The organism is Neisseria sp. SLRRB23 (assembly GCF_050896295.1).
GTDB lineage: Bacteria > Pseudomonadota > Gammaproteobacteria > Burkholderiales > Neisseriaceae > Neisseria.
Map to the genome: position 1 here is coordinate 1 of NZ_JBPBFH010000023.1, position 40,866 is coordinate 40,866.

The 40,866-nt window shown below is 51.8% G+C and carries 30 protein-coding genes and 2 pseudogenes; 13 read left to right on the top strand and 19 right to left on the bottom strand.

Features of this window, described 5'->3' with window-relative positions; genetic code table 11:
- Positions 1-222 precede the first annotated feature (222 nt).
- From ACRPFF_RS07415 to gatC, 5 genes are all read right to left on the bottom strand, one after another.
- Positions 223-1,233, bottom strand: coding sequence for a 2Fe-2S iron-sulfur cluster-binding protein (locus ACRPFF_RS07415; protein WP_432674266.1), 1,011 nt, complete (start codon positions 1,231-1,233; stop codon positions 223-225).
- A 249-nt stretch (positions 1,234-1,482) separates the two neighbouring features.
- Complete coding sequence (gene gatB, locus ACRPFF_RS07420; protein ID WP_432674267.1) at positions 1,483-2,913, bottom strand: Asp-tRNA(Asn)/Glu-tRNA(Gln) amidotransferase subunit GatB; 1,431 nt, start codon at positions 2,911-2,913, stop codon at positions 1,483-1,485.
- 42 nt (positions 2,914-2,955) lie between these two features.
- Positions 2,956-3,888, bottom strand: coding sequence for a VirK/YbjX family protein (locus ACRPFF_RS07425; protein WP_432674268.1), 933 nt, complete (start codon positions 3,886-3,888; stop codon positions 2,956-2,958).
- Positions 3,885-5,330 carry an Asp-tRNA(Asn)/Glu-tRNA(Gln) amidotransferase subunit GatA gene (gatA, locus tag ACRPFF_RS07430; protein WP_432674269.1) on the bottom strand — a complete coding sequence of 482 codons (1,446 nt, stop codon included), beginning with the start codon at positions 5,328-5,330 and terminating at the stop codon, positions 3,885-3,887. The genes ACRPFF_RS07425 and gatA overlap by 4 nt, the downstream gene beginning before the upstream one ends.
- A gap of 65 nt (positions 5,331-5,395) precedes the next feature.
- Positions 5,396-5,686, bottom strand: coding sequence for an Asp-tRNA(Asn)/Glu-tRNA(Gln) amidotransferase subunit GatC (gene gatC / locus ACRPFF_RS07435; RefSeq protein ID WP_002220840.1), 291 nt, complete (start codon positions 5,684-5,686; stop codon positions 5,396-5,398).
- Between the two features lie 150 nt (positions 5,687-5,836).
- Between gatC and ACRPFF_RS07440 the strand changes: the two genes are divergently transcribed.
- Both ACRPFF_RS07440 and ACRPFF_RS07445 read left to right on the top strand, forming a co-directional pair.
- Positions 5,837-6,490 carry a MarC family protein gene (locus tag ACRPFF_RS07440; protein ID WP_432674270.1) on the top strand — a complete coding sequence of 218 codons (654 nt, stop codon included), beginning with the start codon at positions 5,837-5,839 and terminating at the stop codon, positions 6,488-6,490.
- A 4-nt stretch (positions 6,491-6,494) separates the two neighbouring features.
- Positions 6,495-7,838 (top strand): aldehyde dehydrogenase family protein, encoded by a 1,344-nt coding sequence (locus ACRPFF_RS07445; protein ID WP_432674271.1) that lies wholly within the window; start codon positions 6,495-6,497, stop codon positions 7,836-7,838.
- Between the two features lie 48 nt (positions 7,839-7,886).
- Here the strand turns inward: ACRPFF_RS07445 and ACRPFF_RS07450 are convergent, their stop codons facing one another.
- The 4 genes from ACRPFF_RS07450 to ACRPFF_RS07465 all read right to left on the bottom strand — a co-directional run bounded on the left by ACRPFF_RS07450 (position 7,887) and on the right by ACRPFF_RS07465 (position 11,837).
- Positions 7,887-8,315 carry a DUF4124 domain-containing protein gene (locus tag ACRPFF_RS07450; RefSeq protein ID WP_025455615.1) on the bottom strand — a complete coding sequence of 143 codons (429 nt, stop codon included), beginning with the start codon at positions 8,313-8,315 and terminating at the stop codon, positions 7,887-7,889.
- Positions 8,316-8,811: 496 nt separating this feature from the next.
- Positions 8,812-10,068, bottom strand: coding sequence for an RsmB/NOP family class I SAM-dependent RNA methyltransferase (locus ACRPFF_RS07455; RefSeq protein ID WP_432674283.1), 1,257 nt, complete (start codon positions 10,066-10,068; stop codon positions 8,812-8,814).
- A gap of 35 nt (positions 10,069-10,103) precedes the next feature.
- On the bottom strand, positions 10,104-10,961 hold the full coding sequence (locus ACRPFF_RS07460; RefSeq protein WP_432674272.1) for a DUF1853 family protein: 858 nt from the start codon (positions 10,959-10,961) through the stop codon (positions 10,104-10,106).
- A 60-nt stretch (positions 10,962-11,021) separates the two neighbouring features.
- Positions 11,022-11,837: an RNA methyltransferase gene (locus ACRPFF_RS07465; protein ID WP_432674273.1), complete on the bottom strand. Its 816-nt coding sequence runs from the start codon at positions 11,835-11,837 to the stop codon at positions 11,022-11,024.
- A gap of 63 nt (positions 11,838-11,900) precedes the next feature.
- On the opposite strand from ACRPFF_RS07465, the gene ACRPFF_RS07470 reads away from it, so the two are divergent.
- From ACRPFF_RS07470 to ACRPFF_RS07485, 4 genes and pseudogenes are all read left to right on the top strand, one after another.
- The gene (locus ACRPFF_RS07470; RefSeq protein WP_180300715.1) at positions 11,901-12,071 is read left to right on the top strand and encodes a hypothetical protein; all 171 of its coding nucleotides are present in this window, start codon (positions 11,901-11,903) and stop codon (positions 12,069-12,071) included.
- Positions 12,072-12,080: 9 nt separating this feature from the next.
- On the top strand, positions 12,081-12,866 hold the full coding sequence (locus ACRPFF_RS07475; RefSeq protein ID WP_002229574.1) for an inositol monophosphatase family protein: 786 nt from the start codon (positions 12,081-12,083) through the stop codon (positions 12,864-12,866).
- Positions 12,867-13,280: 414 nt separating this feature from the next.
- Positions 13,281-15,527, top strand: a pseudogene (locus ACRPFF_RS07480) (TonB-dependent receptor).
- A gap of 123 nt (positions 15,528-15,650) precedes the next feature.
- The gene (locus tag ACRPFF_RS07485; protein WP_432674274.1) at positions 15,651-17,201 is read left to right on the top strand and encodes a YdgA family protein; all 1,551 of its coding nucleotides are present in this window, start codon (positions 15,651-15,653) and stop codon (positions 17,199-17,201) included.
- A gap of 423 nt (positions 17,202-17,624) precedes the next feature.
- Here ACRPFF_RS07485 and lpdA read toward each other — a convergent pair whose 3' ends face one another.
- The 3 genes from lpdA to aceE all read right to left on the bottom strand — a co-directional run bounded on the left by lpdA (position 17,625) and on the right by aceE (position 23,907).
- On the bottom strand, positions 17,625-19,409 hold the full coding sequence (gene lpdA, locus ACRPFF_RS07490) for a dihydrolipoyl dehydrogenase (RefSeq protein ID WP_432674275.1): 1,785 nt from the start codon (positions 19,407-19,409) through the stop codon (positions 17,625-17,627).
- A 77-nt stretch (positions 19,410-19,486) separates the two neighbouring features.
- Positions 19,487-21,100, bottom strand: a complete 1,614-nt coding sequence (gene aceF / locus ACRPFF_RS07495; protein WP_432674276.1) for a dihydrolipoyllysine-residue acetyltransferase — start codon at positions 21,098-21,100, stop codon at positions 19,487-19,489.
- A 143-nt stretch (positions 21,101-21,243) separates the two neighbouring features.
- Positions 21,244-23,907: a pyruvate dehydrogenase (acetyl-transferring), homodimeric type gene (gene aceE / locus ACRPFF_RS07500; RefSeq protein ID WP_308031883.1), complete on the bottom strand. Its 2,664-nt coding sequence runs from the start codon at positions 23,905-23,907 to the stop codon at positions 21,244-21,246.
- Positions 23,908-24,601: 694 nt separating this feature from the next.
- Between aceE and ACRPFF_RS07505 the strand changes: the two genes are divergently transcribed.
- Positions 24,602-26,314 (top strand): proline--tRNA ligase, encoded by a 1,713-nt coding sequence (locus ACRPFF_RS07505; RefSeq protein WP_432674277.1) that lies wholly within the window; start codon positions 24,602-24,604, stop codon positions 26,312-26,314.
- Positions 26,315-26,376: 62 nt separating this feature from the next.
- Positions 26,377-26,897: pseudogene (locus tag ACRPFF_RS07510) on the top strand (fumarylacetoacetate hydrolase family protein).
- Between the two features lie 7 nt (positions 26,898-26,904).
- On the opposite strand, the gene ruvX reads toward ACRPFF_RS07510, so the two are convergent.
- From ruvX to ACRPFF_RS07525, 3 genes are read right to left on the bottom strand one after another with little or no spacing between them, the layout of a single operon-like run.
- On the bottom strand, positions 26,905-27,360 hold the full coding sequence (ruvX, locus tag ACRPFF_RS07515) for a Holliday junction resolvase RuvX (protein ID WP_432674278.1): 456 nt from the start codon (positions 27,358-27,360) through the stop codon (positions 26,905-26,907).
- Positions 27,353-27,901, bottom strand: a complete 549-nt coding sequence (locus ACRPFF_RS07520) for a YqgE/AlgH family protein (RefSeq protein WP_432674279.1) — start codon at positions 27,899-27,901, stop codon at positions 27,353-27,355. The genes ruvX and ACRPFF_RS07520 overlap by 8 nt, the downstream gene beginning before the upstream one ends.
- A 1-nt stretch (position 27,902) precedes the next feature.
- Positions 27,903-28,460: a CreA family protein gene (locus tag ACRPFF_RS07525; RefSeq protein WP_411712915.1), complete on the bottom strand. Its 558-nt coding sequence runs from the start codon at positions 28,458-28,460 to the stop codon at positions 27,903-27,905.
- Between the two features lie 326 nt (positions 28,461-28,786).
- Between ACRPFF_RS07525 and ACRPFF_RS07530 the strand changes: the two genes are divergently transcribed.
- From ACRPFF_RS07530 to ACRPFF_RS07550, 5 genes are all read left to right on the top strand, one after another.
- Positions 28,787-30,583: a peptidoglycan DD-metalloendopeptidase family protein gene (locus ACRPFF_RS07530; protein WP_411712914.1), complete on the top strand. Its 1,797-nt coding sequence runs from the start codon at positions 28,787-28,789 to the stop codon at positions 30,581-30,583.
- Positions 30,584-30,711: 128 nt separating this feature from the next.
- Entirely contained in the window at positions 30,712-32,187 is a 1,476-nt protein-coding gene (locus tag ACRPFF_RS07535; RefSeq protein WP_411712913.1) for a S41 family peptidase, read from the top strand.
- Positions 32,188-32,247: 60 nt separating this feature from the next.
- The gene (locus ACRPFF_RS07540; protein WP_432674284.1) at positions 32,248-33,069 is read left to right on the top strand and encodes a YwqG family protein; all 822 of its coding nucleotides are present in this window, start codon (positions 32,248-32,250) and stop codon (positions 33,067-33,069) included.
- Positions 33,070-33,106: 37 nt separating this feature from the next.
- Positions 33,107-35,206 (top strand): excinuclease ABC subunit UvrB, encoded by a 2,100-nt coding sequence (gene uvrB, locus ACRPFF_RS07545; protein WP_432674280.1) that lies wholly within the window; start codon positions 33,107-33,109, stop codon positions 35,204-35,206.
- Between the two features lie 106 nt (positions 35,207-35,312).
- A complete protein-coding gene (locus ACRPFF_RS07550; RefSeq protein WP_196428156.1) occupies positions 35,313-35,672 on the top strand; it encodes a hypothetical protein in 360 nt (119 codons plus the stop codon).
- Between the two features lie 254 nt (positions 35,673-35,926).
- Here ACRPFF_RS07550 and trmB read toward each other — a convergent pair whose 3' ends face one another.
- The 4 genes from trmB to ACRPFF_RS07570 form a co-directional block, all read right to left on the bottom strand.
- A complete protein-coding gene (gene trmB / locus ACRPFF_RS07555; protein ID WP_411712910.1) occupies positions 35,927-36,643 on the bottom strand; it encodes a tRNA (guanosine(46)-N7)-methyltransferase TrmB in 717 nt (238 codons plus the stop codon).
- A gap of 121 nt (positions 36,644-36,764) precedes the next feature.
- The gene (locus ACRPFF_RS07560) at positions 36,765-38,168 is read right to left on the bottom strand and encodes a tetratricopeptide repeat protein (RefSeq protein WP_432674281.1); all 1,404 of its coding nucleotides are present in this window, start codon (positions 38,166-38,168) and stop codon (positions 36,765-36,767) included.
- 117 nt (positions 38,169-38,285) lie between these two features.
- Positions 38,286-40,172 (bottom strand): excinuclease ABC subunit UvrC, encoded by a 1,887-nt coding sequence (uvrC, locus tag ACRPFF_RS07565; RefSeq protein WP_432674285.1) that lies wholly within the window; start codon positions 40,170-40,172, stop codon positions 38,286-38,288.
- Positions 40,173-40,225: 53 nt separating this feature from the next.
- The coding region (locus ACRPFF_RS07570) for an HAD-IC family P-type ATPase (RefSeq protein ID WP_432674282.1) at positions 40,226-40,866 on the bottom strand (641 nt) is incomplete at its 5' end.

Genomic DNA, 40,866 nt, shown 5'->3' on the forward strand with positions numbered 1-40,866 from the left:
GTAAATTAGGGAAATCTAAAATTTCTATATTCATAAACTTAGAAATATTAGAATGGTGATATAAAAATTATCATCCTAACCTAGGATAATCATGTAACCATTTAAGAATTAAAGTTGCGAGTAAGATATGATCTACATTATTACCTATACCCTCTATTTTTTCTTTTAAAGAAAGTATTATTTTTTTTTGCATAATTACTGCCCTTTTACTATACCGGGGAATTATGATGCGGACGGCGTGAATGCGTCGGAGAAAAATAAGTTTTCCGGCAGCTTATGCTGTTGCACAAACAGATTCTTTGCTTGTTCGGTCATAGCCGGAGAGCCGCAGGCAAATACTTCGTATTTCGACAGGTCGGGGTGGTCTTGTGCCGCGATGTCTTGTACGTGGCCTTTTCTTCCCTGCCAGCCCTCTCCGGGGCGGGACAATACGGGGGTGAAGCAGGCGTTTTTCAGACGGCATGCCAACCCTTGTGCTTCTTCGAGGGCATACAAATCATCCTGATGACGCGCGCCCCAGTAGAAATGGACGGCGCGGTCGCTGTCTTGGCGGATAAGGTCGAGCAGGATGCTGCGGATGGGGGCGTAGCCTGTGCCGGTTGCCAGCAGGATGACGGGCTTGCCGCTGTCTTCCTGCAAAGTAAACGAACCGAGCGGGCCTTTAACGCGGACGATGCCTTTTTCTTTGACTTTGGGTTCGNTGCCGAAAATCATTTCCGAGCAGACACCGTTTTCGCGCCTGCGGATGTGCAGTTTCAAAATGCCTTCTTGGTCGGGCGAATTGGCGATGGAGTAGCTGCGGCTGACGTTGCCCGGCAGCAGTAAATCAATGTATTGCCCGGCGTAGAAGGCAAACGGCGGGGCTTTGGGCAGGGCAAGTTTCAGGAGGGCGACATCGTGTTTGAAAATAATACTTTCGATGCGTGCGGGCAGGGTGCGGACGGGTAGGGCATCGGCTTTGTAGCCTAGGATGTTGATGCTGATATCGCTTTGCGCAGTGGTGCAGCACATCAAAATCTTGCCTTGCGCTTTTTCAGCTTCGGATAAAGCCTGTTCCGAGTGTCCGCCCATTTGAATATCGCCGCTGACCAGTTCGGCTTTGCATTGTCCGCAGACACCGCTTTTGCAGGAATGGGGCAGATTGAGGTTTTGTCGGGCGGCAGCGGCTAAAACGGTTTCGCCGTCGTTGGCGGCAAAGGTGGTTTGGTCGGGGAGGGTAACGGTGTGGTTCATCGTATTTCCTTTTCGGTTGAACCCCCGCCACTCGGACATCTGTCCTTCGGGGCGGTAGAATCAGACTTTATTTGGGAGGGGCGTAACCTTCCAAATCAGGACGACACACAGGGCGACGCTTTATGTGTCGTCCTGTGTGTTGAAACATGGAATATTGTTTTTTATGCTGTTTTAATGTGGTCAGGCTGTGAAAAACTGTGAAAATGCCGTCTGAACGTCGGATCTGGGTTTCAGACGGCATCTTGCTTATCAGGCAAGTTTGGCTTTGATCAGCTCTTGAACCTGCGCGGGATTGGCTTTGCCTTTGCTGGCCTTCATCACTTGCCCCACAATCGCATTCAGGGCTTTTTCGTTGCCGGATTTGAACTGTTCCACGGCTTTGGCGTTGTTTGCCAGCACTTCGTCTACCATCGCTTCAATCGCGCCGGTATCGGTCATCTGTTGCAAACCGTGTTTTTCAATGATTTCGGCAATGAAGGCTTCGGGTTCAGCCCACATGGCTTCAAAGGCTTTTTTCGCCAATTTGCTGCTTAATGTGCCGTCGGCGATTTTGCCCACCAGCGCGGCGAGGCGCGGGGCGGTAATCGGGCTGTCGGCAAGTTCCAGGCCGGCTTTGTTCAGCGCGGCGGCGAGTTCGCCGTTCATCCAGTTGGCAGTCGGCTTGCCTTGTCCGCTCTCTTTGGCGGCTTCTTCAAAATAGGCGGCCTGTGCGCGGCTTGCGGTGAGCAGGCGCGCGTCGTAGTCGCTCACACCGTAATCCGCCACGAAACGCGCTGCCATTTCTTTCGGCAGCTCAGGCATTTCTGCTTTGGCTTTTTGCATTTGAGCGTCTGAAATGATGACGGGCAGCAAATCAGGGTCGGGGAAGTAGCGGTAGTCGTGCGCGTCTTCTTTCAAGCGCATCACGCGGGTTTCGCCTTTTTCGGGATCAAACAGCATGGTTGCCTGCTGTACTTTGCCGCCGTCTTCCAAAATCTCGATTTGCGCTTCCACTTCGTAATTAATCGCCTGCTCCAAGAAACGGAAGGAATTGAGATTTTTAATCTCGCGGCGCGTCCCGAACTCTGCTTGGCCTTTCGGGCGAACGGATACGTTTGCGTCGACGCGGAACGAACCTTCCGCCATATTGCCGTCACAAATGTCCAGCCAGGTTACCAAGCTGTGTAATGCCTTGGCGTAGGCAACGGCTTCGGCGGCGGAGCGCATTTCGGGTTCGGATACGACTTCCAACAGCGGCGTGCCGGCGCGGTTCAAATCGATACCGGTCGCGCCGTTCAAGCCTTCATGTACGGACTTACCTGCGTCTTCTTCCATGTGCGCACGGGTTACGTTGATGGTTTTCACATCGTCACCGACCACGATTTCCAATTTGCCGTGTTCGACAATCGGTAAATCCAACTGGCTGATTTGATAGCCTTTGGGCAAGTCGGGATAGAAGTAGTTTTTACGGTCGAACACGTTTTTCTGATTGATTTTCGCATCTAAAGCCAAACCCAATTTGATGGCTTTTTCAACGACTTCACGGTTCATTACCGGCAGTACGCCCGGCAGCGCGCATTCCACTACGCTGGCGTGCGCGTTGGGTTCTGCGCCGAATGCGGTCGATGCGCCGCTGAAGATTTTGGATTTGGTGTTCAATTGGACGTGGATTTCCAAGCCGATTACGGTTTCCCAGGTCATAAGAGGTTCTTTCTCTAAAATATCAATTCGATAGTCTTCGCATCAGGCTGTCCGGCGGAGCGGTTTTTCCGTTTGGATGCCGTCTGAAATGCCGCGTGCTTCTGTTTTCAGACTGTCCTTCATCTCTGCAACCATGTTGTCCAGCATTTCATAACGCTTGCGGTACATCGAGCGTTTTTTGCTTTCGATGTCGGCAAGGTCTTTGCGGGCGGGAGTTTGAGGGAGATGCCAGTAGCCGTCCCGCTCCAAACTTGCGCCGTATTCCTGCCAGAATGCGTCGTAATTCATTTTGACGCGCTTTTTAAGTTTCCAGCGTAATTTGACTTGATGTTTTTGTGCAATGCCTATCGCGCCGTCCAATTTTAATTCGGCGGCGAAATATTGCAGTGCGGTTACCATCAGTTGTTGGGGACGCAAGCCGTGAAGTTGTTTGGTGATGCGGCGGACGGTGTCTTTGGCTTCTTCACCCGCAGGCCCTTGTACGGAGGCTGCCAGCAGGTGTGTGCCGACAAAGGCGAAGGTCGCCATATACAGCCGGTTGCCTGCTTCATCGCGCAAAGATAAAGACCACGCGCCTTCTTCGACGCAGTTGTCGTTGCGGTTGAGCCACAAGCTGATGCCGTCTGAAAGGTGCGCCAAGACCAGATGGAAGCGGTAGTCTTCCATTTGGTGCAGAATGTCTGTGCCGAACAGTTTTTCCGCCATAAGAAAATCTGCCGTCATCGCATCTAAACGGCGTTTGCAGTTAAAACGCCTGTCAACAAATTCGCGCAGCAGCGGATAAGCATCCTGAGGGCAGCGGAGGAACAGCCCCTGACGGATAGGGGAGGCGTTGACAAACTGCTCGAAGGCGTAAATTTCTTTTTTTCCGAAAAATTTTCGCAATGTGTATTTTAAATGTTGCAGCCGATATAAAGGGGCATAGCTATAAACGGTGCGAAAATCGGGAAAGGTAAAGGTGCGGTTCTGCTTCATTCGGGTCGTTTGCCGTGCCAATCGCTGTTGAGTTGGATTTGATGCGCCGCACCGAGTATTCGGGCTTCGGAGAAATAGTTGCCGATAAGCTGAACGCCGATGGGCAGTCCGCCGCCGCTGAAGCCTGCGGGCAGGGTCAATGCGGGCAGTCCGGCGAGGTTGACGGCGATGGTGTAAATGTCGCTCAAGTAGGTTTCAACCGGCGAAGCATCCGCTCCGATTTTGGGTGCGGCGGAGGGTGCGGTCGGCGCGAGGATGAGGTCGCACCGTGCAAATGCCGTCTGAAAATCATCGGCAACGAGGCGGCGCAGTTTTTGGGCTTTGAGATAGTAGGCATCGTAGTAGCCGTGCGACAGTACATAAGTGCCGATCATGATGCGGCGTTTGACTTCGCTGCCGAAACCTTCGGCGCGGGTTTTGCCGTACATTTCTTCCAAATCGCTGAATTGGGCGGCACGGTGTCCGTAACGTACGCCGTCGTAACGTGAAAGGTTGGTACTGGCTTCTGCGGAGGCGAGGACGTAGTAGGCGGGGATGGACAGCTTGGTTTGCGGCAGGGAAACTTCGACCAATTCCGCGCCTTGGGCTTTGAGGAGGTCAATGGTATGTTGCAATGCCGTCTGAACATCGGTGCTGTTGCCTTCGCTGAAGTATTCTTTGGGCAGGCCGATTTTCATGCCTTTAAGCGGTTGGTTCAAATCGCGGGTGTAGTCTTCTTTTTCGCGCTCGAGGCTGGTGGAGTCTTTGGGGTCGAAACCTGCCATCGCGTTTAACAGAATCGCGCAGTCTTCGGCAGTTTGCGCCATCGGGCCGGCCTGGTCGAAGCTGGAGGCGTAGGCGACCATGCCGAAGCGGGAAACCGTGCCGTATGTGGGTTTGATGCCGGTAATGCCGCAGTGCGACGCGGGTTGGCGGATAGAGCCGCCGGTATCCGAACCGAGCGCGGCAGGGGCAAGGCGTGCGGCAACGACGGCAGCCGAACCGCCGGAAGAGCCGCCTGGGACGTGTTCGGGATTCCACGGGTTTTTGGTCGCGCCGTAGAATGAGTTTTCATTGGTCGAACCCATGGCAAACTCGTCCATGTTGGTGCGGCCGAGCGTTACCATGCCTTCGTCGAGCAGGTTTTGGACGACGGTGGCGGTGTAGGGGGAGATGAAGTTGTCGAGCATTTTGGAAGCGCACGCGCTGCGCCAGCCGGTTTGGCAGAAAATATCCTTGTAGGCGACGGGTATGCCGGTAAGCGCGGAGGCGTTGCCCTGAGCGATGCGTTCATCGGCGGCACGGGCTTCTGCGAGGGTTTTATCTTGGTCGATGGTGATGTAGCCGTTGAGGGCAGGATTTTTTTCGGCGATGGCGGCAAGGTATGCGCTTGCTAGTTCGACGGCGGAAATCTGTTTGGACTGCAACAGGACGCTTGCCTGTTTTAATGTGTATTGTGTCATAAATCTTCCATCCCTAAAGGGTTTCAGGCGGTATTTTTTCTGATGCCGTCTGAAGCATATTCGGATTATTCTTCGATAACTTGCGGTACGATGTACAGACGGTTGCGTACTTCCGGTGCGACCGCCTGATATTCGGCGGCGCGGTCGGTTTCGGTTACTTCGTCTTCACGCAGGCGCAGGGCGGCTTCGTGCGGGTGCGCCATCGGTTCGATGCCGTCTGTGTTGATGGTTTGCATCTGTTCGACCATAGCGAAAATGTCGTTTAATTCTTGAAGCGATTTTTCTTTTTCTGCCGCAGTCAGGTGCAGTCGGGAGAGTCGGGCGATTTTGTCTACGTCGGCAAGTGTCAGTGCCATGAAAAGCATCCTTGTCTGATGGTAAAGATACCGTCGTTCGGGTATGATGGGGCGTATTGCTTGAATTTTTAATTATAACGGAAAAATCTGTTGTAGCGGCAATTTGCGGCATCGAATGCCTGCCGCACGGGTTTGAAGGAGGGGGAAATAATGGGATTGGGTATGGAAATCGGCAAGCTGATTGTGGCTTTTTTGGTGCTGATCAATCCGTTTAGCGCGTTGTCGCTTTACCTTGACCTGACCAACGGACACAGTACGAAGGAGCGCAGGAAGGTCGCGCGGACGGCAGCCGTCGCCGTGTTTGCCGTGATTGCGGTATTTGCGCTGATCGGCGGTATGTTGTTGAAGGTTTTGGGCATCAGCGTCGGTTCGTTTCAGGTCGGCGGCGGGATTTTGGTGCTGCTGATCGCCATTTCGATGATGAACGGCAACGACAATCCAGCCAAGCAGAATCTCGGCGCGCAGCCGGAAACGGGGCAGGTGCGTCCCGCCCGCAATGCAGGGGCGATTGCCGTCGTGCCCATCGCCATACCGATCACCATCGGCCCGGGCGGTATTTCGACCGTGATTATTTACGCTTCGGCGGCTAAAACATACGGCGACATCGCGCTGATTATCGCGGCCGGTTTGGTGGTCAGTGCGATTTGTTATGCCATTTTAATCGTTGCCGGGAAGGTCAGCCGCCTGCTGGGCACGACGGGGCTGACGATTTTAAACCGCATTATGGGTATGATGCTGGCGGCGGTATCGGTGGAGATTATTGTGTCGGGACTGAAAACGATATTCCCGCAACTGGCAGGTTGATCAGATGTTTCACAGTGTCAATGTATTTACGGGCGAAACGCTCTACCGCCGCCCTGCTCAAGATTATGCGGAGTTTGAACGGCAACTGGCGGATTTGAAAATGCGCGGCAGGGCGTTCGCACAATTGGGCGTAACCGAACGTGCCGCGCGTCTGCAAAAATTTGCCGGCCGTTTGGAGGCGGAGAAAGAGCGTTTTGCGGAAATGGTGTGCGAAGAAGTCGGTCGCTGCCTGCACGAATGTCGCGCGGAAATCGGCAAGTCTATCGAGCTGATACGTTATTATGCCCGCCTTGCCCCCGAACTACTCGCCCACAAAACCATTGCGACGCAGGCGAGTTTGAGTCAGGTAAGGTTTGAGCCTTTGGGTGTGGTGTTTGCCGTCATGCCTTGGAACTATCCCGTCTGGCAGGTATTGCGCTTTGCCGTACCTGCTGTTTGCGCGGGTAACGCGTGCGCCGTCAAACCCGCACCCAGCGTAGCACGCGTCAGTCAGGCACTGTTCGATTTGGTTTCAGACGGCATTCCTTTGGCAGGCGCGTGGCTGGATGAGGCGGACACGCTCAAGGCAGTCGAAGATACCGATGCGATGGCGTTTACCGGTTCGACGNATACGGGGCGCATCCTTGCGGCACACGCGGGCGCAAACCTCAAGAAAACCGTGTTGGAGCTCGGCGGCAGCAACGCCTTTATCGTGATGCCCGATGCCGATTTGGAACGCGCCGCCGCAGAAGCCTGTTATTCCCGTTTCCGCGATGCGGGGCAATCGTGCAACGCCGCCAAACGCATCATCGTAACCGAAGCAGTAGCTGACCGCTTTATTCCGCTGTTTCTCGCCGAATGCGCCAAATTGAAAATGGGCGACCCCAAACATCCCGATACCACGCTTGCACCGCTGCACCGCGAAGATTTGCGGAACTGGGTTCACGGGCAGGTTAAAGATGCTGTTTTAAACGGCGCGGTATGCCTGACCGGCGGCAAAGTCCCGCTGGGGCCGGGGTGGTTCTACCCCGCGACTGTTTTAGACAGGGTAAATCCTGCCTGCCGCGTCTGGCATGAAGAAGTATTCGGCCCCGTTGCCCTGATTTTGCGTGCGGCAAACGAAGATCATGCCATCGCCCTTGCCAATGATTCACCGTTCGGACTCGGCGCCTGCATTTATACCGCCGATACTGGACGCGCCTGGCGGTTTGCCGAAAAAATACAGGCGGGATCGGTGTTTATCAACCGCCATACCAGCAGCGATTTGCGCCTGCCTTTCGGCGGAGTCAAAGATTCCGGTTACGGGCGCGAATTGTCCGAATTCGGGCTGTACGAGTTCGTCAACGTCAAAACCTACTGGCAGAAATAAACAAACCCCGTGCCGTTTCAGACGGCATGGGGTTTTCGATGAGGCTGCTTAACGGCAGTATTTGTTCACATCGTTATTGTATTTCCGAATCAAATCATCCTTGTTTTTCGCATTTGAGTTTCCCACCGCCTTCAGGTTCATTTTTGAAATCCGGCAGTTTTCTTCTTTGTTCTGCCGTTCGGTTTCGGCAATTTTTTTCTTTTCTTCCTCAAGCTGCCCGTTTTTTTCGGCAATATCCTTTTCGTTTTCCTTCGCACTGTCCGCATTCTTATCGACGGTAGGTTTGGGCTTGACCGCCGGTTTGGTTTGGCGTGTCCGCAGGTTGAGGATTTGGCTCTGGTCGGGATGAAGCTGTTTCGGTACATCCGAATAGCTGTTGCCGCCGCCGTCCTTCCAAGTAAAGACGGCAGCTTCGGCGGGTGGGACGGGCAGGAAAGAGGCGAGGGTAAATGTGATGACGGATAAAGCAAAGTTCATTAGGGTTTCCTTAAGGGTTGGCTGTCGGGGCAGCATCAGGATTGGCTCGGGCGGTGTTTTTCCGGGTTCGGGTCAAAGTGGGGAAGAAACTCCGCCTTATATGGTGCTTTATATATTGGGGTAAAACAGATTCCCAAAAATATCATTGGAATATGCTTATGCTACCGTATATTTCGACAAAGAAAAAGAAAATTGCAGCCCGGTGTGTATAAAATCCGATGGGCGCGTGATTCTGCCTTTGGTGTTGAATCGGTTGAATCTGCGGTATTTTGATATTTTTATAGTGGATTAACAAAAATCAGGACAAGGCGACGAAGCCGCAGACAGTACAAATAGTACGGAACCGATTCACTTGGTGCTTGAGCACCTTAGAGAATCGTTCTCTTTGAGCTAAGGCGAGGCAACGCCGTACTGGTTTTTGTTAATCCACTATAATTGATGAAATGCCGTCTGAACGCTTTGAAAAGGGTTCAGACGGCATTTTGTTTAAACAGGGTTATTTGCGTTGCAATACGGCGGCGAAGAAGCCGTCGGTTTGGTATTCTCCGGAGTTGAGGCGCAGGTATTTGCCGGTATCCAAATCGACCCTCAGGCTTTGCAGCAGTTCGGCACAGTTGACGAGTTCAAATTCGGGATGTTCGGACAGGAAACGTTCGACTTGCAGCTCGTTTTCTTCCGGCAACACGCTGCAGGTGGCGTACACCAAGCGGCCTTGCGGTTTTACCAGTTTGGAGGCGGCATCAAGGATGCTGTGTTGTTGTTCCAAAAGTTTGGCCACGGTTTCGGCGGATTGGCGGTATTTGAGGTCGGGATTGCGGCGTAAAGTACCCAAACCGGAGCAGGGCGCGTCCACCAACACGCGGTCGGCTTTGCCTGCCAGTCGGGCGATACGGGCATCGTGTTCGCTGCTGATGCGTTCGGGGTGGATATTGGTCAGTCCGGCGCGGGTCATACGCGGTTTGAGGTTGGCAAGGCGTTTTTCGGCGATGTCGAAGGCGTAGATTCTGCCTTTGTTCGCCATTTGCGCGCCGACAGCCAAGGTTTTGCCGCCGGCACCGGCACAGAAATCGACAATGATTTCGCCACGTTTTGCGCCCACCAATAAGGCAAGCAGCTGGCTGCCTTCGTCTTGGACTTCCAGCGTACCGTCCAAAAACAGTTCGTGTTTGTTAAGCGCGATTTTATTTTTCAGGCGGATGCCCCAAGGCGAATAAGGCGTTGCCTCTGCATCGGCACTTTCGGCTTGCAACAGCGGCAGCACTTTATCGCGTTTGCCTTTCAAAGTATTGACGCGGATGTCGAGCGGGGCAGGTTGGTTGATGCTGCGGCCGAAGGCGAGGATTTCTTCTTCGCGCCAATGCTGTTGCAGTTGTTCCACCAGCCATTGCGGCAATTCTGCGGCGGTATTCAGGCCGTCTGAAAACTCGGTTTTGCGGGCTTTCAAATTGCCGAGGAACGCTGTTTCTTCTTCATCAAGCAGGTCTTTGATTTGGCTGATGTTGGTACTTCTGCCGAGAACCAGTGCGGCGAGTGCGGCTTTGCGCGGCTGTGCGTGCGGACGGCGCAGGGCAGTGCTGATTTTTTGATAGTGGCGCAGCGCGGCAAAGGCGGTTTCGGCGATTTCGTGGCGGTCTTGGCGGCCGAGTTTTTTGTGTTCGCGGAAATAGGCGGAGAGGACGGCATCGGAAGGCTGTTTGAAAGTCAGCATTTCAGCCAAAACTTTGGCGGTATGGTCGAGTTGTGCGGCGTTCATAATGTAATGGGTTCTCTTAAAGTTGGTAAAGGGTTTCAGACGGCCTTCATAATACGTTCGATTTCGTGCCAAAAGCCGTCCGGCCGACATTCCAAAACGGCAATCAAGCCTTGGTCGATACGGCGGATTTCGGTTGCGTTTAATGTTTCGGTTTCGGCGACACGCGCAGGCGCGAGATAGGCCATGCGGTCGAGCAGATGGTAGCGCGCTTCTCGGCGTTCAAACCCGTATTCCGCCCAATCTTGAATATAAACGCCGTGCCAGCCGTATGGATTAAGCGGCGGCTCGAAAGCATGGAAACCTTGTGGAAAAAATCCGATGCCGCGCACGATGGAAACGGGTTTTACGTCAAGCGGCAAACCGTGCTGCCGCAAGATCCGGATGCCGTCTGAAGTGTGCGGCAGACCGAGTTGGGCGGTCAGTTTGGCGGCTTTTCCCAAAAGCGTGTCTTTGGGGTCGAGTCCGCGCATGTCTTCGGGTCTGCCCGTGCCGCTGCCGTAATATTTGCAGGTCAGCTCGATATGGTAGGGCTTGCCGTTAAGCCTTGCCACAAAATCCGCCGCGCCTTGCGTATTGCCGTCAGAACCGGAAACCGTGAGGTTGTGCGCGAGCAGTTCGGCGTGCGGCGCGTTGGCAAACCAAAAGGCCATCAGCTCTTCGGCATAAATGCCGAGACGATGTCCAAACGGGGCGCGTTGGGCGAGGTAATCCTTCAGCGGAGCGGGATCGGCGTCCAATGCCAAAAGGTAACGGAAACCGCGTTCCCCCAATAGTTCGCGCACGCTCAATTCGCAGCCGCTTTGCCACAANGGAGGCGCGGTCAGCAGCGAGGCAAGGTCGCGGACGGGTTGGCTGGTGAGTTTCCACCATAATGCGTCTAGGGCGTAATTCATGCTTATCCGAATATCAGTCATGCTGTCTGAAAAGCTGGAAATGTTTTCAGACGGCCTTAATCAGTCTTTTTTATGGATACGGTGGCTGACGGTATTGAAAAAACCGCGCAGGATGTCGATGTCTTCGGTTTGCGTGTTGGCGCGTCCGAACAGGCTCTGCATACGGCGCATCAGACGCTCGCCGTTGCGGCGGTTGAAAAAGCCGATGTCGTTCATCACGCTTTCCATGTGGGCGACCATACCTTTGATTTGCTTGTGGGTGGCGGCGTGGTCTTCCTGTTGCAGGTGGGTCATGGGCGAATCGGTTTGGCTGAAGATTTCGTAGCACACGACCTGCACGGCTTGGGCGAGGTTGAGCGAGAAATAGTCGGGATTGCCGTTGATGGTCATCAGTCGGTTGCAGGCTTGGACTTCTTCGATGCTCAAGCCGAAAGTCTCATTACCGAAGACCAGCGCCACTTTCTCGCCACGGTTGGCGGCCTGCAGTAATTCGGGCACCAAATCGCGCGGGGTTTGCAGTGGCGCAGTGATTTCGCGGCGGCGGCTGGTCAGGGCGCAGGCGATGGTGGTGTAGGCAAGGGCTTCGTCCAGCGTGGCGACGATTTCGGCGTTGTGCAATACGTCTGCCGCGCCCGAAGCGAGGATGAAACTTTCTTCAGGCAGTGCAAAACTTTGCACGTCATCGGGATTGAAAACAGGCGGGTTTTCCGTCATCGGCGTAGCCATCAGATTAGGGGCGACGATAGTCAGTGTGTGCAGGCCCATTGTTTTCATCGCGCGTGCGGCAGAGCCGATATTGGCGGGATGGCTGGTGCGTGTGAGGACGATGCGGATGTTGTCCAGATAATCGGGCAGGGCGGGTTTGAGAGCAGTCATGTTCGGTTTTCGGTCGGAATGGAATAGGGTATAATGCGCCGTCTTTTTCGTTCGGACGGTCAAATGCCGTCTGAAATGTTCTTTAACAACGTCGGAAATTTAACGTTGCGCCTGAAGCAGACACGCGTCAGGCGGTATTTTACCCGATTTGGCAGTGTTTACCCCAACCAAATAAACTCCGATTTTGCCGCTCCGAAGGACTGCGCGTCCGAACCGGCGGTATGCCACCCTTAAGGAAATCTGATGAATCCGTTTTTGAATACAGCCTTTAAAGCCGCCCGCCGTGCCGGTCAGATGATGATACGCGCCGCCGGCAATCTGGATGCCGTCAAAACCGACAGCAAAGCCTTCAACGATTTTGTTTCCGATGTTGACCGCAATTCCGAAATCATCCTGGTTGAGGCTTTGAAAGAAGCCTATCCGCACCACAAAATCACTTGTGAAGAAAGCGGCTCCCACGGCAAAGCCGCGGCCGAGTACGAATGGATTATCGATCCGCTCGACGGCACGACCAATTTCCTTCACGGCCATCCTCAATACGCTATCTCTATGGCACTCCTGCACAAAGGCGTGTTGCAAGAAGCTTTGGTTTACGCCCCCGAACGCAACGACGTATATATGGCTTCGCGCGGCAAAGGCGCGTTGCTCAACGACCGCCGCATCCGCGTTTCCAACCGCATCGAATTGAACCGCTGCCTGATCGGTACCGGCTTTCCTGTTGTCGATCAAAGCATGATGGACAAGTATCTGGCGATTTTGAAAGATTTCTTGGCCAAAACCGCCGGAGGCCGTCGTGAAGGCGCGGCTTCTTTGGATTTGTGTGCTGTGGCGACTGGTCGTTTTGACGGCTTTTTCGAGTTCAACCTCAAACCGTGGGACATTGCCGCAGGCGCATTGATTGTCCAAGAAGCAGGCGGCATCGTTACCGATATGACGGGTGAAGACGGCTGGCTGGAAAGCGGCGATGTTGTCGCCGCCAATCCCAAAGTGCTGGCGCAAATGTTGAAAATTATTTCCGCACACGTTTAAATTTCAGCCCGCTCCCGGGAATGCGGGAAAACGGGCGGGTATGCCGTCTGAAGTATCGTGCCGATATTTCAGACGGCATTTTTATTGGCAGCGGGGGCAGGAAGGCGGAAACGGTTAAATGTCCGAAACTGCCGAGGATGGAAACCCATATCTGATTAAACGGAGAAACCTGTGCAATTTGTCCATTTCCAGCTCAGTCATTTAAATGCAGTTTGATGGAAGCTAAATCGGCTGTGGTAGAAAACAGACACCGGAGAATAAAAAATAAACCAATATTTAACAGTCGGATAACTCCGCCTGATTGAGTTTTTCCAGTAATAGTTGTGATTATCAAATATAATTGCCGCTCGAAATATCTGACAAGTTTGTTTATTTTTATATTTATTCCTCAATACTTAAAAAGAGAGCGTTTTCATGAACAAAAAACTTGCCTTAATGCCGCTGTTGATTTTGAGCGCGTTTTCGTCTGCCGCCGACAATGTTCCGCAGCAGGCCGAACTTGGACAGGTTCATGTCCGCGCCGATGCCAAGCGCGTCAAAGCCGCCCGTTCTTACTCCATCGCCAGCGATGGCGACTTGCGCGACCGCGTAAATTTGGGCGTATTGGGTAAAGCCAACGCTTTTACCGCACCGATTACCGTCGTCAACTACGACGAACAAGCCCTCAACAACACCGAAGCGCGTACTTTGGTGGATGCCGTAGCGAAAAAAGACGCTTCCGTTTGAGAGTTTGGCGGCGAAAGCAACACGCTGACCGGTCTGTATTTCCGTGGTTATCAGCTTGATGCGCGCCAATTCAGCGTAAACGGCTTGGCAGGAATGTATGGCACGCAAGGCACGGCCAGCGTGCAAGTCGGTTCCGCACAACTGATTAAAGGCGCGTCCACCGCCGTAAACGGCATGGACCCTGAAGGCGCGGTATCCGGTTCCGTCAATATCGAGACCAAAAAAGCCGCCGATGAAGGCAACCGCAAAATCGGTTTGGGTTGGTTTAGCAACAACCGCGCCCAAGGTACGTTCGACTTGGGCCAACGCTTCGGCGAAAACAAAGAATTCGGCGTGCGCGCCAACGGCAAATTGCGCCATGGCGACACCCCGCGCCACGGTTACAGCGAAGACAACAAAGAATTTGCCTTGAATGCCGACTATCGCGGCGAAACACTGCGCGTGGCGTTCGATTCCATCTACGCGAAACGCAAAACCAACGGCGGCCGTGCGCGTATGCAGGATATTCAAAACGCCAGCGGACGCTTGTTTGACGCGCCCGATGGTAAAACCAACCTGCTGCCTTCTTGGAACTGGCAAAACACCGTCGGCGAAACCAATATGCTGACGTTTGAATGGGATGCGTTTGATAATGCACAGATTACAGGCGGTATCGGCTACAACAAAGCGCGTTATTACGGCACGCTGATTTCCCCGACCGTTTGCGGTACAAGCGGAGCAAGTAGCCAAACCGCTACCTGCACGGCTGCCAACCAATACCACACCGGCACGGCGCGCCTGACCGACCAATATTTCCGTACTTTGAGTATGAACCTGACCGCACGCGGCGAATTTGAAACCGGTCCGGTAACACATAACTGGAGTACGGCTTTCGACCGCATCATCCGCCAACGGAAAACCATAAACGGCAGCGGAAACGGCAACAGCAAGATAGAAGTGAAGGCAAACGAAAATATTGCGAATCAATTGGCATCGTTCAAAGCCGACTATCCCAATTCTTGGGCGAAAACCGCCAACTTGGATGCCAATATCAAAGTTAACAGCCTGGCTTTGTCCGACACCTTGGGCTTCGTGGATAACAAATACCGCCTGACTTTGGGCGGACGTTTCCAAGCAGTTGAATACACTAATAAAAAAGAAGGTCAAAGCGGCGATGCCAAACGTTTCAGCCCTATGTTTATGGCCGCGTGGGTGCCGCAACCCGATTTGGTCGTTTACGGTAACTACATGGAAGACTTGGAGCCAGCCGATATCAAAACCGATGATTCTGGCGAAACGACAATGGCGAAACCGCGTGTCAGCCGTCAGTTTGAAGTGGGCGTTCGTAAAAACTGGGGCGATTTCGTGACGACCCTGAACGCGTTTCAAATCAAACGCCCGGGCTACTGGCGCGGCAATACCAAAAAAGGTACTGATTTTGCAGCATATAAAGCAGCAGGAGGCGCAGACGGAGATGAACAAGGCATGGAACGCAGCCGAGGTATCGAGTTCAACGCATACGCCAACCTGTTGAACAAAACCCTGCGTCCGACTTTCGGCCTGATGTACCTGCAATCGACCGTGAAGAATTATCCGAATTCGCGCGATATGCTGGTCAGCGGCGTACAAGTCGCCAACCCGCGCGTGATTGCCAAAGCGGGCGTGGAATGGGATACCCCGTTTGCCAAAGGCTTAACTTTAAACGGTAATGTTTCGTATTTCGGCAAGTCTTACCAAGATACGAAAAAACAATATGCCTTCCCGTCCTACACTTTGGTTGACGTAGGCGCGCGCCACAAAACCAAGCTGGGCAAAAACACTCTGACCGTCAGCAGCTCGGTAGAAAACCTATTCAACAAAAACTACTGGCAGGTACAGCGCGGACAATTCGACCGCAGCTTCGCCGTTGTCGGTATGCCGCGCACTTACTGGCTGAAAGCGGAATTGGATTTCTGATTTCTCTGCATCCGGAAAATGCCGTCCGAACAGGTTTCAGACGGCATTTCTTTTAAAGAAATATGGCGGGATACGCTTAAATAATGCTATTCTAGTGCCTTTGAAACCTGCTTGTTTGAAGTGATGAAAAAACCTTTGATTTCGGTTGCGGCAGTATTGCTCGGCGTTGCTTTGGGTACACCTTATTATTTGGGTATCAAAGCCGAAGAAAGCCTGACGCAGCAGCAAAAAATATTGCAGGAAACGGGCTTTTTGACCGTCGAATCGCACCAGGATGACCGCGGCTGGTTTACCTCTACGGAAACGACGGTCATCCGTCTGAAACCGGAGTTGCTGAATAATGCCCGAAAATACCTGCCGGACAACCTGAAAACAGTGTTGGAACAGNCGGTTACGCTGGTAAACCATATCACGCACGGCCCTTTTGCCGGCGGATTTGGCACGCAGGCGCACATTGAAACCGAGTTCAAATACGCGCCTGAAACGGAAAAAGTTCTGGAACGCTTTTTTGGAAAACAAGCTCCGGTTTCCCTTGCCAATACCGTTTATTTTAACGGCAGCGGTAAAATGGAAGTCAGTGTTCCCGCCTTCGATTATGAAGAACTGTCAGGCATCAGGCTGCACTGGGAAGGCCTGACGGGGGAAACGGTTTATCAAAAAGGTTTCAAAAGCTACCGGAACGGCTATGATGCCCCCTTGTTTAAAATCAAGCTGGCAGATAAAGGCGATGCCGCGTTTGAAAAAGTGCATTTCGATTCGGAAACTTCAGACGGCATCAACCCGCTTGCTTTGGGCAGCAGCAATCTGACTTTGGAAAAATTCTCCCTAGAATGGAAAGAGGGTGTCGATTACAACGTCAAGTTAAACGAACTGGTCAATCTCGTTACCGATTTGCAGATTGGCGCGTTTATCAATCCCAACGGCAGCATCGCACCTTCCAAAATCGAAGTCGGCAAGCTGGCTTTTTCAACCAAGACCGGGGAATCAGGCTCATTTATCAACAGTGAAGGGCGGTTCCGTTTTGACACGCTGGTTTACGGCGATGAAAAATATGGCCCGCTGGATATCCATATCGCTGCCGAACATCTCGATGCTTCTGCCTTAACCGTATTGAAACGCAAGTTTGCACAAATTTCTGCCAAAAAAATGACTGAAGAACAAATCCGCAATGATTTGATTACTGCAGTCAAAGGCGAGGCTTCCGGATTATTTACCCATGACCCGGTACTAAATATCAAAACTTTCCGTTTCACCCTGCCTCAGGGAAGAATTGATGTGGGCGGAAAAATCATGTTTAAAGACATGAAGAAGGAAGATTTGAACCAATTGGGACTGATGTTGAAGAAAACCGAGGCAGACATCAGAATGAGTATTCCTCAAAAAATGTTGGAAGATTTGGCGGTAAGTCAGGCCGGAAATATTTTCAGTGTAAATGCCGAAGATGAGGCGGAAGCCAGAGCAAGCATTGCAGATATTAATGAAACATTGCGCCTGATGGTGGACAGTACGGTCCAAAGTATGGCAAGGGAAAAATATCTTACTTTAGACGGTAATCAGATTGATACGGTTATTTCCCTTAAAAACAACGCCCTGAAGTTAAACGGGAAAACGCTGCAAAATGAACCTGATCCCGATTTTGATGAGGGCGGTATGGTTTCCGGCCAACCGCATTAATGCCGTTTATGCCAAATGCCGTCTGAAATGTTCAGACGGCATTTTTGTCAGTCTTAAAATAGGATGGATTTTCATGTTTCAAAGACAATTGATTGTCTCCAATCCAATATCAGGACACGCTTCTAATGTTTAGATATGGAACTCAGACGGGATGGGGGAACTATTGAAATCCGGTTGAAATCTGTGATTGGAAAGCATGGAAGAAAAATAAAAGGCTGTATTTTAATATGGTGTCAATAGGCATGCTTAGCTTCAAGGTATTCAATAGGATAGGTTTTTGCCTAACCGGAAAATAATCGTCTTTTCCCTTACAACCAGTTAAAATTGACAGATGGTTAAAACACAGCCAAATAAAAATGCCGTCTGAAGGGTTCAGACGGCATTTGTTCGGATAAACCTTATCGGTTGCTTAGAGCATCAGGTTTATTTTTTCTTTTGAGGAGGCAGGTCGGTACATACACCCAAGGCTACTTCCGCAGCCATACCGATGGATTCACCCAAAGTAGGGTGCGGATGGATGGTTTTGCCAATGTCGGCTGCATCACAGCCCATTTCGATGGCTAGGCAGACTTCGCCGATCATATCGCCGCCGTTGGGGCCGACGATACCGCCGCCGACAACACGGCCTGTTTCGGCATCAAAAATCAGTTTGGTAAAGCCATTATCGCAGCCGTTGGCAATCGCACGACCGGAAGCAGCCCATGGGAAGGTGGCTTTGGTGATTTTGCGGCCTGATGCTTTGGCAGACAATTCGGTTTCACCAACCCATGCCACTTCAGGAGAAGTGTAGGCAACGCCGGGAATGACGCGTGCGTCGAAGTAGGCTTTGTGGCCGGCACAGTTTTCAGCGGCAACGTGGCCTTCGTGAACGGCTTTGTGTGCCAACATCGGTTGACCGACGATATCGCCGATAGCGTAGATGTGTGGCACGTTGGTACGCATTTGTTTGTCCACTTCGATGAAGCCACGATCGGTAACGGCAACACCGGCTTTTTCTGCGCTGATGAGTTTGCCGTTAGGCGCACGGCCTGCCGCGACCAGTACGGCATCGTAACGTTGTGGCTCTTTAGGCGCATTTGCACCTTCAAAGGTAACGTAAACGCCGTCTTCTTTAGGCTCGACAGCAACAGTTTTGGTGTTGATCATGATGTTGTCAAAACGATATTCGTTTTGTTTTTGCCATACTTTAACCAAGTCGCGGTCTGCGCCTTGCATCAGGCCGTCCATCATTTCAACCACATCCAGGCGAGAACCCAGAGTGCTGTAAACCGTACCCATTTCGAGACCGATAATACCGCCGCCGATAATCAACAGTTTGCCCGGTACTTCTTTCAGAGCCAATGCGCCGCTGGAGTCGAAAATTCGAGGATCTTTAGGGATGAAAGGCAATTTGGTTACGCGGCTGCCTGCTGCAATGATACAGTTTTTAAAGGCAACGATTTTTTTCTCACCGGTAGGAGTCGCTTGTTCGTACACTTCGCTGGTCGTCAGAGAAACTTCCAAGTGGTGCGGATCTAAGAATTGGCCGTCACCTTGGATAATATCTACTTTGCGGCCTTTAGCCATGCCTGCCAAACCGCCGGTCAGACGGGAAACCACGCCGTCTTTGTAGGCGCGCAGCATGTCGATATCGAGTTCAGGCTCGGGGTATTTGATACCGTTGGCAGCCAAGTGGCGTACTTCATCGATAACGGCAGCATTGTGCAACAGAGCTTTGGAAGGGATACAGCCGACGTTCAAGCAAACGCCGCCCAAAGTTTTGTAACGTTCAACGATGGCAACTTTCAAGCCTTCGTCAGCAGCGGCAAATGCAGCAGAATAACCGCCAGGGCCGCCACCCAATACGACTACGTCGTATTCGGCATCGGCAGAGCCGCCGAATTGAGCAGCTTGAGGAGCAGGAGCGGCTGCTTTAGGTGCTCCTTGTGCAGGAGCGGCAGGCGCTTCGGCTTTAGGGGCAGCAGCTGCACCTTCGGCCTCAACGACAACAATCAAACCGCCTTCGGAGATTTTGTCGCCCACTTTAACTTTAACTTCTTTGACTACGCCTGCAACTTCGGCAGGCACGTCCATCGTCGCTTTGTCGGTTTCCAAGGTAATCAGGGTATCGTCAACGGCGATGGTGTCGCCTACGTTCACTTCAACCGCAATAATATCTACATTTTCGTGACCGCCAATGTCGGGCACTTTCAATTCAACTAAGCTCATGTCTAATCTTTCTGAATGATGTTCGGACTTCTTTTTTCAGACGTCCTTTCTATTCAGGCCGTCTGAAAATGCTCGGATTACAGAGTAATGCGGCGGAAGTCTTTCAACAGGTTAGCCAGGAATACGGTGAAGCGCATACCGGCGGCACCGTCGATGACACGGTGGTCGAAGGACAGGCTCAACGGGCACATCAGGCGCGGAGCGAATTCTTTGCCGTTCCAAACCGGTTTGATTTGGGATTTGCACACGCCCAAGATGGCGACTTCAGGAGCATTCACGATCGGCGTGAAGGCTGTTCCGCCGATACCGCCCAAGCTGGAAATGGTAAAGCATGCGCCTTGCATTTCTTGTGGTTTGAGCTTGCCTTCGCGGGCTTTTTTAGACAATTCAGTCAGCTCTTGGCTGATTTGTTTCAAGCCTTTTTGATCCACGTCTTTGATTACTGGAACAACCAAGCCGTTTGGCGTGTCGGCTGCAAAACCGATGTTGAAGTAGTTTTTCAGCACCAAGTTGTCGCCATCCAGAGAGGCGTTGAATTCAGGGAAGGCTTTCAGCGCAGCAACAGAGGCTTTGATAATGAACGCCAATGGGGACAGTTTCACGCCTTCGCGTTCCCATTCTTTGTTCAGTTGTTTGCGGAATTCTTCCAATTCGGTCATGTCCGCTTCTTCGTGTACGGTAACGTGAGGAATCACAACCCAGTTGCGAGACAGGTTTTGACCGGAGATTTTCTTAATGCGAGACAATTCTTTAACTTCGACGCTGCCGAATTTAGAGAAGTCAACTTTAGGCCATGGCAACAAGTCTAGACTACCGCCCAAAGAAGCAGCGGCAGGCTTGCCTGCACCGCTTTGCATAACGGATTTAACGAAGGCTTTAATGTCGTCGCCCATGATACGGCCTTTTAGACCGGTACCTTTGACTTGACCCAAATCTACGCCCAATTCACGCGCCAGTTTGCGTGCTGAAGGACCGGCGTGTGCTTTGGCGAATGCAGCTTCGTCAATTTTGGCAGCTGCAGGTGCAGCCGGAGCAGGCGCAGCGGCTGGTGCGGGAGCAGCAGGAGCCGGAGCAGCGGCTGGTGCAGGTGCGGCAGCTTGAGCGGCCGGAGCAGGGGCTGCTGTGGCAGAGCCGGCAGTTTCTACTTCAATAATGGCAGAGCCTTCGGATACTTTGTCGCCAACTTTTACAAATACGGCTTTAACCACACCGGCTTCGGTACATGGTACGTCCATGGTGGCTTTGTCGGTTTCCAAAGTAATCAGGGTGTCGTCAACGGCAACAGTGTCGCCAACTTTAATTTCAACGGCAATAACGTCTACGTCAGAGTGGCCGCCGATATCAGGTACAACAACTTGCACGGTAGCGCCACCGGCAGGAGCGGCTGCAGGCGCAGCAACTGGAGCAGCAGGAGCTTCTGCTGCAGGGGCTGGAGCAGTATCAGCAGCGGCAGCACCAGTTTCAACGGTCAAAATAACGCCACCTTCAGAGATTTTATCGCCAACTTTAACTTTAACTTCTTTCACGACGCCAGCTGCATCGGCAGGTACGTCCATAGTAGCTTTGTCGGTTTCCAATGTAATCAGGGTGTCGTCAACGGCAATAGTGTCGCCTACTTTGACTTCTACAGCGATGATGTCGACGTTTTCATGACCGCCGATATCAGGGACTTTGATTTCTACGATACTCATTTGAGTTCCTTTAATATTTTCAGTTTGATGCCGTCTGAAAACTGTTGCACACGGCATCGGTACAGTTTGCTAAACCATTCAAGTATTCGGTTTTCAGACGGCCTGATGTCTGAACGAAGCAAACAGGCCGTCTGAAACATCAATTAGCGTTTCCAGCTAGGAGCTGAATCGGCTTTAATACCATATTTTTCAATGGCTTGTTGAACGGTTTCTTTGCTGACTTTGCCTTGCTCGGCCAATGCGCTCAATGCGGCAACGGCAACGTTGTAGCGGTCCACTTCAAAGAAGCGACGTAGGTTGGCACGGCTGTCGGAGCGACCGAAGCCGTCAGTACCCAAGACGTGGTAGTCGTTAGGGATATAGGCACGGATACGGTCGGCATAGCTGCGGATATAGTCGGTAGCGGCAATAACCGGACCATCATGACCTTGCAGCTGAGAAGTAACAAACGGTACTTTTGCAGTTTCCAAAGGATTCAGGCGGTTGAAGCGTTCCACTTCGATAGCGTCGCGATGCAACAGGTTGAATGATGGGCAAGACCAGATGTCTGCTTCTACGCCGAAGTCGGCTTTCAACAATTCAGCACCAGCAATGACTTCTTGCAGGATGGTACCGGAACCCATCAATTGAACTTTCTTGTCGCCTTTGCCGCCAGCTTTCAGCAGATACATACCTTTCAGGATGTTTTCTTCTGCGCCTTCAGGCATATCTGGGTGAGCGTAGTTCTCGTTCATCAGGGTAATGTAGTAGAACACGTCTTCGTGGTTAACATACATGCGGCGCAAGCCATCGTGTACGATAACGGCTACTTCATATTGGAATGTCGGATCGTAAGTTACACAGTTTGGAATCAAGTCTGCTTGAATGTGGCTGTGGCCATCTTCGTGTTGCAAACCTTCGCCATTCAGTGTTGTACGGCCGGCTGTACCACCCAGCAGGAAACCACGTGCGTGCATATCGCCTGCTGCCCATGCTAAGTCGCCAACGCGTTGGAAACCGAACATAGAGTAGTAGATGTAGAAAGGAATCATGGCAAAGTCGTTGTTTGCGTAGCTGGTCGCAGCAGCAATCCAGTCAGCCATGGCACCTGGTTCGTTAATACCTTCTTGCAAGATTTGACCGTCAACAGACTCTTTATAGAACATCAGTTGGTCTTTATCTTGAGGAGTATATTGTTGGCCTTTAGGGTTCCAAATACCGTATTGACGGAACATACCTTCCATACCGAACGTACGGCTTTCATCTGGAACGATAGGTACAACGCGTTTGCCGATTTTTTTGTCTTTCAGCAAAGTGGACAGGATGCGTACGAAAGCCATGGTGGTTGAGAATTCACGGTCACCGCTGGATTTCAGTTGGGCATCAAATGCTGACAGTTCAGGCACTTCCAGAACTTCTTGGGTCGGGTTGCGTTGAGGCAGGTAGCCACCCAAAGATTCGCGGCGTGCGTGCAGGTATTTGTATTCTTCGCTGTCGGGAGTAAAAGTCAGGTAAGGCAGGTCGCCGCTGTCGATTTGCTCGTCAGTTACAGGAATGTCAAAGCGGTCACGGAATTGTTTAAGAGACGCTTTGTCCATTTTTTTGGCTTGGTGGGCAACGTTTTGACCTTCGCCGGATGCGCCCATACCGTAACCTTTAATGGTTTTTGCCAAGATTACTGTAGGTTTGCCGTCGGCGTGGTTAGCTGCGCGGTCGTAAGCGTTGTACACTTTTTGAGGGTCATGACCGCCGCGGTTCAATGCCCAAATTTCATCATCGGTCATATCTGCGACCAATGCTTTTAGTTCAGGGGTATTGAAGAAGTGTTCGCGAACGTATGCGCCGTCTTTTGATTTATAAGTTTGGTAGTCACCGTCCAGGCATTCTTCCATACGTTTGCGCAGGATGCCGTCTTTGTCTTTTGCCAAGAGGCGGTCCCAACGGCGACCCCAGATGACTTTTACAACATTCCAACCGGCGCCGGCAAAGTTGCCTTCCAGCTCTTGAATGATTTTGCCGTTACCGCGTACAGGACCGTCCAAACGTTGCAGGTTACAGTTGATGACGAATACCAGGTTGTCCAAACCTTCGCGTGCTGCCAGGGCAATCGCACCTTGGCTTTCAGGTTCGTCCATTTCGCCGTCACCGCAGAAACACCATACTTTACGACCTTTGGTTTTGGCCAGGCCGCGGGATTCCAAGTATTTCAGGAAACGTGCTTGGTAAATCGCCATAATCGGACCCAAACCCATGGACACGGTCGGGAACTGCCAGAAGTCGGGCAGGAGGTGCGGGTGAGGGTAAGATGGGAGACCGTGACCGTCGACTTCCTGACGGAAATTATTCAGTTGGTCTTCGGTCAGGCGACCTTCAACGAACGCACGTGCGTAGATACCCGGCGCAACGTGGCCTTGGAAGAATACCAAATCGCCTTCTTCGCCTTCGCCTTTAGCTTTCCAGAAGTGGTTGAAGCCGACTTCATACATGGTTGCTGCGGATTGGAAAGATGCGATGTGTCCACCCAGTTCCAAATCTTTTTTACCGGCGCGCAATACGATGGCGGCGGCGTTCCAGCGCACGAATGCGCGGATACGGTGTTCGATGTTTTGATCGCCCGGAATACCTTTTTCGTTTTCAACGGAAACCGTATTCAAATACGGCGTGGTTGTGCCGTGAGGCATACGAACGCCTTTGTCGCGGCTGTATTTAACCAGATGTTCCAACAGGTATTGTGCGCGTTCGCCTCCTTCGTATTCGAGAACGGAGCTTAACGCATCCAACCATTCTTGGGTTTCGATAGGGTCAACATCATGTAATTGGGTGGACATAGTATCATCCTTTGTGTTGAGTGTTTAATCGGTAGGGCGGGTGTAGTTTGCCCCTTTATTTTCGTTTGTGAAAAAAATATAAGCAAAAACGAAAATTTTCAAACTAAACCAAAACAAAATAAATTAAGTTTAATGTTTTCAAAAAATTAAAAAAATCTTGGAAACAAGGGAAAACTTGAGAAAACGTTTGGTCTGTTCCACATGAAATCCTATCAGTAATCGGGTCTGCTGGCAAATAACCGTGCTTCCTTAGACGGGTTTTCCCCTATAAAACAGGGGTACTAAATAAGTTTGTTTGATTTCGCAAATATTTTATCTGTTTTTGATTTAATTTTTTCGAAAACTGAGTGAAATGGAATCAGATCTGCCTAAGGGTAATTTATTTGGGATGGATAATCTATACACAAGCTTTGTGGATAACCGTGTTGATAAGCCAAGGGTAGTCTTAAAAAAGTCTTACACAACAAATGTACGGTTATTGTGATTAAAAATTAGGCATAATTTAATATATTAAAATCAATAAGTTATTATAATTTGATGTTTATTGGCGCATTTTTTGCAGGTTGGGAGGTCGGTTTGGTATTTATCATTGCGAATAGTAAAACCAGAATTTTGGCAGTTGATGCAAAATTTACTTTTTTCGCGTTACAATCCTGCTTTATTTTTTAAATTGCCTGTTTGGAAAAATACTTTTATGAAAGCCAGCCAATTTTTCATTTCTACCCTGAAAGAAGCCCCTGCAGAAGCCGCGTTTGCCAGCCACAAGCTCATGATTCGCGCCGGTCTGATGAACTCCAAAGCGTCCGGCCTTTATACTTGGATGCCGATGGGGCTGCGCGTGTTACGCAAAGTCGAAAACGTCGTGCGCGAGGAAATGGCGCGCGCGGGCAGCGTGGAGCTGCTGATGCCGGTGGTGCAGCCTGCCGAGCTGTGGCAGGAATCCGGCCGCTGGGAATTTTACGGTAAAGAACTGCTGCGCCTGAAAGACCGCCACGACCGCGATTTCTGCATGGGCCCGACCTGTGAAGAAGTCATCGCCGACATCGTGCGCAAAGAAATCAACAGCTACAAACAGCTGCCGAAAAACTTTTACCACATCCAAACCAAATTCCGCGATGAGGTGCGCCCGCGCTTCGGCGTGATGCGTGCACGCGAGTTCGTCATGAAAGACGCTTATTCCTTCCAGGCCGACTACGCCTCGCTTCAGACGACCTATGATGCCATGTACGACGCTTACTGCCGCATCTTCACCCATCTGGGCTTGGAATTCCGTCCCGTCGCCGCAGACACCGGCAGCATCGGCGGTACCGGCTCTCACGAGTTTCAAGTGTTGGCGGAAAGCGGCGAAGATGTGATTGCATATAGCGACACTTCCAATTACGCCGCCAATATCGAGCTGGCTCCGACCTTGCCGCTCAAAGGCGAACGCGCGGCCGCTCAGGCAGAGCTGGCCAAAGTACACACACCGAACGTCAAAACTATTGACTCTTTGGTTGAATTCCTGAATATTCCGGTTGAACAAACCCTCAAATCCATCGTGGTTGAAGGCGAAAATGAAGGCGAAATCGTTTTATTGCTGTTGCGCGGCGACCATGAGTTCAACGGCATCAAAGCCGAAAAACTCGCAGGCGTGAAATCGCCGCTGACCATGGCAGACCCTGCCGTCATCCGAGCGCAGTTCGGTGCAAACGGCGGCTCGCTCGGCCCTGTCGGCTTCACAGGCAAAGTCTATGCCGATTTCGCCACTGAAAAAGGCGCGGACTGGGTTATCGGCGCGAACGAAGACGACTACCACTACACCGGCTTCAACTTCGGCCGCGACGCCGCCGAGCCTGAATTCGTCGATTTGCGCAACGTCGTCGAAGGCGACGAAAGCCCCGACGGACAAGGCCGTCTGAAACTGGCGCACGGCATCGAAGTCGGACACGTTTTCCAGTTGCGCGACAAATACACCCAAGCTATGAACGTCAGCTTCCTCGACAATAACGGCAAATCGCAAATCATGGAAATGGGCTGCTACGGCATCGGCATCACCCGCGTCGTTGCCGCCGCCATCGAGCAGAACAACGACGAAAAAGGCATCATCTGGACCAAAGCGATGGCGCCGTTTGAAGTTGTTATCGTACCGATGAACTACAAAAAATCAGACGCCGTGCGCGAAGCCGCCGACAGAATCTATGCCGAACTGCTGGCGGCAGGCGCGGATGTGCTGCTGGACGACCGCGACGAACGCGCAGGCGTATTGCTGAACGATTCCGAGCTGTTGGGCATTCCGCACCGCATCGTCATCGGCGACCGTGCCTTGAAAGAAGGCAATGTCGAATACGCCGAACGCCGCGATAACGAAGCGCAATCGGTTCCGATCGGAGAAATTGTTGCGCGTGTAACAGCTTCATTAAATGGGTAAGCTTGGTCAAATGCCGTCTGAAAATAATTTCAGACGGCATTTTTATTTGGGGAGGAAGTGAAGTGGCTTCAGTATTTTTAGAAGGAGAAGCAGTTGAGGTCGGCAATATTTTCTGTATCGGCAGGAACTATGCTGCACATATCGAAGAGTTAAAAAACGAAATACCTTGGGCGAGGGTGAAGATATTTTGGGATGTGTCGCAGGATATGGTGTAGGGTTGGACCTTACGGCAAGGGATATCCAATGCCGTCTGAAGGAAAAAGGGCTGCCTTGGTTGAAGGCAAAGGGATTCAGGCATTCTGCATGTGTTTCGGACTTCGTGGCGGCGAACAAGGTTTCCAGCCAATCCTTCCTTTTTTCATTGAGGCAGAACGGTATATTGAAACAGAGGGGCAACACGGAAATGATGCTTTGCCCGCTCAGGATGGTTTTATGCGAGCTGGTTCTGTCCTATGGCTTGAAAAAAGGTGATCTGGTATTTACCGGAACACCTTCAGGTGTAGGGAAAATCAGCGAGGGGGACAGATTGGAACTGGAATTGGACGGGCTTGTAGAAGCTTTTTTTACGGTAGCCCGAAAATAAGGCAGACTTATTCGTCCCGTCCGTTAAAAAATTCTTCCGAACTACCTTCGAAGAAACTTTGCAGGATTGCCTGTGCGGCCACTTGGTCGAGCACCGATTTGCGTTTTTTGCCGAAGACCTGTGCTTCTGAAAGCAGGCCTTCCGCATAGATGGACGAGAGACGTTCGTCCACCCAATAGACGGGGAGATTGAACCTGCCGTTCAGCCTGCGTCCGAACTTGCGCGACAGGTGCGTCATTTCGTGTTCCGTGCCGTCGGTATGCACGGGCAGTCCGACGACAAAATAACGCGGCTGCCATTCTTGAACCAGCTTGGCGATTGCCGCGAATTTTTCATCGTTGCTGCTGCCGGTAACGGTGGCCAGCGGATGGGATAGCCCTAATTCCGCATCGCCCTGCGCCACGCCGATACGCGCTTCGCCGAAGTCGAATGCCAGTGCCGTTCCTTTTGGAATTTTATGCATGGCCGGCTCCCGAAAACAGGGCGAGCGGGTCAATGCCGAGTTTGGCGAATGCGGCGGCGTAACGGTGTTCGTAGGGGATGTCGAACAGGATATGTTCGTCGGCGGGAACGGTCAGCCACGCATTGTCGGCAAGTTCGCGTTCGAGCTGGCCTTTTCCCCAGCTTGAATAGCCGATACTGATTAATATTTTGTCAACCGCGCCTTCGCGTGAAATATTTTCAAGCACGTCTCGGGAAGAGGTCAGCGCGATGCCGTCTGAAACGCCGATACTGCTTTGCCAGTTGCCGACCGGGGTATGCACGACATAACCGCGATCGACTTGCACCGGCCCGCCCATCATCACGCTGTCGTGCTGCATTCGGAAAGGGATGTTTTTGCCGGTGGCGGAAAAAATCATGTCCATCGTAATCGGAGAGGGTTTGTTGATGGCGATGCCGAGTGCGCCGTCTTCATCGTGTTTGCAGATATAGACGACCGATTGTGCAAAAAACGCGTCTTCCATATCGGGCATGGCGACGAGAAAGTGGTTGGACAGGTTCATATCAGCGTTTGTCGGGATTTTCTATCGGGTTGGAAATCATGCAGGCGCCAGCAAGCATTTTGCCGGAAGTGCCCGCTTGAGGCATATTGGTTTGCAGGTTGCTGCCGAAACAGGAAACCGTGCTTAAGGAATTTTTCGGCGAGCCTTGGACGATTTTATCGCTGTAAACCAAATAGGCGAAAGTTTTACGTTTCGGATCATAATAACGGATAATCTGCCGACTCTTGAACGCGAAGCTCGTACCGCGCTTGAAAACTTCTTTCGGTTTGCGCACGGCGGTTTCGTCAAAAGAAATCGAAGATGCCGTCTGAACGCACGAAACCGATGCGTCAGACGCGTCCTCTTCCAAATTGACCATTTCCTTCAAACCGCCTTTTTTTGCATACGAAATATAACAGGCAACTCCTTGAACGTCGGGATCGTCGAATCCTTCCACTTCGATACGGTCGTTTTTGCCCAGCATATTGAAAACGGTGCTTGCTCGTCCGATTTTATCGGTTTCGCCGCTGCCGCAGGCAGACAGCAGGACGGCGGCAGACAGCAGTAGCAGTCTGTTCATCAAAATTTCCTTATCGGTTGAATCCTTGTTTTCCGTGAAGGCGGCAGGGCTTGCTTTGTTTGGAGGGGCGCACGCTCCCGAGTCGGGCAACATACGGTACGCGGCTTAATGTGCCACCCTGTGTGTCGGAACACAATATCCGTTGCAGCATTGAAAATATGCCACACAATATAAGGCTGTTTGTGCCGATTGCAAGTATCCTTGCAAAGAAGGTGCAATATTGGGCAAACGGCATTTTCAGACGGCATAACTGACAGTATAATCCGAGCATCCGGCTGCTTTCGTGCAGCCTTCAGCGTTATCCAACTTTTCCTGAAAGTCGAACCATGCAATACAAACCTCTTCTACTTGCTCTGATGCTTGTTTTTTCCGCCCCCGTCATTGCTGCTGGCAATACAGCGAATAGCCGTTCTGCCGAAGTGAAAAAACAGGCGAAGAACAAAAAAGAACAGCCCGAAGCGGCGGAAGGCAAAAAAGAAAAAGGCAAAAATGCCGCAGTGAAAGATAAAAAAACAGGCGGCAAAGAGGAGGCAAAAGAGGGCAAAGAGTCCAAAAAAACCGCCAAAAACCGCAAAGAAGCAGAGAAGGAGGCAACATCCAAGCAGTCTGCGCGCAAAGGACGCGAAGAGAGTAAGGAATCGAAGGCGGAACACAAAAAGGCATATGGCAAGCCCGTGTCCGAATCCAAAGAAAAAAACGCAAAAACACAGCCTGAAAACAAACAAGGCAAAAAAGAGGCAAAAGGACAGGACAATCCGCGTAAGGGCGGCAAGTCGGACAAAGACACTGTTTCTGCAAATAAAAAAGACCGTACCGACAAGGACGGCAAAGCAGTGAAACAGGACAAAAAACACACGGAAGAGAAAAATGCCAAAACCGATTCCGACGAATTGAAGGCCGCCGTTGCCGCTGCCACCAATGATGTCGAAAACAAAAAAGCCCTGCTCAAACAAAGCGAAGGAATGCTGCTTCATGTCAGCAATTCCCTCAAACAGCTTCAGGAAGAGCGTATCCGCCAAGAGCGTATCCGTCAGGCGCGCGGCAACCTTGCTTCCGTCAACCGCAAACAGCGCGAGGCTTGGGACAAGTTCCAAAAACTCAATACCGAGCTGAACCGTTTGAAAACGGAAGTTGCCGGTACGAAAGCGCAGATTTCCCGTTTCGTATCGGGGAACTATAAAAACAGCCAGCCGAATGCGGTTGCCCTGTTCCTGAAAAACGCCGAACCGGGTCAGAAAAACCGCTTTTTGCGTTATACGCGTTACGTAAACGCCTCCAATCGGGAAGTTGTCAAGGATTTGGAAAAACAGCAGAAGGCTTTGGCGGTACAAGAGCAGAAAATCAACAATGAGCTTGCCCGTTTGAAGAAAATTCAGGCAAACGTCCAATCACTCCTGAAAAAACAGGGTGTAACCGATGCTGCGGAACAGACTGAGAGCCGCAGGCAAAACGCCAAAATCGCCAAAGATGCTCAAAAAATGGTGGAGCAGAAAGAAAACGAGCAGCAGCTGAATAATCTTTTGAGCAACTTGGAAAAGAAAAAAGCTGCTAACCGTATTCAAGACGCCGAAGCAAAAAGAAAATTGGCTGAAGCCAGGTTGGCGGCAGCCGAAAAGGCCAGAAAAGAAAAAGAAGCGGTACAGCAGAAAGCTGAAGCGCGGCGTGCGGCAATGTCTAACCTGACTGCCGAAGATAAGAACATCCAAGCACCTGCAGTCATGGGTATCGGCAGTGCCAACGGTTTCGGCCGTATGCAGGGACGGTTGAAAAAACCGGTTGCCGGTGTGCCGACGGGGCTATTCGGGAAAAACCGCAACGGTGGCGATGTTTGGAAAGGCGTCTTTTATTCTACTGCTCCGGCACCTGTTGAAAGTATCGCGGCCGGAACGGTGAGTTATGCGGATGAATTGGACGGCTACGGTAAAGTGGTTGTGGTCGACCACGGCGAGAACTATATCAGCATCTATTCCGGCTTGAGCGAAATTTCCGTCGGCAAGGGTTATGCGGTCGCGGCGGGAAGTAAAATCGGTACGAGCGGATCGTTGCCGGACGGAGAAGAAGGGCTTTACCTGCAAATACGTTATGAAGGGCAGGTATTGAACCCTTCGAGCTGGATACGTTGATCGAGACAATATGAAACGGCGGGTTTTGTGCGAACTGTCCGGTGCAACGCATTACGTTCCGCAAATCCTGCCGTTTTTAATAGTTGCGTTTCCGTTTTTGGGAAATCAAGAGAGAAAGTTAAAGAAGAATGTCGAAACCTGTTTTTAAGAAAATCGCACTTTATACCCTGGGCGCAATCAGCGGCGTAGCCGCCAGTTTGGCGGTGCAGGGTTTTGCCGCTGAGAAGGACAAGCGGGATAACGAAGTCTTGCCGGTACAATCCATCCGCACAATGGCGGAGGTTTACGGTCAGATTAAGGCAAACTACTATCAGGATAAACCCGATGCCGATCTTTTCGAAGGTGCGATGAAGGGTATGGTTGCCGATTTGGATCCGCATTCCGAATATATGGATAAAAAAGGTTATGCGGAAATGAAGGAGTCTACCAGCGGGGAGTTTGGCGGCCTAGGCATGGAAATTGGTCAAGAAGACGGATTTGTCAAAGTTATCGCACCGATTGAGGACACGCCTGCGGAACGTGCAGGGGTGAAAAGCGGCGATTTCATTGTGAAAATCGATAATGTTTCGACGCGCGGGATGACGGTTAGCGAAGCGGTTAAAAAAATGAGGGGCAAGCCGGGTACGAAGATTACTTTGACACTATCGCGTAAAAATGCCGACAAGCCGATAGTCGTCAACCTGACGCGCGCCATCATTAAAGTGAAAAGCGTCCGCCATCATTTGCTTGAACCGGATTACGGCTATATCCGCGTCTCCCAGTTCCAAGAGCGGACGGTTGAAGGCGTGAACTCGGCAGCTAAAGAGCTGGTCAAGGAAAATAAAGGAAAACCGCTCAAAGGGCTGGTGTTGGATTTGCGCGACGATCCCGGCGGACTTTTGACCGGCGCGGTCGGCGTGTCGGCGGCGTTTCTGCCGTCTGAAGCGGTCGTCGTCAGCACCAAGGGACGCGACGGCAAAGACGGCATGGTACTGAAAGCCGTTCCCGAGGATTATGTGTACGGTATGGGCGGCGATCCTTTGGCGGGTATTCCTGCCGAGTTGAAAACGATTCCGATGACGGTATTGGTCAATTCTGGTTCGGCTTCCGCGTCGGAGATTGTCGCAGGTGCATTGCAGGATCATAAACGCGCGGTTATCGTCGGTACGCAGAGCTTCGGCAAAGGTTCGGTTCAGACTTTGATTCCCTTGTCCAACGGCAGCGCGGTCAAGCTGACAACGGCGCTGTATTATACGCCGAACGACCGCTCCATTCAGGCGCAGGGGATTGTTCCGGATGTTGAGGTGAAGGATAAGGAACGCACTTTTGAAAGCCGCGAGGCGGATTTGATCGGACACATCGGCAATCCTTTGGGCGGCGAGGATGTGAATAGTGAAACCCTTGCCGTGCCGCTTGAAGAAAATGCAGATAAGCCCGCTGCAAAAGAAAAAGGCAAAAAGAAAAAGGATGAGGATTTGTCTTCAAGGCGGATTCCGAACCCTGCCAAAGACGAGCAGTTGCGTAAGGCTTTGGATTTGGTCAAGTCGCCCGAGCAGTGGCAGAAGTCTTTGGGGCTGGCGGCGAAAAAGCCGGTTTTAAATAAAGATAAGAAAGATAAGAAGTAGGTTTTGACGATGCCGTCTGAAAGGGTTTCAGACGGCATATTATGTTTGAAAGGACAGGTTATGAGCGATTTTTTACCGGAATTTGAACCGTTTGCAGAGAAAATCGCAGCCACGGCAAAACCCGTCGTGCGTTTTTCTTTGAAGAAAGAGACAGTAGAACTGTGGGACAGCAAGGTCGGTGGCAGACCTTATCTGCCGGAGGGTATGGAATATCCCCAAAATGCCCAAGGACAACCGCTTTCCCTGTTGGCGCAAATCAACTTTGCCCAAATGCCGCATTTGCCGGACTATCCGACCGAAGGCATCGTCCAGTTCTTTGTCGACGGTTACGACGATTTGTCGGGCATGGATTTCGACGACTTGCGCGCCCAAAAGGGATTCCGTGTTTTGTACCATAGCGAAGTGCGGCAGGAAGGTTTGCGTTCGGATGTTCCGGCATATTCCGATTTCGGGGATTTCGGAGTCGGTCTGCCGTTTGGTGCAGAGGAAGAATTCCGCATGGTTTTTTCCGAACCGGAGACGCAATATCTGTCTTTCGACGATTACCGTTTCGATCAGACTTTTCCGGAAATGCGTAAGCTGATTCTCGAAAGGGTTACGGATACGGGCAACAACGATTGGCGGCTTTACGAGAACTATCGGGAAGCCTCCAATCAGGCGGGACACTGTATTGGCGGTTATCCCTGCTTTGTCCAATACGATCCGCGCGACGGCAGTTTGGAAGGCTATGAACTGCTGTTCCAATTGGAAAGCCAATATGATGAGAACGAAGGAATAGACATCATGTGGGGCGATATGGGCATCGGCAATTTCTTTATCGCACCCGAAGATTTGGAAAAATGCGATTTTTCCAAAACGGCATTCACTTGGGATTGCAGTTGAGTTCAGACGGCATACGGTCGGGAATGTCTTTTATTCCATGCCGTCTGAAAGACGTTTCCGACCCATCCCTACTACACGCTTTGTCCGCAAACGCATCACAGGCAAGATTATGGAAGTTATCCAATACCCCGATTCCCCCTTCAAGCTCCACCAACCCTTCCCGCCCGCAGGCGACCAGCCCACCGCCATTGCCGGCCTGCTCGAAGGGCTTTCAGACGGCCTTGCCTACCAAACCCTGCTCGGCGTAACCGGTTCGGGTAAAACCTACACCATGGCGAACGTCATCGCCCAAAGCGGCCGCCCCGCCATCATCATGGCGCACAACAAAACCCTTGCCGCCCAGCTTTATGCCGAAATGCGCGAGTTTTTCCCCGAAAACGCGGTGGAATATTTCGTCTCCTACTACGACTATTACCAGCCCGAAGCCTATGTGCCCAGCCGCGATTTGTTCATCGAAAAAGACAGCGCGATCAACGAACACATCGAGCAGATGCGCCTTTCCGCCACCAAAAACCTGATGACGCGCGACGACGTGATTATCGTCGCCACCGTGTCCGCCATTTACGGTATCGGCGATCCGACTGAGTATCAACAAATGGTGTTGTCCGTCAAAGAAGGCGACACCATCGAACAACGCGACATCATCGCTACCCTCGTTTCCATGCAGTACGAACGCGGCGATTTGGACTTCAAACGCGGCAGCTTCCGCGTACGCGGCGACGTGATTGACGTGTACCCCGCCGAAAGCTCCGAAAACGCCTTGCGCATCAGCCTGTTTGACGACGAAATCGACCGCCTCGATATGTTCGACCCGCTTTCAGGCAGCCTTNTTCAACGCGTCGGCCGCTACACCGTCTTCCCGTCCAGCCACTACGTTACCCCGCGCGACACCGTATTGCGTGCCTGCGAGTCCATCAAAGAAGAATTGCGCGAACGTATCGAATTTTTCGCCCGCGAACAACGTCCCGTCGAACAACAACGCATCGAACAGCGCACCCGTTTCGACCTCGAAATGCTCTACGAAATGGGCTTCTGCAAAGGCATCGAAAACTATTCCCGCCACTTCTCCGGCAAAAAAGAAGGCGAACCGCCGCCCACGCTGATGGACTACCTGCCCGACAACGCCATCATGTTTATCGACGAAAGCCACGTTACTGTTACCCAAATCGGCGGCATGTACAAAGGCGACGCATCGCGCAAACAAAACCTCGTCGATTACGGCTTCCGCCTGCCTTCCGCCTGCGACAACCGACCGCTCAAATTCCCCGAATTTGAAAAAGTCATGCCGCAAACCGTCTTCGTCTCCGCCACCCCCGCCAAATACGAAGAAGAACACGCCGGACAAGTCGTCGAACAAGTCGTCCGCCCCACAGGGTTGGTTGATCCCCAAATCATCATCCGCCCCGTCGCCACCCAAGTCGATGACTTAATGAGCGAAATCAATGACCGCATCCAAAAAGGCGAACGTGTGCTCGTTACCACCCTCACCAAACGCATGGCGGAGCAACTCACCGACTATTACAGCGAACTCGGCATCAAAGTGCGCTACCTGCACAGCGACATTGACACCGTGGAACGCGTTGAAATCATTAGAGATTTGCGGCTCGGGCTGTTTGACGTACTCGTCGGCATCAACCTCTTGCGCGAAGGCNTGGACATCCCCGAAGTCTCCCTCGTCGCCATCCTCGATGCCGACAAAGAAGGCTTCCTGCGCTCCCACCGCAGCCTGATTCAAACCATAGGCCGCGCCGCGCGCAACGTGAACGGCGTCGCCATCCTGTACGCCGACAAAATCACCGACTCCATGAAAGCCGCCATCGACGAAACCGAACGCCGCCGCGAAAAACAGATGAAATTCAACGAAGAACACGGCATCGTGCCGCAACAGATTAAAAAACAGGTCAAAGACATCATCGACGGCGTGTACCATGAAGAAGACAGAAGCAAAGGCCGTCTGAAAGGCAAAAACAAGGTTAAAGTCGGCGAGATTCACAACGAAGAAGACGCGATTAAAGAAATCGCCAAACTGGAAAAAGCCATGCAGCAGGCGGCTAGAGATTTGCAGTTTGAAGAAGCGGCTGTGTTGCGGGATAGGATTCGGGGGATTAAGGAGAATTTGTTGTTTGGGGCGGAGTGAGATTAAAAATGTTATCTTGAAAAAATCAATTATGACACCATTTGTCACATACATGTTTCGGCATGCCTAAGTATTATGTGTTCAATCTAACTTAAGGAATAACAGAATGAATGAAAAAGAGACTTTCCAATTTAATTTAATGAAACAAGGGATGATTTCAGGAGGTTTGACCTCCTTAGAGCGTCTAATATTAGAGCGTGATTTTGATGAAGAGCAAGAAAATCTTCTCTATGATATGTTAGATGAATTCTCTGAAAAACCTAATTTTCATTATGAGGAATTTGAACGACGGGCAGATGAGCTATTTGGCTGGAGCTATCAGGGCGTTAAAGGATTGATTATTAGCTTACATGACGATAGTAGATGGCCTGAAGTTGTTCATCAATATTTAAAATCTAACCTTCAAAGTATGGGCAATTTATCAGTTGAATATAACGGAGTTGCAAATGACCTTAATTTGCTTTGATTTATAAGCAAGCCGTAGCCTGCATCTCCACCAACCGCGTGTATGGCTGCACCACACCCCCCGCCTGCGGGCGGGACAAACTTTAAAACTGATGTGCATAAAACCTACAAGGATGCGTGCGGTATACACGCGTTTTTGCCGTTCAAACCATTGTTTTAAACCTTATATCGAAACATCGCTCGCTGCTTTATCTTGAAAAAATGCCGTCTGTAAGCAAACGTGCTTCAGACGGCATTTTTTTATCCGGCGGTCTGTTATCCGATCCGTTTGAATACCAAGTCCCAAACGCCGTGTCCGAGGCGTTTGCCGCGTGCTTCGAATTTGGTTTCGGGGCGGTAGTCCGGGGTGGGGGCGTAGTCTGCCGCCGTATTTTGCAGGCTGTCGAAGCTGCTGAGGACTTCAAGCATCTGCTGTGCATATTCTTCCCAGTCTGTCGCCAGGTGGATATAGCCGCCGGTTTTGAGTTTGGGCAGTAGTTTGGCGATGAAGGGGGCTTGTATCAGACGGCGTTTGTGGTGGCGTTTTTTGTGCCACGGGTCGGGGAAGAATATGTGGATGCCGTCGAGCGAGCCGTCTTGCAGCATATTTTCGACAACTTCTACGGCATCGTGCCGCATCACGCGGATATTTTCCAAATGGTTTTCGTTGATGAGTTTGAGCAGGTTGCCTACGCCGGGACCGTGTACGTCGATGGCAAGAAAGTCGGTTTCGGGCAGCCTGCGGGCGATTTCTGCGGTTGCCGTCCCCATACCGAAGCCTATTTCGAGGATTTTGGGTCGGCTGCTTCCGAAACGGGCATCAAGATTGGCCGGTGTTGCTTGGTAGTCGATGCCGAAGCTGCCCCATAAGGTATCGATGGCGCGTTGCTGCGCGGCGGTCATGTGGCTTTGGCGGAGGACGAAACTGCGGATGCTGCGGGGATGTTCGGCTTGCCAGTTGTTTTGTGTTTGGTTTTCGGCGGTGTCTGTCATAATGCTTTCGTGCGCTTGTGCAATCAGGATGCCGTCTGAATGTGAAATGCCTGTTCGGACGGCGGGAAAGGAAAGGGGCGATTATACCTGTTTCGTTTTTGCGGGGTAAATGTACCGGTGTTCAGACGGCATTTTGCCACTGTTGCAACAGTTCTTGCAGAAAGCTTTTTTGTTCGTGTCCGCTGTTTATGGCTTCTTGCAGGTAGAGGCAGGCTTTTTCGTTGTCCGGCTCGACGCCGTGTCCGTTGTAATGGATGCAGGCGAGATTATAAAGTGCCATGCTGTCTTTTTGCGCGGCGGCTTGCTCAAACCATTTGCGGGCTTTGCCGTAGTCGGCGGCCATACCCTGTCCGAAGTAATACATGCTGCCCAGATTGGTTTGGGCTTTGCTGTGGCCGAGTTCTGCTGCTTCTGTGTAGAGTTTGAGCGCCGCTGCGTATTCGGGTGTGCATTGTAATCCGTAATGAAGGGCTTGGGCTTTTTGATAAAGCCGTTCTGCCCTTTGCCGCCTGATGGCGGAATCTTTGATGCTGCCATATTGCTCGGGATGGTTTAACGCGCTGTCGGATATGAGTTTCTGATAGGCGGAAAGGCTGCCTGCTTCGGCTGCCTGCCGATAATAATGTAGGGCTTTTTCTTTATCGGAAGCCATGCCCAGCCCGTAGCGGTAGATGTCGCCCAGTATCCGCAAACCTTCGGGATGGCGTTCGGCGGCGGCTGCTTCGGCATGATGCAGGGCAAGTTCGTGGTTTCTTTCCAGATGCTTGCCTTGTAGGTAGATGTCGGCAAGTGCGGCATGAGCTTTATGGTCATTTTCCCGTGCGGCCTGTTGAAACCAGTGAACGGCTTCATCGGGAGCCGTAGGTAGAATGAGCTCAGCAAGTGGGGTGTAGGCGGGAATGTATCCTTGTTGTGCGGCGGCGCGCAAATGATTGATGGCTTGGGTCGTGTCGGTTGGTGTACCTTGTCCGAAACGGTATTGAAGGCCGAGCTGCCATTGCGCAGCAGCCAAGCCTTGTGCCGCCGCTTTGCGGTAGAGCAGGTGTGCCGTTTCAAAATCCGGCGGCATGCCGTACTGGCAGTATTGGGCAAGCAGATATTGTCCGTGGGGGTTGTTGTTTTTTGCGGTCGTTTTTGCCCATTTCAGGGCTTCTTCAAAATGCCGGGACGCATACAGCAGGTACATCAGGCGGACTTGCGCTTCGGGCAGACCTGCTTCTGCCAGAGGCTTGTAAAGCGGTATCAGGGTTTCCGGGGGTGCACCTTCCAATTCTTGGATATATGCCAAATTATAACGCGCGTAGGGATGCCCCTGTTCGGCGGCGATGCGGAGCATGTCCATACCTTGTTCGCGGTCTTGGTAGGGGCTGTTTGTATCAAGCAGGTGTTTTGCCAACTCGAATGCGGCGGCCGTATGGCCTGCCGAGGCCGCTTCTGTCAGCAGTCGGCGGACTTCGCTAAAGTCAAATTGTTCTTGAGACAGGCGTTCGAAGGCATGGTGATAGGGTAAGTCGGGATTGTTCATATCAGATCGTTTTCCGTTTTGTCGAATCATGGTTATTTGTTATGAAGTTAGGTTTATATCGGCACGCCGACCTACTGTATCATATTTTTTACAGACGGTTTTTGCTTGGGTGGCACACTAATGCAGATGCTCGTAAATGGTTTCCGCCAATGCCTTGCTGATGCCTTCGACCTGTTCCAAATCTTCTTTGCTGGCGGCAACGACGCCACGCAGGCCGCCGAAGCGGGTAAGCAGGGCTTGGCGGCGTTTGCTGCCTACGCCGGGGATGTCGCTTAAGGAGGAGGTAACGCGTGCTTTGTCGCGTTTTTTGCGGTGGCCTGTGATGGCAAAGCGGTGAGATTCATCGCGTACGGTTTGCAATAAATGCAAGGCCGGGCTGTTGGGCGGCAGGCGGAAGGTTTCGCCGGTGAACGGGAGGATAAGTTCTTCCATGCCGGCTTTGCGCTCAGGGCCTTTGGCGATGCCGACCAAGGGAATGTGCAGACCGAGTTCTTCCCATACGGATACGGCGACGCCGATTTGTCCTTTGCCGCCGTCAATCAATACGACATCCGGCCATTTGACGGTCTCGCCGTTGGCTTCGGCTTCCTGCATTTTGCCGTAACGGCGCATCAATACTTCGCGCATGGCGGCGTAGTCGTCGCCGGGCTTGGCAGTGGTGATGTTGTAGCGGCGGTATTGCGAGGGCTGGATGTTTTGTTCGTCGTACACGACGCAGGACGCAATAGTGGCCTCGCCTTGGGTGTGGCTGATGTCAAAGCATTCGAGGCGGTTGAGGTCGTCTGAATTCATGTTCAGGATTTTTGCCAACTCGTCGATGCGGTTTTGCTGGCTGCTTTGTTGCAGGCGGCGTTGGGCAATCGCCATTTGTGCGTTTTGCTCCGCCATTTTCAACCAGACTTTGCGTTCGCCTATGGTTTTGGTAACGAACTGCATTTGTTTGCCGTGTTCGCTCTCTAGGGCTTCTTTCAATGCGTCGGGCACGGGGAAGTTGCTAATAATGATGTCGGGTTTGCTTTTGCCCAGATAGTGTTGGGCGACGAAGGCTTCGGCGTAGTCTTGCCCGTTTGGTTCGGGGTCGTTTTTGGTGTCGGGAAAGAAGCTTTTGTCGCCGACGTGCCGTCCGCCGCGGATGCTGACCCAGTGTACGCAGACAAGGCCGTCTGAAACGGCGAGCGCGAGCACATCGATATCGTTGGGGTTGTTCGGGTTTTTGCTGTCGATAAACTGATTGCTCTGCATAATGCCGAGTGCTTGGATTTGGTCGCGGTAGCGGGCGGCTTCTTCAAATTGCAGATTCGCGGCGGCGGTTTGCATTTTGTGTTGCAGGGTGCGGGTCAGTTCGTCGGTTTTGCCGTTGAGGAAAGTGGCGGCTTGGCGCACGCTGTCGCGGTAGTCTTCTTCGCTGATGTGTCCGACGCAGGGCGCGGTGCAGCGTTTGATTTGGTACAGCAGGCAAGGGCGGTCGCGATGCTCGAATACGCTGTCTTCGCAGGTGCGCAGCATAAAGACTTTTTGCAACACCTGAATGCTGTCGCGCACGGCGTTGCTGTTCGGATACGGACCGAAGTATTGGTTGGGCTTTTTCAGCGTGCCGCGGTAATACGCCATCTGCGGATATTGATGGCCGCTGAGCATCAGATAAGGATAGCTTTTGTCGTCGCGGAAAAGGATATTGTATTTCGGCGACAAGGCTTTGATGAAGTTGTTTTCGAGAATCAGGGCTTCGGCTTCGGAACGCGTGATGGTGGTTTCGATATGATGAACCTGTTTCACCATCAAGGCGATGCGCGGCGAATGGTCGTTTTTCTGGAAATAGCCGGACACGCGCCGCTTGAGGTTGACCGCTTTGCCGACGTATAAGACCTTGCCGCCTTCGTCGAAAAAACGGTACACGCCGGGCAGATTGGGTAGGTTTTTGAGGAAGAGTGGGATGTCGAATTGTTCTGGAAAACGGTTTTCTGTATTCATATCAATTATTTGAAAAACGGATTCAGACGGCATATCGGCGGCGGCAGCCTTATCCGTTCGGAAAAGCTGCAGGCTGTTATATGCGGTCAATCAATTTTTACCCGTTTCAGGCGCAAGGCATTGCCCAATACCGAAACCGAGCTTGCCGCCATTGCCGCGCCTGCGATGACGGGATTTAAAAAGCCGAGTGCGGCGAGCGGAATGCCCAAAATATTGTAGAAGAAGGCGAAAAACAGGTTTTGCTTGATGTTTTTCAACGTCGCCTGCGATACCGACAGTGCATCGGCGAGCTGGTTGACCGAATGCTGCATCAGCGTGGCGGACGCGGTGTGTTCGGCAACGTCCGCACCGCCTTTCATGGCGAAACTGACGTTGGCGGCGGCGAGCGCGGGTGCGTCGTTGATGCCGTCGCCGACCATCGCCACGGTTTTGCCGGCGGCTTTGAGTTTTTGCACTTCGGCAGCTTTATCGCGCGGACTCATGTTGCCGAAGGCGTGTGCGATACCCAGTTGTTTGGCGGCGTATTCGACCGTGCCTTGGTTGTCGCCGCTCATGATGTAAACGTCGATGCCGTGTTTTTTCAGACGGCCTATGGCTTCAGCGGTATCGGCTTTCAACGCGTCGGCAAGTGCGAATGCGCCGATGGGTTTGTTATTGACTGAGACTGCAACAATGCTTGCAATGTCCCAAACGCCGTCTGAAAACTTCGGCAAGGTCAGTTCGGCAA

Excerpts from the sequence above, each read along its gene's own strand:
- gatB (WP_432674267.1), bottom strand. The coding sequence starts at position 2,913 with ATGACCTGGGAAACCGTAATCGGCTTGGAAATCCACGTCCAATTGAAC.
- ACRPFF_RS07425 (WP_432674268.1), bottom strand. The coding sequence starts at position 3,888 with ATGAAGCAGAACCGCACCTTTACCTTTCCCGATTTTCGCACCGTTTAT.
- gatA (WP_432674269.1), bottom strand. The coding sequence starts at position 5,330 with ATGACACAATACACATTAAAACAGGCAAGCGTCCTGTTGCAGTCCAAA.
- gatC (WP_002220840.1), bottom strand. The coding sequence starts at position 5,686 with ATGGCACTGACACTTGCCGACGTAGACAAAATCGCCCGACTCTCCCGA.
- ACRPFF_RS07440 (WP_432674270.1), top strand. The coding sequence starts at position 5,837 with ATGGGATTGGGTATGGAAATCGGCAAGCTGATTGTGGCTTTTTTGGTG.
- ACRPFF_RS07450 (WP_025455615.1), bottom strand. The coding sequence starts at position 8,315 with ATGAACTTTGCTTTATCCGTCATCACATTTACCCTCGCCTCTTTCCTG.
- ACRPFF_RS07455 (WP_432674283.1), bottom strand. The coding sequence starts at position 10,068 with ATGAACGCCGCACAACTCGACCATACCGCCAAAGTTTTGGCTGAAATG.
- ACRPFF_RS07465 (WP_432674273.1), bottom strand. The coding sequence starts at position 11,837 with ATGACTGCTCTCAAACCCGCCCTGCCCGATTATCTGGACAACATCCGC.
- ACRPFF_RS07470 (WP_180300715.1), top strand. The coding sequence starts at position 11,901 with ATGCCGTCTGAAATGTTCTTTAACAACGTCGGAAATTTAACGTTGCGC.
- ACRPFF_RS07475 (WP_002229574.1), top strand. The coding sequence starts at position 12,081 with ATGAATCCGTTTTTGAATACAGCCTTTAAAGCCGCCCGCCGTGCCGGT.
- lpdA (WP_432674275.1), bottom strand. The coding sequence starts at position 19,409 with ATGAGCTTAGTTGAATTGAAAGTGCCCGACATTGGCGGTCACGAAAAT.
- aceF (WP_432674276.1), bottom strand. The coding sequence starts at position 21,100 with ATGAGTATCGTAGAAATCAAAGTCCCTGATATCGGCGGTCATGAAAAC.
- aceE (WP_308031883.1), bottom strand. The coding sequence starts at position 23,907 with ATGTCCACCCAATTACATGATGTTGACCCTATCGAAACCCAAGAATGG.
- ACRPFF_RS07505 (WP_432674277.1), top strand. The coding sequence starts at position 24,602 with ATGAAAGCCAGCCAATTTTTCATTTCTACCCTGAAAGAAGCCCCTGCA.
- ruvX (WP_432674278.1), bottom strand. The coding sequence starts at position 27,360 with ATGCATAAAATTCCAAAAGGAACGGCACTGGCATTCGACTTCGGCGAA.
- ACRPFF_RS07520 (WP_432674279.1), bottom strand. The coding sequence starts at position 27,901 with ATGAACCTGTCCAACCACTTTCTCGTCGCCATGCCCGATATGGAAGAC.
- ACRPFF_RS07525 (WP_411712915.1), bottom strand. The coding sequence starts at position 28,460 with ATGAACAGACTGCTACTGCTGTCTGCCGCCGTCCTGCTGTCTGCCTGC.
- ACRPFF_RS07530 (WP_411712914.1), top strand. The coding sequence starts at position 28,787 with ATGCAATACAAACCTCTTCTACTTGCTCTGATGCTTGTTTTTTCCGCC.
- ACRPFF_RS07535 (WP_411712913.1), top strand. The coding sequence starts at position 30,712 with ATGTCGAAACCTGTTTTTAAGAAAATCGCACTTTATACCCTGGGCGCA.
- ACRPFF_RS07540 (WP_432674284.1), top strand. The coding sequence starts at position 32,248 with ATGAGCGATTTTTTACCGGAATTTGAACCGTTTGCAGAGAAAATCGCA.
- ACRPFF_RS07550 (WP_196428156.1), top strand. The coding sequence starts at position 35,313 with ATGAATGAAAAAGAGACTTTCCAATTTAATTTAATGAAACAAGGGATG.
- trmB (WP_411712910.1), bottom strand. The coding sequence starts at position 36,643 with ATGACAGACACCGCCGAAAACCAAACACAAAACAACTGGCAAGCCGAA.
- ACRPFF_RS07560 (WP_432674281.1), bottom strand. The coding sequence starts at position 38,168 with ATGAACAATCCCGACTTACCCTATCACCATGCCTTCGAACGCCTGTCT.
- uvrC (WP_432674285.1), bottom strand. The coding sequence starts at position 40,172 with ATGCCGTCTGAATCCGTTTTTCAAATAATTGATATGAATACAGAAAAC.